This is a genomic window from Enterococcus sp. AZ167, from assembly GCF_051714025.1.
GTDB lineage: Bacteria > Bacillota > Bacilli > Lactobacillales > Enterococcaceae > Enterococcus_D > Enterococcus_D casseliflavus.
This window is the reverse complement of sequence record NZ_JBIORB010000001.1, coordinates 114,572-172,242: the sequence shown is the minus strand read 5'-3', so window position 1 is coordinate 172,242 and position 57,671 is coordinate 114,572. Positions and strand designations below refer to the sequence as shown.

Here is a 57,671-nt window from a genome sequence, read left to right as displayed (position 1 = left end):
CCGAGAGTTCTTGCTTTTCTTCTGCTTCCAATTGTTCGATGACGTCTTCTAAGATCAGCAAGTGATTGAAGTCGACGCTTTCGGCAGCTTCCCCATCTGCCAAGTATGGCAAGACCATCACGCTGATGATCAATGTCAGTAAGATCACACAAGCGGTCAAAAACAGAAGCAAGCCTCTTTCATGAAAGGGTGCATCATGCACCATCACAGGCAAAATAAAGATGGCTGCCAAACTGACTGTTCCCTTGACTCCGCCAAAAGTCAACAAGGCGACTTGATTCATTGATACTTGTTTTTTTGACTGTAAAAACCAATAGTAAAACAACAAAAAGAGAAAACGTACAAGGAAGATCACCGCCGTGATCACCAAAATCGTAATCACTAGATGCCAGTTTGCATAATTATTGCTCTCCCAGATTGGTGAAAATACTTGTGACAACTCGATTCCTAGAAAAAGAAACACCAATGCATTCAATGTAAAGACAATGGTCGACCAAGTACTTTCTGAAATGTTCGCCAGCTCTGCATCAAACAACGAGATCCGTCGTTTTCTTTGGGCTTGGGCTACACCTGCCACAACGGCTGCGATGATCCCTGAGACCCCGATCATTTCGGCCAGCAAATAGGCAGCAAATGGCAAGAGCAGTTCGATCAATAAGTATACTGTGACATCTTGTGCCGAGATTTTTTCAATAAAGCGCAAAATTCGGCGTTTCAGCCACACGATCAAGTAACCGACAAGCCCGCCGCCGATACTAGAGAATAGGAGCTGGAACCCTGCGTTGGCTGCTGAAAAGCTCCCGGTGGTCAAAGCTACGATAGCAAACTGCAATGCGGTAACCCCTGAAGCATCGTTCAGTAAGCCCTCGCCTTCCAGAATGTGCATAATGTTTTTGGAAATTTTCAAACGTTTTGCTAATGAGGAGACTGCCACTGCATCAGTTGGTCCTAACGCAGCACCAAAAGCGAAACAAGCAGCCAGAGGAATCGTGGGCATCAACCAATGGAGCGTTCCGCCGACAGCAAACAGTGTCATTAAAACGCCGCCAAAAGCCAAAAACAATACGATCTTGCTGTTTTTGAGGATTTCAGGTACATCTGCTCGTTCTCCTTCACGAAACAGCAATGGTCCAATGATCATTACTAAAAACATTTCCGGTTCAAAAGCGATTTCCTGTCCCATTTCTGTTAAACCTAGTAAAATCCCTAAGATGATTTGAATAAAAAAGATCGGTACCGAGGGTAATATTTTGCTCGCCACATTTGATAACGTGACGAGAATTGCAATGATAATGACGAGTTCAATAAATTCCATCCATTACCCTCTTTTCTTTCGAATAGCTAATAACAGCTCAAGAAAATCTTCTTTTTTCAAAAGGATCTTATCGTTTAGAAGACCTAACTCCTTTTCGTTATTTTCAATTTCGCATTGGACACGCCGTGATTCCAAGCGGTAAAGATCGTGTTTCATTCGCTCAAATTTACGAAAAAGCAATGGATTTTTCCGTTGCAAGTACTCACGAATCTCTTTTTTTTCAGCTGGTGTAAATTGTCCCAACTGTTTCATCAGTTCTTGTTTACTTAAACATTCCTTGTTCATGATTGTGCTTTGGGCCCCTTTTATTATCAGTTTATCTTTTTATTTATCGTATAAATCAAAATTATCTCTTGACCGCTAGTATTCTAAGCCAATCATTCAAAAATAGCAAGTCTTTCTCACTAAAAGATGGTTTTCTATCCGCATTCTTATAAACTAAAAAAACCGCAGCTTTCACTGCGATTTTTTGTTTATTTCATATACAAGTCGTAATAAGCATCCATGATCTCTTTCGCGATTTGAATATTGGGATGCGTATCGGTGTCTCCTTTTAATTGAGGCATCACGATCGCAATCGCAATATCCGCATCACTGCTTGGCCCGTAGGCAACGATGTTTAAGTTAACTAAGCTGATGGTATTGCCATTACTATCCACGATGGGTGTTTCGGCAGTACCTGTTTTGGCAGAGACTTCCATTTTCGCAGAAGCCAAGCCTTTGGCAGTTGCCCAAGCATCCGTTCCATGAACCGCATCGTAAAAGCCATTTTGGATAATTTGCATTTGCGCATCTGATAAACCAACCTCGTTCAATACCGTTGGTTCGATGTCCTCAATCAGCGAACCTAGTCCGCCTGTTTCATCATTGTCGTAGATTCCGTCAACGATGTGAGGCTGCAATCTTTTGCCACCATTAGCAACAGTTGCTGCATATTGTGCCAGTTGCAGTGTCGTATAAGTATCAAACTGGCCGAATGCTAAGTCGAGGATCTTTCCGCCATCACTGACAGGGTCCATGTTCTCAATGGATGTGCTGATACCAGTTGCTTCTCCTGGTAAATCGATCCCTGTTTCAGTTCCCATACCAAAAGAGGCAAAAGAGGAACGGAGTTTTTCGTAGACATCCCCTTGACGATCCACTGTTGGAATCGAGATGCCTGACTGATAATTGATGCCCATCAAACGTAAAGCGACTTGCATCATATAGGAGTTAGAAGAAACTTCCAATGACTGCTCCGCAGAAAGATTGCGATTATTTGCCCCAGTTGGGTTGAAAATAGAAGCTTTTACATCGGAGCCGATTCTGATTGGTTGATCCAGCAGCACTTCGTTGCCGTTTAAGACGCCGTTTTCCCAACCGGCAGCCAAGGTTCCTGCTTTGACGACGGACCCTGGTACAAAGGAATTAATAAAGGTACCAATGGCATTTTCCTGCATTTCATTTGATCCCGTGTCATGATGATACCCGGACATGGAAAGGACACCGCCGGTTTTCGGATTTAACGCCACTGCGTATACCCCTGGGGAATACTCTGCAGCACCAGAATCAATCAGTTTTTGAAAATTGTCTTGCAAAATCTTGTCAACTTTCGCTTGAAATTCAGCATCGAGTGTTAAAACCAGATTATCCCCCTTTGCGCCTGCAAAGGTTTCTTTTTGACTTTCAATATTGTTGTTGTTGTCAAGCGATATTTCAGAGATGGATTTTGTTCCTTGTAAAACTTCTTCATATTGCTGTTCTAAATAACTACGTCCAACGCGATCATTACGTGCGTAACCTTTTTCTAAGAATTCGTCTAGAACTTCTTCAGGTATTCCTTGTTCTTCACTAGTCACCGTTCCGATCAAACTAGCCAGAGAACTTCCTTCAACGATCTTTCGTGTCCAATCGGTCCCGGTGGAGATTCCTGGTAAATCGACCATGTTTTCAGCAACAACTGCCAATTCTTGGTCAGACACATCCGACGTCTTAATAAAGACCGTACTCAAGGATTGTGCGCTGTTCATCCGCTTGAAAATCGTGGCTGCTTCTAATTCGGCATCGGAGAAATTGATTTCTTCCTCGGTCACTTTCTCAACGGTTGCCGTATATTGTTCAGAAGTACCTAAAGAACGCTCTTCATCACTCAATCGTTCAGTTGCTTTTTCAAGATTGTCTTCATCTGCCAACCAAAAGTCCTTAAGATCTCGATCAGACAAGTTTTTGTCGACTGGCATTTCGATCAACTCGCTCAATTTTTTGGCCGTTTCTAAAAGATCTTGAGCGGTCATTTTGTTTCCCCGGGTAAAAGTGATTGCTGCATTGGCTTGATTTTCCACTAAAGCTTTCCCAGAAGCATCGTAAATCATCCCCCGAGGGGCACTTCCTTTTACTTCCACTACAGATGAAGCTTTCAATTGCTGCTCAATATTGTCGCCATTGACGATCTGTAGATAGCCTAATTGGACAATCAATGATACAAACAAAGCAAAAATAATAAAAAACAAAAAGTTCAATCGAAATGGAACATGAGATTTGCGATACGATTTGGCCTTTGGTTCTTCTGGCCCCTTACGTATCCCTTGGACAACTTTATCTTTCAAATTCTTCATCTCATCTATCCTTCCAATCTATAATGACTACTGTCCTATTTTACCAAAAAATTCGATCTGAAACAGAAAAAACAAAAAATATCCATTAATCCTTAGAAAAAACTATAAAAATTCAACGATATCTGCCTGAATGTTTCACAGATAGATTGTTTCATTTTCACTCTTTCATGAAAAAATTGTTTTTTTAAGCTTTCTTATGTTTTTTCATTTGTTGATTTCGTGAAACAAGAAATTGATTGATGTTATTGTGGAAAACTAAAAGCAGGAGGACTTTCGGTCACCCTGCTTTTTAGGCTTCTAAAGAAACTAGCTACTCCCCAGTTGTTGAGTTTTCTTCTGAGAAGGTCAGACTGTCGTCGTATAACTGATAATTAGGCGATCCGTTAGTATATTCATCGCCTTGGGTCAACCCCTCGTTCGTCGGAAGTTGCAACTGCTCCTTTAACAAATTTTGCGTATGCAACAACTGATTCGTCCCCAATAACTGATAATACACTCCACCAATCAGTTGTCCTTCCCCTTGCAGCTGCTCTTGCTCAATGGTCGCAAAAGCTGGCATGTAATTCGTACCGATATCCATCATGTCATTCCAGGTAAGATCCGTCTTCGAATTTTTTTCAACTGCTTTAAGGATGTTGCGGTAATTTCCTATTCCCTCCAAACTCATGACTTTTTGAAGGATTTTCGTCACCACTTCTCTTTGCCTTCTTTGTCGCCCTATATCTCCCTCTGGATCTTGTTTACGCATTCTTGCGTAGGCCAAGCCTGTTTTCCCATCTAAAGTGATTTGTCCTTTAGGGACATGGACACCTTCTAACGTAAAATCGATGGTATTTGTCACTTCGATACCACCTACTGCATCAATCAAATCCCGCATCCCTTGCATATTGATCGTCACATAATGGTCTATAGGAATGTCTAAAAGATTTTCAACTGAATCCATTGCCATCGCTTCACCACCGAAAGCATAGGCATGATTCAACTTATCGATCGTATTAAAGCCAACGATTTGCGTATAGATATCACGGTCAAGACTAACGATCGTTGACTGCTTTTTCTCAGGATTGACTGTTACCACCATCATGCTATCTGAACGGCCTTGCTCGGTTCGTCCCAGCGCCCCTGTATCAATCCCCATTAACAGAATGGAAAATGGATCGCGCTCTTCAATGCTGATCGCTGTTTCTCGTTTGTCTGTTTTACGATCAACAGACTTTGAGATTTGGTTGAATGTAGCATTCGTCTCTTGATAGATCTGCATGCCATAAATCGTTAAGCCAATGATTCCAACTACTAACACGACTAAAATACTGACTATTACTTTTTGATAACTCCGCATCCTGCACCTCGCCAATAAAAAATCACTTATCGAGTAAATTTTCCCACAAAATACAACGTTCAGCAACCGCTATCAAGAATAGCTTTCATCCGTAACGCTTCCGTCACTTATTTGAAATAAAGAAAAAATTACAAACAAATAAAGTGCGCTCTCTAAGTTAGAGAGCACACGTCAAAACATCATTTTTAAATGTAATCAACAAAACGAGCACGGAACTTCATATGCAAATGGCTTCCTAAAATAAGAAGCATCAAAGTTAGACACCAGAATATAAGTGTGTAGGTCGTTTTTTCCCAAACCCATGTTCGAGAAAGGAAAGCATCCCGAAATCCTTCGATTAAATAGTAAATTGGATTTAAGTGTAATACTTTAATTAGCCAATCTGGTAGATTACGATTATTGATATTCCAAATAGGTCCTGAAACATAGAATAATAAACGAAGTACTGATTGTAAGAAAATATGATAATCTCGAATTAGTACTGTTATTGTGGCGTTCAATAGACCAAATGCAAATAAGAAAACAATCATCGCAAGAAAGTAATAAATAAATTGTAACCAATAGATACTTGGTGTCACACCAGCTATGAATAACGAACATACCACGATTGCCACCATAGGAATGTACGATGATAAATTACTTATAATATTAATCGATGGTAGAATACTGACTGGAAACTTCATTTTCGCTACCATTCCTACTTGTCGATGAATACTATTCGAGGCTCCTAAGATTGATGCACTAATATAAAACCATGCCGTAATCCCAACCAACATCCAGATAATAAATGGCACGCCGTCAATATTTCCGTTTTGATTAACACCTAGACCAAAAACCAAGTAATAGATTCCTACTTGAATAGCGGGATTTAAAATCTGCCAAGCTAAACCTAGATAGTGACTCTGATAGGTCGCTTTATCTTCATAACGGGACATCCGAAAAATAATCCCCGCATTTTTAAACTGTTCTTTTATAACTGCAGCAATCTCTTTCACAAACTTCTTCCTTTTCTATTTGAACTAAACAAAGAAACATCTTCTTTATTTGAAAACTTGACTGATCGTTTCAACAGGATTTTTAATTGCGTAAGTAATCGAATGCCCGCTAAAAGAAACCAGCGAGCAGAATATCGTTGCGACTACGACCAAACCTAAGACTCCTTTTGTCGGCCAGCTCATTTTTTCTCCTAGTGGCGTACGTTTCAAGTTTTTCTTGATCATTTGGTCGGAAAGATTTTGTAGTTGTAAAAAATGATCTTCTCGGCTTTTTTCAGCTAATTTTTCCAAGTTAAATGCTTTTTGATCTTCTTTGTATTTATCTTGATAGGCTTTTTGCTCTTTCTTTGGTTGTTTTTTGAACCAGTCGATAAATTTGCGGTATTCAGCCATTACTTCTTCAGTAGGACCAAACATCCGTAAATCACCATAGTGCATCCAAATCGTTCGGTCGCAAAGTTTTTCTACCTGTCCTAAAGCATGACTAACAAAAAAGATCGTTTTTCCTGCTTCTTTAAATTCCATGATCTTATCCACACATTTTTGATAAAACGTTTCGTCTCCGACAGATAATGCCTCATCAATAACTAAAATATCTGGATCATTATGAACCGCAATAGCAAAGCCTAACCGTGATTTCATCCCACTGGAATAGCTTTTAACAGGTTGGTTGATAAAGTCACCTAAATCAGCAAAGGCGACGATCTCAGGCATTTTTTTATCAATTTCTTTATTGGTCATTCCAGACATCAATGCTTTAAGCCGAATATTTTCTAATCCCGTCAGCTGATATTTTAACCCCGCACCAATTGCGATGATCGAGGTATCGCCATTTACTTCCATCGTACCGGATGTCGGTGGAATAATGCCACTGATCACGTTCGATAAAGTTGATTTGCCAGAGCCATTGATCCCAATGATCCCCACTGATTCACCAGCTTTCACATCGAAGCTGACTCCTTTTAATGCCCAAAATCGGGGAACATTGCGATGATAGAACTTGAATAGCGCTTTTACTTTATCAGCTTTCTTTTTATATAAGTCGTATTCTTTCGTCACTAAAGTTGCACGGACTTTGATTTCTTTTTCCACTTTCTTCATCCATTCTCATAGAATTTCTAATTGATCAAGTCAACTCACAAAACATCATACCATATTTTGAGTTCTGAACAAATAATCAATGAAAAACTAGTAATAAATTCTTAAGTTCTTGGAGTTGGTTTCAATAAAAAAAACATCTGTAAAAGATGCTTTTTAATAACAGTCCTTTTAATTGTTGAGTTTCAAATCTTTTTTGATTTGCGTGGTTGATATTTCTGGCGTCCGTGCTAGATAAATCACTTCAGCATCGGTTTCTTCTTGAATAAAGTCAAACTTTCCTGCCCAATCGTCTCCCATAACAAAGGTATCGACATGATACTCTTTAACATCAGAAACTTTTTGAGCCCAGCCTTCCTCGGGAATAACTAAATCAACATATCGAATCGCTTCTAATAGTTGTTTTCTTTTCTCATAAGAAAAGTAGCATTTTTTTTGTTTTTCATTCCAATTAAATTCATCCGTTGACAGTGCCACGATTAAATAATCGCCTTGTTCTTTTGCACGACGCAAAAGATTGATATGTCCATAATGCAATAAATCAAATGTTCCATAAGTGATTACTCGTTTCATTCTTATCCCTCTTCACTTCCTAGTCTTACTGATGTATTGAAGATACCAAATATGGAAAGAAATAGCAAATTAAAAAAGCTGAACATCTATTGTGGTCTCAAAGAATCAAACAAGAAAAAATATCTTTTTGAGGCACTTCAGTTACTCAGCTTTTTTATTCTGATTTAGACTTTTGTTACTTCCGCTGCCTGCGGTCCGCGGGCACCTTCAACGATCGTAAATTCAACTTCTTGTCCTTCTTCAAGCGATTTGAACCCATCTCCTTGAATGGCAGAGAAGTGAACAAATACATCATCGCCCCCGTCAACTGTAATAAAACCAAACCCTTTTTCGTTGTTGAACCATTTTACTTTCCCATGTTCCATAGTGTGTAAAGCCTCCAATAATTATAATCCGACGATTCCGTCGATTTCATTATAGCGGAATATGTAAGCGTTAGCAATATCGAAATTTCTTTCCATCAACAAAAAAGAAGCCCTTAGTCAGGCTTCTTCCTAATAGTTGGTTTAAGCTTTTGCGAAATATTCGTTTACTTTGTCCCAGTTAACAACACTCCAGAAAGCATTGATGTAATCTGGACGAACATTTTTGTATTTTAAGTAATACGCATGTTCCCAAACATCTAAACCTAATACAGGTGTTTGACCATCCATCAATGGTGAATCTTGATTCGCGGTTGAAGTGATTGCTAGTTTACCGTCTTTAACAACTAACCATGCCCAACCTGAACCAAAACGTCCAGTTGCAGCAGTTTTAAATTCTTCTTTAAAGTCTTCAAAGCTGCCGAATGTTTCTTCAATTGCCTCTTTGATCGCCCCAGTAGGTTCGCCACCAGCATTTGGGCCTAAGATTTCCCAGAAGAACGTGTGGTTAGCATGGCCGCCGCCATTGTTGCGAACCGCTGTTTGAATATCTTCAGGTACAGAAGAAAAGTCTGCTAATAATTCTTCAACTGTTTTTTCACCTAATTCAGGATGTTTTTCAATCGCTGCATTTAAGTTTGTTACATAAGTGTTGTGGTGTTTATCATGATGCAAATGCATCGTTTCTTCATCAATACATGGTTCCAATGCATCGTATGCGTAAGGTAAATCTGGTAATGTGTAAGTCATAAAAAATCCTCCTCAATGATAATGTTTACATAAGTAACATTATCAAACTATTCGACTTTGTTCAAAAAATATGCCTACTAACTTTCATCATTTACTTCAAAATTTTTGATTTCTGCTTGATTAAATATCAGGAATTTACTAAAGAGATAATTAGCGAGAACAACAATGATTTGAGTAACTATCTTTGCTGTTAAATTCGTTGTATTCATTAAATCGATCATAACATACATCACACCCATATCCATTCCAAGGGAGAGTACACGATAAAAAATAAACTTAGCAAATTCAACTAAAAGTTCTAACATACTTTCTGTTTTTGAATGGAACACCCAAACTTTGTTCGTTACAAAAGCAAACAAAACAGAAGCTATCCACGAAATTCCATTTGCTATCAAGTAATGCAGAGAGAGCCATTCTACACAAATAAAATAAGTTACGATATTTACAATTGTGGCAAGACCACCAAAAAAAAGATAAATAAAAAGATTCCATAGTTTTCTTTCTTCTAAAGCCTCTTTAAACCTTAAATAAAATTTCAAAAAAAACACTCCTAATTCATCAAAGCTTTCTTACACTATATTATATCCTATAAATAATTAATATACGAATTTTTTCATAAAATTATCTTTTTATTTTTCTTTTTTTCAGACTTAATCTTATGTAAATTAGAATTTTTCTTCTTTGCTTTTTTCAAATCCTATAAATTATTGTTAGTTAATATATTGAGCAAGATTAAATAACTTCATAATAACAAAGCTAATTAATGTCATGTATAAATTTGACATGCTTAGCCCAACCAAGAAAGTTCCATTTTCGTGAAATATTGTTACAATATTAGTTTTATTCATTCATATGGCAATCTTACTTACAATTCAAGTAACATTTTTTTTCATGAGATTAAAGAAGACAATCAAACAATCACATTCGCTGTTTGATAATAAAAACCAAACCCTTCACGAAAAATGAGATAGACGACAATATTGACTACGGTGGTCAAACCACCAAAAAATAAATACGTGAGTGGCTCCCACAGTTTTTTTTGTTGTAAGATTTGTTTGTATTCAATAAACTTTTGCATACATATGCCTACTTTCATTACTTTATTTACTTATTCAATAGATATTTGGCTCTTTTTTTGTGAATTCCTTGTAATCCTAAGAACCCTTCGTTACAATTACTCTAGTTATACCACAAAGGAGTTTATCAGCAAATGACTATCGTCCAACTATTTAAAATTGCTTTTTTTCGAATACCAGAGCTAAAATTCGTCAAAAAAGCAGAGTTTTCCAAAGTGATCGTTTTTCTATTAGGTGCAGCCGTGATGATGGCTTTGCCAGTTACCATCAATGTCTTAGACGTCTTTCGTGATGTGCAAGCAGATGGACAAAAAATCGGAGAAACGATTCCTGATTTCACGATCGAAAATGGACAGATTTCTGTCGCTCCCAATACGCAAGGGTTCATCTATCAAACCGATTCGATCATCTTTACTTTTGATCCTGATGGCAATCGTACACCAGCAGATATTGCATCTGATGTCACCGGCTCGGTGATCGCAGTAGGTTTGTTAAAAGATCAGCTGGTCATTCGTATCCCTTCTTCTGGTTTCTCAACGTCTATGTTCGATTCAAACCAATTAGAGTTTGATTATAGTGAACCAGCACTGCGTAATCTTAACGGTCAGGCGATTCGAGAAACCTTATCCAACCAAGCGATCCCATGGCTGATAAAAATCATTGTCTTTTTTGTCGCCTTATATCCCACGTTTGTCAGCTTACTGATCACCTTAATCATGGGAACCTTTATTGCAACGATCTATACGAAATTGAAGCTATTCTCTTATACCTTTTTCGAAAATTTAAAGATTCTCATTGTCTGTGCTGCATTGCCTACACTCATTAGTGTTATTGTACAACTAGCGCTGCCTTCCTTTGATGCTACCACCTTTATTTTGTTTGGTTCCCTATTCTTATTTACACAAGGTGTCAAAGATTCCCCAAAAATACAATTAAAAAAATGATCTATCCCATGTTCAATTCATTGAACATGGCTTTTTTCTCATTCTTTGCTACACTTAAGATACAAGGAGGCTTGGCAATGAAAAAAATAATCTTAGCCACTCGCAACTTTCGCGACACTTATGTGGAACAAATGGAAAAAGACTATCAATTTCTCGTGTACTCAAAGGACCAAGCAATTGATTGGTCACAAGTGGAAATCACTATCGGTTGGAAGCCAGCATGGAACGAACACCTGTTAACCGAAAAAACAAATTTGAAATGGGTCCAAGCGATTTCGGCTGGTGTGGACACCTTGCCATTAAAAGAGTTTGCAAAATACGACATTCTCTTATCAAATGGCAGTGGCATCCACGCTGAATCGATTACAGACCATTTATTGGCTTTGCTCTTTATGGAAAACCGCGGGATTTTCCAAGCAATCCAACAACAAAGAAAACAGCAATGGGCACCGGATACGATTCCTTATGCAAAGCTATCTGATCAAGAGATTTTGATCGTTGGTACGGGACAAATCGGCCAAAGATTAGCCCAAGCATTAACCTTTTTTGGTGTACATCCGATCGGCATTAATACAAGCGGCCATGAGGTGGCGAATTTTGAAAAAACGTTTGCGTTATCTGACTTACACGCTTGCGCAAAAACCGCCGATTGCATCATCAATATTCTTCCACTGACAGAAGAAACCACACATTTGTATGACGAAGTCTTTTTTGCACAAATGAAGCCTTCCGCTTCATTTTATAATGTCGGTCGCGGTCCTAGCGTGGATACTGCCGCATTAACAAAGGCATTAGAGAAAAAGCAGCTGGCATTTGCCGCACTAGATGTTTTTGAAGAGGAACCTCTACCAGAAAATGATCCACTATGGCATACCGAAAACCTGTTGATTACTCCTCACATCTCAGGACACACGCCCCATTTTCAAAAGGCATTTATGGATATTTTCTTAGCGAATTTCCAACAATTTTTAACAAAACAAGAACTTGTTAAAAATGAGATAAACTTGGATAAGGGATACTAACAAATTCTTTCCGCAAAAAAAGTGTACAGTTGAAGGCAACCCCTTCAAATTGTACACTTTTATTTTATCATTATTTTTCTTGGTCTTTTTCGGTTTCTTTCAAGAAGTACAAGGGTCTATTTTTAGTCTCTAAGAAAATTTTTCCGATATACTTGCCGATGATCCCTAAACAAAGCAATTGCAATCCACCAACAAATAAGAAGATACTGACCATTGAAGGCCACCCTGATGTCGGATCTCCAAAAATAAAGGTTCTTATCACAATAAAGATCAAAGCAATCAGAGAACCAAAACAGGAAAGCGCACCAATAAACGAGGCGATATTCAAAGGTGTATCTGAAAAATTGACGATGCCATCGATCGAATATTGGAATAGCTTCCAGAATGACCAGGACGTCTCACCCGCTACTCTTTCTCGATTCTCATAGGCGATGTATTCTGTATCAAACCCAACCCAGCTGAAGATCCCTTTTGAAAAGCGATTGTACTCTGACAGCTGTAAAACTGCATCAACCATATTGCGGCGCATCAAGCGAAAATCTCGCGCACCGTTTACCATTTCAGTATCGGCAATTTTGTTGATGATGTTATAGAACGAGTTCGAAAAAAAACTGCGAATCTTTGGCTCACCTTTTCTATCGGCACGTCTCGTACCCACACAGTCAAGCTCTGGTTTACTTCTTAGCAAAGAAAACATTTCAGGTAGTAATGACGGCGGATCTTGTAAATCTGCATCCATTACAGTGACAAAATCGCCTCTAGCAGCTTGTAGCCCCGCATAAAGAGCAGCTTCTTTGCCAAAGTTTCTCGAAAAAGATAGATAGCGAACACTTTCAGGGTGGGCGTGATACAAGACTCTTAAAACAGACAGAGTTTGATCTGAAGACCCGTCATTAACAAAAATATATTCAAAAGGCATATTTAAGTGTTTCTTCACTTTTTCTGTTTCTTCAAAAAAAATCGGCAAGCTTGCCTCTTCATTAAAACAAGGTACAACAATTGATAACATCGGTTTCATCTCCTAGAGCCAATCGTGGGAAATCGGTCAGCTGGGACCGAATCCACATTATTTTTTATCTTCGCTAAAATCATATTTCGGTTCATCTAACGTTTCATCATAGTCCACAGTTAGATCATAGCCTTTGAAAAACCATTCGTCTGCTTCATCAATAAAAAAAAGCAAGCCATCAATGGTTTGTTCGACGATCGGACGTTCTGGTTTATCGACTGACATTCCCACGGAAAATCCGTCATGCACTTGTGTTTTGCCATAAATTTTTCCGAAAAAACGAATCCCGCTTCCCTGGTCTACCACCAATTCTTTTTTAAACCATTGCATTGCTTCAGGACTTATTGTTAAGTTCATTTTCTTCACTCCTAATCATTCATATGTTCATCAAGTATATCTACATCATCTGTATTGCCGATCACGAGTAAATTGTCATTTTCACGCACGATCGCCTCTGCATCAGGCGAAACGATCACTTGTCCTGGTCCCCGACGAATCGCAACGACTGTCAGACCATATTTTTGTCGAAAATTCAGCTCAATCAGGGATTTATTGAAAAAGCGTGGATTGGACACGCGAATCTCTGCTAGAGAAAATTCGTCAGATAGTTCAATATAATCTAAAATATTTTTGGAAACAAGATTATGGGCGATGCGAATCCCCATGTCACGTTCGGGATGAACGACACGGTCTGCGCCGAGTTTTTCCAGTACACGGGCATGGTATTCGTTTTGGGCTTTCGCTAAGATATTAGGAACACCCATTTCTTTGACCATCAAGGTCACCAAAATACTAGCTTGAATATCCTCACCAATCGCAACAATGACATGGTCAAAGTTACGGATACCCAATGAGCGTAACGTCATCTCATCTTGTGCGTTGCCGACCACCGCATGGGTGGCGATATTCATATACTCATTGACACGATCTTCGTTGCTATCGATCGCCAGTACTTCTTGTCCAGATTCAATCAACGTGCGACAAATACTGCCACCAAAACGGCCCAGACCGATTATTGCATAATTTTGCTTCACCACAAACGCTCCTTTTTTACCAGATCATAATTTAGTATAACAAAAACCTCCTCTGCTTGCCATGAGGAGGTATGATTATTAAGACTTTATTTTATCAAACCATGTTTAAAAGCATATATCGTAGCTTGTGTACGATCTTCTACTTCTAATTTTGATAAGATATTTGACACATGTGTCTTCACTGTTTTCAGCGTAATGAAGAGTGAATCCGCAATCTCTTGGTTGCTCTTTCCTTCGGCGATCAACAGTAACACTTCTTGTTCCCGATTGGTCAAATCTTCATGTAGGATCGGTGTCCGATTCGTCAAACGATCCATCATTTTCGTGGTGACTTCGGGTTCTAAGACCCGCTCTCCTCGCTGGGTTGCACGAATGGCTTCCGCAATCTCATGAGCAGTAGACGTCTTTAACAGGTAACCTGCCGCACCCGCTTCAATAGCAGGATAGACTTTTTCGTCATCAATAAAACTAGTGACAATAATGATTTTTGCTTCGGGCCAATCATTTAAAATCAATTTCGTAGATTCGATCCCATCCATTTCATCCATCACCAAATCCATCAAAATCACATCTGGACGTAATTCCAATGCCTTTTCATACCCGACTCGACCATTTTCCGCTTCCCCAATTACTTCTATATCGTCTTGAATCGATAGATAAGAAGAAACCCCAAGACGAACCATTTCATGGTCATCAACTAACAACACTTTAATCATACCTTATGCCTCCTTCAACAGTGGAACTTTAATTTCAATACTGGTTCCTTGATTTTTAAAACTAATAATTTTCAACGTTCCGCCAACGGCACTTACCCGTTCTCGGATATTCATCAAACCATAGCTGCCGGCCTTTTGATCTTGTGGATCAAAGCCAACACCGTCATCGATCACCCGCAACAACACGTTATTATCAATGCGATGCAAGTAAACTTCCAACTCATTGGCCTTGGCGTGACGCAGTGTATTAGATAAGAGTTCTTGGATCACACGAAAGAGTTGATCTTCAATCGAACTAGGCATCGTAAAGTCTTCAATATCCCAAGTCAATAGAATTTTGATTTTGGTTTCTAATTCTTTTAACAATTGCTCGATTCCTTGCTTTAGACTCTTCCCTTCCAAAGTAACAGGTCGTAGATGAAGCAAGAGCGCCCGCATTTCAGATTGCGAAGCATTGATAATGTCTGTGACCATAGCTAACTGTTTCTTTTGGCTTTCTGGCGCATCTGTTCGAATCGCTTGCTCATTTAGTGCAGACATCATCATCATGGCGGCAAACAGCTGTTGAGAAACAGAGTCGTGCAATTCACGAGCCAGACGCTGCCTTTCTGCTTCTAAAATCTCTTCTTTCGTCTGACCATCAACAAACTGCGGTTTCGCATTCAATTGCTGTAATTCCATCGACATCTGTTTCATCTTCGATTGGATACTGGCAATGTCACGATCCACATTCGCAATCAAGTGGTTTTCAGACGCATGGGGGATTTTTGTTTCCAATAAAGGGCTATCGATATAGCCGCTGGCTAACAGTCTTAACTTTTCTTCCACCGGACCGTATTGACGGTTGCGAAAAAAAGAAATCAGTAAAAAGATAGCTAAAGCAATCAATGCAGATATTACAAGTAAGTGAAAGACGATTGGGATAAAGAAGAGCTTGATTTGAAAGACTTCTATCAGCCAATTATTTTTCCCACTGGCATACAAATAGGAAAACAGCATCAAAATCATGGTGAAAAAACTTGCTAATCCTGCATAAAAAGCGATCATGCCTCTTGAAAATTTCCCGATCATACCCGAATCACCTCAACATCACCAACAAGGGTATTCGTCAAGATTTTCAAACGCCGACTATTTTCGCCATAATCCGGGCTGTAGATCGTCACTTTTTCATTTTTCAAGCTCGTTTCTTCGCCTTCAAAGATAACGGAGCCAATAAAAGTACTGTGCTCTAATTTGATTGCTATACCAGCAGGCACTAAAATACGAGTTCTGCCAAAGCCTTTTCGTACGATCACGACGTTTTCTTTCTTAGGCAATAAAGTGTTGCCTAGATCGATGAAAGTGTCCCCAGTCAAGATATCTAAATTGATATCGTCCCATTCATAGACTTGACTGCCGATCCGTTCATTGCCTAACCATTGCTGCTTTTGTTTCAGTGGATGATCAGCTTTGGGTTCTTCAGTTTCAACGATAATCATTTGTTTTTTGCGCCAGAATGAATTTTTAGTTAAGTCGATTCCGGTAATCTCGACTCCTTTTAAACCAATAAATAAAATCGCAAAAATCAGCATCAGCCACAGTGCTGGACTATTTAACAAACTGATCAAAATAGCAATGGAACTTGAGACCATCAAGAAATTTTTAAAATTGCTCTTGCGCTCACTTCGGTTCACAAGGACCAAGCACGTCACACCAAGTATTAATAAAAATAATAATGGCGGATTAGATAAAATTTGCCATACCGCAAAAAGCAGTAAGAGCGCTTCAACAATAAAGAAAAAACGCCAAGGACTTTTCATTCAAGCTCCTCCTCCTAGTAATTCTACTCTATCATACCTGAAAAAAATGGTTTGTCCATCCGTCGCTGGTCCGAAAAAAGACCCTGTTTGATCAAATTCCCTAAAGGAGAATGAACAACAGGGTCAACTAGATTGATCGAGTGATCAAGCAATTAGCTTTTCTTTACTTCTGTGATTCTTACTTGCATATCTCCGCCTGGCGTTGAGATCGTCACTTCATCGTTGACTTTTTTCCCAATCAAGGCACGAGCGATTGGTGAATCATTGGAAATTTTACCAGAAAACGGATCTGCTTCAGCACTACCGACGATCATGTACTCTTCTTCGTCACCATCAGGCAACTCAACAAAAATCACTGTTTTTCCGATGGAAACTTCATCAGAGTCAACACCCTCATTATCAATGATCTCTGCAAAACGAATCATATTTTCTAAAGTAGTGATTCGGCCTTCGACAAACGCTTGTTCATCTTTAGCAGACTCATACTCTGAGTTTTCGGATAAATCGCCAAAACTGCGGGCTACCTTGATACGTTCAATGATTTCGCCGCGTTTTACCGTTTTCAATTCTTCTAATTCTTGTTCTAGCTTTTCTTTTCCTTCAAGTGTCATTGGGTAAACTTTTTCTACCATAGTTCTTTTCTCCTTTTAGTAACTTCTAATAAATCGCAAAAGGTAATCTTTTGCGATGAGTCCACAAAAGATTACCATGCTTTTTTTTAAATGTAAACTATAAACCTATGAAAATTTAATTTGAGGTATTGTTTACATATTGTTCCACTAATTGCATATGCTGTTCATAGGTTTCCGCAAAGTAAACTTCTTGGGTTTGAATGTCAGCAACGAAATAATAGTAGTTGTTCGGTGTTGGATCTAAGACCGCTTGGATCGCTGCTTCACTTGGATTGTTGAATGGTCCAGGTCCGTAGCCAGTATGCACATAGAGATTATAAGGAGAGTCAACTTGGGTGTCCTCATAAGTAACTAGCTCTTTGTGCTCACCTAACGCATATAGAATCGAAATATCCGATTGCAGCGGCATATCAATCGCTAAACGATTGAAGAATACCTGTGCGATATTTTTACGATCTTCTAGCTTACTGCCCTCTTTTTCAACAAGTGATGCCAAAGTAAGGACTTCTTGAACCGTCATTTCTTTTTGAGCGATTTGATCGAAATATTTTGACAAGACTGAATTTGATTTATCCACCATTTGGGTAACGACTTCTTCTAGGGTATTCCCTGTATAGTAGTCGTAAGTTGCTGGGAACAAGTATCCTTCTAGTCGGTAACGCACACCTTGCGCATCGCCGGCACTTGCTAAAAGCTCAGGATAGGTTTCTTTCATTTTTTCAAAGAACTCGTCACTTTCCATCAAAGCTAGGAAATCGTCTTTCGAGATATTCGTCGCTTCCGCTAGAGCATCACCGATTTGATCAACATCAAATCCTTCTGGAATCGTCACTTTTGCATCAGAGGTGACCGAGCCTTCGCCATTTTGCAGCATCTTTGAGATTTGATCCAATGTCATACTAGGAGAAAAATGATAATTTCCTGCTTGAAATCCAGTTAAATTATTGAATTTCGTATAATAGTTAAAAATCATACCACTTTTAATGATATTGTCTTCTTCCAAAATTTCTCCAATTGCTTTGTTGGACGATCCACTAGGAATCTCAACCGCCACCGTTTCTGTATCTTCTGGATTCAACGGCTGCAATCCTGATGTCACATAACGATACATTGAAAATCCTAAAACACCACCGATGACGAGCAGAGCAAGGACTACGATCAAAACGATCCGATTGACAATCCGATCTTCTTTTTTGCGTTGCTGCTTGCGCAATTGCGTTTCCCCACCTTCAGCTATGGGCACTTCTTCTGCTGCTGCCCTACGACTTGTAGCAGCTTGCTTTGCTTGTTTATTTTTGGTCTTTCCACTTGCAGTTCGCGAACCCACCTCTTCTTGAGGTTGTTGAATAGGACGCTCGTTCAAACCATCGCTTTCTTGGGTTTGATCTGATTGAGGTTGCTTTAAAGCTCCTAATACTTCATCTTTAAAGGACTTATCCTCTGGATGTTGTTTACTCAAAACAACTCCTCCTAACTTTCGTAATACTGGCTTGTACCATTATACACGAAAGTTAGGAGGAGTGGAATCAATTTTACCGTTCGATTTAATAAACTTTACGATATCACTGAATCTCTTTTCGATAAACAACTTATTCCCATTTGTGTTTGATCATTAATACCTTTTAAAATTTATTATTTCACTCAAATCACCATGAAACTTTGTAATTAAACACATTTTTTAAATGTTATATGAACCAAAAGCGTTGTCTCCATCTTATGATCTATTTTGATTCAAGAAAGAAAACAATTACGATTGTTCGTTCTAAAGCTAGTAAAACTTATTCTTTATCCTCCGAAGAAAAGACTATACTACTCGAATCCATCATACTAGATTCTTCAGAGATACTTGGACTAGTTTCTGGTATTGCTTCTGATGAATCTTTTGTTTCTTTTACACTGTCTTTAGATGTAGTAGTTGTTTCCTCAGTCTGTGGCTGTTCACTTACAGATGGAACAGCTTTTAATCCAATGAAGTTTCGAATATCAGCCCATGCAGTCATACTACCATCTACTGTTTGGAATTGATAGTATTCACCACTTGACGTCTTCGCATAGTTAATTATCTTCACATCTTTATTCACATAGGCGCTCGTATTACCGATTCGTGTTGCTCCATACGTATTCCATGGACCTGCATAAATACCATCATACTTGGTTGCTTGTACTTTACTATATTGATTCATTGCTTTTTGTTCGATGATCGTATCGTACATCTTGAAGTTTCGAATATCAGCCCATGCAGTCATACTACCATCTACTGTTTGGAATTGATAATATTCACCACTTGACGTCTTCGCATAGTTAATTAGCTTCACATCTTTATTCACGTAGGCGCTCGTATTACCGATTCGTGTTGCTCCATACGTATTCCATGGGCCTGCATAAATACCATCATACTTGGTTGCTTGTACTTTACTATATTGATTCATTGCTTTTTGTTCGATGATCGTATCATACATCTTGAAGTTTCGAATATCAGCCCATGCAGTCATACTACCATCTACTGTTTGGAATTGATAGTATTCACCACTTGCCGTCTTCGCATAGTTAATTAGCTTCACATCTTTATTCACGTAGGCGCTCGTATTACCGATTCGTGTTGCTCCATACGTATTCCATGGGCCTGCATAAATACCATCATACTTGGTTGCTTGTACTTTACTATATTGATTCATTGCTTTTTGTTCGATGATCGTATCGTACATCTTGAAGTTTCGAATATCAGCCCATGCAGTCATACTACCATCTACTGTTTGGAATTGATAATATTCACCACTTGCCGTCTTCGCATAGTTAATTAGCTTCACATCTTTATTCACGTAGGCGCTCGTATTACCGATTCGTGTTGCTCCATACGTATTCCATGGGCCTGCATAAATACCATCATACTTGGTTGCTTGTACTTTACTATATTGATTCATTGCTTTTTGTTCGATGATCGTATCGTACATCTTGAAGTTTCGAATATCAGCCCATGCAGTCATACTACCATCTACTGTTTGGAATTGATAATATTCACCACTTGACGTCTTCGCATAGTTAATTAGCTTCACATCTTTATTCACGTAGGCGCTCGTATTACCGATTCGTGTTGCTCCATACGTATTCCATGGGCCTGCATAAATACCATCATACTTGGTTACTTGTACTTTGCTATATTGGTCCAAAGTCTTACTAGAAAGAATTTTGTCATATAAAGTAAGGGTTCTATAATCAACCCAGCCAACAATCGTCCCATTTGAGTCTTTAAATTTATAGTACTTATCTGTCGCAGTCGATGCTTCTTCAATCACTGTTAATTTTTGACCATTATAATTTGATAGATCGCCAATTTTTGTATAACCAGGCGTATTCCAAGGAACATTATAGATGCCCGAATATTTAAGATCTTTTATTGTAGCATCGTTATCTAATGTTTTACTCGATAATACTTTGCCATATAATTTTATATTCTTTTCAGCTACCCAGCCTAAATAATTAGATCCCTCTTTAACTAAATAATATTTACTGTTGCCTGGCATAGTAACTTCTCGAATTGCATTTAGTTTTTTATTAGCATAACTGCTAATATTCCCAGTTATTTTAGAATCAATATTACCTTGAGGTTCAGAAAAAATGTACCCGGTACCAGTCACTAAAGCATCGTTATTTATATTTTCTATCTTCGTAGCAACAGACCCACCAATCTTGTTATATATATAAACAACTAATTCATAGAAATCATACATTGAATAATTATTTGCACTAAAGTATCCCACAGGATCAGTATGATCCGTTCCTCCTAAAAACCTAGTAACTGCATCGTGACTCCAAATAGTTCCTTTCCCATCACTATGAGCATTATCTGGAAACAAATTATATTTTTTTAACATATATGCTGTATAAAAAGCGTCGTTATATACAGATCGATCAAAATTTGAACTAGAAACTCGCACCAATTCTATTTGAATAAATTTGGGATTAGCTTGTCGACCGGCCCCCCAACTGTAATAGTCTGTAGGATGGATCTCAATAATATTATTATGATCAACAAAAGCATGCACAAAAGCATTTTGCCAATTTCTTTTCATATATGCAATCTCATTTTGGATTGTAGAGTTTGAATTTGCAGTTTCATGTATGACAACACCAGTAGGCAAAGCATATCCATCTTGATAGTTCATCTTATCAAAATTACCAGAATAGTCTTTTTGAATTTTAAGAAATGGGTAGTTTTTACTAATAATCTGCGAGTTTCTCTGACTCCTTAATAATGCAGTGATTTCATCATTAAGAATATTTGAGTCAAATATATCATCCGCATGAGCATTAGTAGGGAGCATTAGTATAGCTACGAACATACATACTTTTAGTAATTTTATAAGTACTTTTTTCATAATACCTCCTTGAATAATTAAAACTAAATTTGATAATCCTATTAGATGCTTACTTTTTAAATTGTACCATAAAACAAATCAAGGCTATAGATTCTAAATAATTTATTTTATATAAATTCATCTGCAATCTATGACTGTCTGGGATTTTATTTCTAAATTCCTTTCAAATTGGTAATTTAATGAACACTCTTTCAAACAACTCTACATAAAAACCTAAGACAGAAAAACTCTATTCTGTCTCAGGTTAAATTCAGTAGTTATACATACCATACTACTTAGTATATGCTGTTACATAGTTAGTTATACCAATCAGTGATTTATGAGTATTATTCTATTCAATCAATGCATAGAAGCGATTTAATGCGTCTTGATTGTATTGATCCACATTTAATGATGAAGGAATTTTTTCTCCAGCCAAATAGCGATTCATACCGCCCACTAGCCCCTCAACACTATTGTCCACTATCATTCCATTTTGATCTTCCAAAACAGAAATATTTCCTGGAATATCCGTTGCAACAACTGGAATTTGAAGTGCTAGACATTCTAGCAAAGTCATTGGTTGTCCTTCGTGATTTGAAGGAAAGACGAATAAATCACACTTATCTAGTATCTCCATTGCATGTACGGTTTGCCCTACAAAAATAACATTTTTTTCTAAGCCCAATACATATGCTGTGGTCTTAAGTTTTTTCTCTTCTTTTCCAGAACCAATAATATAAAGCTGGTGCTGATCATTTGATTGCATCATAATTTCTTTAAAAGCAAACAATAGTTTTTCTTGATCTTTTTCAGGAGATAACCGACCAATTGTCACAAAGTTTTTGGCATTCTTAGTAGGAGCAGTCACTCCTACTAACATATTTCTTCCAAACTCACTAGCTTCTTCAATAATTAACTTTTCTTCCCCTAGAACCTCTTTGATTGATAGTTGGGGATTATTTCGATGATCGAAAAGGTATTCCTTATCCAATAAATTTGGAACATAAACAAATTTGTCATTTGAAACAAATTTCGAAAGATTTTTTTTGTTCTGTTCCATTGTAAGTTTACCAACGGATGCAATATAATCAAAGTATTTATAGAATTCGAAAATAGTGGTTAAATTTTTCTTATGAACGTATCGACCTTCTACAACTTTATCAAACTCTGCCTGCATGTCATTATGCTGATAAATAATTTTTCTTTTCGCTTTAGAAAATGCCATCATATATGACCAGAACGGAGCGTATCCGCCAAAATCAATAGCTCTATCAACTTGAGTATTCCCCAAAAGCCGTTTCCATTCTCTAGCTACAAATATCTGATGTGTTTTGATATCTTCTACAGAAGAACGGTTAAATAATCTATTATACTTAATCCACTCTGAATAAGTAAGGCTTAACCCATTATTTCTATAGACAACATGTGCTTTCTCCGATAATCTATCAATATTTGCCTCAAATTCTTGGTTAACCTTGTTTTTATCAACAATGATTAAATTGTACTTATCATAATCAAAATTTTTACTTAGATTAATTAAAGAAGAGGTAATCCCATTATTTAATAGCCCTCCGCCATATACAACAACATTCGGTTTGTGATTATCAAAAGAGCGAACATTAACAGCCTTATTCCCGTTCATTATAAAGTTTATATACTTCTCTGTTACGTGACCGTCCTCGTGAGAAATATATTTTTCCTTAAAAATAGTTACATTCGGATTAGCATGAAATTTTTCATTATCTGCCGACAAAATAGAATCCACTAATTTTTTCGTTGTAGTACAAATTTCTCCAGGCATTTCATTTAAATCGAAATATAGACCTCTTGAGTGCTCATATTCTTCTTTATCATACATATAAAACAAAATTGGTTTATCTGTAACCAAGTAATCAAAGAAAATACTACTGTAATCAGTAATTAAAATATCTACAAAGTGAAGTAATTCATTGGCATCAATCCAATCTGGTACTAGAAAGATATCATCTAAGGGAATCTCTTTTATAAATTGATAAACTAAAGGATGTACTTTAACAATAAACTGTTTATTACTTCCAGAAATCCCCTGAGAGATCGCGTTCAATCGTTCAACCATATCCGTCGTTGTATCTTGTACTCGACCAGTAATTCCTCTCCAAGTCGGCGCATATAAAACTAACTCTTTATTTAGATCAATCTTATTTTTTTCTAGAAAGTTTTTCACAACTTCACTTTTACTGAAAATACTATCTATTCTGGGATACCCATTTTCTAACACTTTACCCTTGTAAATGCCATCGATATCATAGGAGTATACCATTTTATCTGTAGTAAACGTATTTGGGGATAGTAAAAAATCACTTTGCAAAAAATTCCTTTGAACATTGTAGTTCTGAGCAACATTACCAGCCATTTCTTTTCCTAATGTTTTTAAGGGAGTTCCATGCCAAGTATTTACATATACTTGGCCTTCGTTTTTGATGTAATAAGGTGGCAAAGTAACATTACTGTAGATATATTTTGCTACCGTTAAATAGTAATAGTAATCCTTCGTATAAGGTGTTACAAATTTGACATTTTTAAACTTACTGTAATACTTTACGTATTCATTATCTGTTACATCGTTCAAAGACCAAACATGAATTAAATGATTATACTCATTACTATTTACTAAATATTTAAATATCGCAAATGGATTATCATTCATCGCTTTTCCATGAAAAGACTCATAAAAAACAATATTGCTTTTCACCTTGTTTCTATTGTAATTTTTAGTGAACTGAGTTCTTCTCGAGAATTCTTCATTTAGCATATTCCTACTGAAGTTTTTAAGTATGCCTTTAAAATCCATTTTTTTTCTCCTTTGTACCAAATACTTTTTCTTGAAGATGATGAAGTGGTGTAGAAAATAAATGCATCACCACATTTATTACAGGTATTAAAACGATATAGATGACAATTCCCGTAAGGAATATAAGTATAGAAATGAAAAATCCATACAACACAATATTTTTACCCGAATCAAATTGACTGCCGTTCACAAGTATAGGCCATAAATATTCAGTGCTAAACCATTGGCTACTCTGAATCAAATAAACTCCAAAAGAAGCTCTTGCGACAAATGAATATATCTTTCGTGGTCTAATTTGTAATTTTAGGAAAAATACAAAGATAAGCACTGCGAATATCAATAAATACGGACTAGAATCACGTGTATAAAAAATTGTCTCATTCCATCCCAAAGCAGTAAAAACATTTCCAAAAAAACTATCCTTGTTTGCAAAAATAATCTGTAAACTAATATTAATTCCAATCCCTATAGCCAACATCAAAATATTCATTGTAAATAAAGGAACCATTTTAATTTTTTTAATATTTTCCTCGTTCAATTTTATATAAGCACCGATGGCATATAAAAAAAGAAACCACACTGGATGAGAGAAATTTAATCCTTTATTATAATAAATAAACGTATATGGACTTAAAATAATAAAAGAAAATATCAAAGCTTGTTTTATTTTTTTTATATCCGTACTTACCATTAATTTGTTTATAGCGGGGATACAAAAATACATTAATGTATAAGAGGTAACAAACCAATACTTCCCAAAAACAACTGGAAATAGTCTGAAAACAAACTCTTTCCATTCAAAATGAAAACTAATATCTGGATTAAAAACTAAAAAGAAATAGATAATTAGCGAAATCAACGTTGTTTCTACCCAAATTTGAAATAAGCTTCTAATTTTAGGAATGGAAGAAATTAAAAAATATCCAGTAATCATTACAAAAATATTTACTCCAAGTTTTCCTCCAATCAATAAAGTCTGAGCTGCTAATTTGTTCAACTGAAAACCCGAGGAAAAATCCCATCCTGACCACAACGCGTAGTGGTGAACTATGATAGCCAGAATTGCCAATATTTTCAACACATCAAAACTTCCTATACGTTGGCTAGTTTTCTGCATTTTCGGACACCCTTTCTGAGAATCGTCCCTTTACAGTAGCTAGCCCTAAAATCCCGACAAATAAATTAGGCAATGCATATCTAATATCTTGCGCAGGAATTGCAATAAAAATTGTACCCATTACTAATACATACGGCATAAAAGCAATTATTAGTTTTGTTTTATTTTTGACAATAAGCATAACCATTGAAAAAAGAAACAAAATAAAGTAAAGAGCTGGCATTAATAAAACATAAAGTCTACTTTTTAGAATCCAATTTTGTAACTCGAGCAATTGGTTTCTCACACGGTTATTCCCTTTAGTTATTTCATCTAAATTTAACCCTTCGTAATCCGGATCAATTTCCTCTCTCTGTTCTCTAGTCATGAAGAAAAAAGGACCTTGTTGACCGCTTAACTGGTTTCTAAAGATTGGTCGTAAATTATCCAGTTCTAAAGAAAAGTTTGCGTGCCATAAAATTTCGGTTTGCTTCATATATGCTTCTAATGTTAAGCCAGGATTTCTAATTATGAGACCAAGAACTGTTTCTAAAAATTTTTTAGGATCATCCTTTATTACTTGCTTTTTAAATCGTTCTTTAAATTTTATATTATCGACATTATTCGGTTGGTATAGGTTCTTCCAATCCTCTTTTGGCATCAATGTTTCCAAATATGTCATTTCCTCTTTAGATATAGTCCCGTCATTCTTGATAATAGCAGCGGAAATTTGAACAAAAATTCCTAAAGATTCAGTTGAATCACTTCTAATAACGTTGAAGTGATTATAAATAGGACCCGTGATAACTTGATAGCTAAAAACAACTAATCCGATTACGACGAATAATTTAATAAATTTTTTTCTAAATAAAAATACTGCAAATACTAATGTAGATACAAGCAATGCCGGCCATCCATTATGTCTAAAAAAAACAAATCCTAATAAAGTAAAATATAGTAGAGCTAGATTTGAGATTTTATTTAGCCATTTTCCTTGGCTTATAATGATTCTTACCAAGTATAAGGTAATTAATAAAAGTGTATAAGTAAATAGAGAGTCTTTAACTATATATATACTAGCTAACGGAAAGATCGGTATAGCTATAAAAAAGATACAAGATATCGTCGCAAATTTACTTCCTACAAACTCTCTAATAAAATCACAAAAATATGCCATAATCAAACTATAAATAACAATTTGAAATGCTATAAATCCTATTGGGTATTTTCCTAACGAAGTAGCCATTATAACAAATGTGTGCCCCACTGGATGCCAATCATTCCATGGTACATTACTTGTCTGGATTTGATCCCATTGATTGATAGAATCCGGGAAAAATATTCCTGGATAATATGCATATAAATAAATACTTGACATAACAAAAAAAGCTAAAGTATATACCCAAAAGGATGTGACTTTTCTTTTTGAATTTTCTTGGGGAGAAATTAATAAGTAATCTTGCAAAACGGAAAAAAAGCAAAGAAAATAAGCAAATGTACCCAATAAATAGATTCCTTGCATACTAAATATTAGATTAAATGTTGTCAATATTTCTGAAGGTATCAAACTAATTCCAGTGATTGTTGCAAAAAGAAAAGATATAAAAAAATAGGTCAACCGACTATAGGGTCTTTTTTTTACACTATCACTTAAAAAAAACAATAGAATAAAATTAATTACAGACATTCCGATTATTACTTTTACATCTTGGAAAAGCATCATGCTGAATAATACCGATGCAGTCATCCAGAAGAAATACTTAAAATAGGTCCTGTTTAGCAATTATTTCCCTTCCCTCTTTAACTCAAATAACAGACGATAGACATCCATTTCGTATTGAGCCCTTGACTTTCTAGCCACTGTATCTAAGATTAGTCCACAAACAAATGCTAACATAGCCATTAAAACAAGTCCGACAGCTAGCACTGCAGATGGTAATTTATCGATTAACCCTGTTCTATAAAATTCACTTAAAACTGGAATTCCCGCAATTAAGCCAAAAATTAAGAAGATTAACGCCCACCAAGAAAAGAAAATTAATGGTTTATAGTCTTTAAATAGATTGAATATTGTTTTCAGAACCTTAAATCCATCAGTGAAAGTATTTAGTTTGGATTCACTACCTTCTGGTCGATCACGATATTCAATAGGAACTTCTACTAAATTAAAACGTTTATCTAAAGAATGAATGCTTAACTCTGTTTCAATCTCAAAACCTGGGCTTAAAACAGGAAAGCTTTTAACAAATAACTTGTTGAATCCTCGATACCCTGTCATAATATCTTGATAGTTTGCTTTATACAATCCATTAATTAAACTTCTAACCAAGCTATTGCCTAACCCATGAAAAGCACGTTTATTTTCTTCTGCATAAGTCCCATTTGATAACCGGTCACCAATCGTCATATCTGCGCGCTTTTCTTGAAGTGGCGCTAATAGTTTAAAAACTTCTTCAGCTGGATAAGTATCGTCCCCATCTGCCATGATGTAATAATCTGCATCAATGTCTCGGAACATGGATCGGACTACATTCCCTTTTCCTTGCTTAAATTCTTTACGAACAATTGCTCCTGCGGCTTTAGCTATTTCAAAAGTATTATCGCTTGAATTATTATCATAAACATAAATGTCAGCCTCTGGTAAAACATTTTTAAAGTCTTTGATAACTTTCTCAATGGTTTTTTCTTCATTGTAACATGGTAATAATATTGCTATTTTCTCTTTCATTAACTATTCCACCTTATCATCAATTGTTTTATTATATTTTTTTCGGTATCAATCGCATCCCACGAAAGTAGATTCTGAAGTATTTTCTGGTTATATAATTTTTCGTTATTATGCTTTATTTCACAGGCAAGTTCCTCTTCTGTATATGATTGTCCCATTAAGCCCGTTAATTTTTCTAGATCAAAATACCAACCTATACTATTCTCATAATCTACAGCATCTTCTTGTAAAATAATGATTTTTTTATCTAAGTGAGCAAAATCAAACATAGCAGATGAATAATCTGTAATCAATATATCAGCTATTAAGTATAATTCCTGTATATCAGATATTTCATTAAAGAAACAATGAATACGTGGATCTAAATTATTGTAATAATTGATTAACTCTGATTCTAAAGGATGCAATTTTACAATTAGTTCATATTCATTTGGCAACTGATTTAAAACTTTTATAAAATCAAGTTGACTGATAGCATCTCTTTTTTGTTTTCTCCAAGTTGGACAATACAAAATATATTTTTTCCCTAACTCGAAATTATAATTAAAATACTTCCCTAATAGCTTATTTTTTAATGCCGTATTATCTTTATTTTTTATCAAAAAAGCATTTCTTGGTGCGCCACTTTTTAAAATTTTTAATTGCGTGTTTTTTTCTAATTGAAAAGCACTTTCAAATAATTTTAAATTCCGTGGAGAAGAAGTAATCAAGTAATTCCATTTTTTCATTCTTGGGATAAATGCGGATACTTCAGTTTCTCTTTGACGAAAATCAACTAAATCTGCAACCATTTTTTTTAGAGGAACACCATGCCAAGTTTCTAAAAAAATCTGGCCCTCTACTTTGCCTGCTTTATCCAACGAATTCCCGTTCAATATCACTAACTTTGATTTTCTAAACTTTGTGACATATTGTTTTCCGCCTAGACGCACCGGTATCATTCCGTAAGAATATATTTCCATGTCAACTAATTCATTCACTGAGCTAACGTAAAACGTGTACTCAGGAAAATTTTTCTTTAACGCTATGGCAAGATATTTCGGATCACCTGCGAAAGATTTGCCATGAAAAGATTCTACAAAAACAAAATCATCCCTCAGATTTCCCTTTAACAGTATATCACTTGTAGGAGTTGCCTCTGTTTTTCTCATCAATCTCTTTAACATTTCTTTAGTTTTCACAGAAGAAACAATAGGTCCGATAACCCTCATCTCTTTTAATCTAAGATAAATCTTAAGAGCAAATGTATCTTTACTTAGATTATTCTGATCATAAATCATTTGATATAGATTATCTGTTTTACCTTCGAAACGTTGCTTATTTACTAGCGGCGCGGATAGAATTGTTTCTTCATATTTCTTGCCATAATCTTCCAAGGGGCTCAGGTCTTCAACCAAAGGGATGTCGTGTTTAAACAAATGCAGCTTTTCAGAGTAATTCTCGTTTACATAATGAATAATCTCTTGTGCATCTTTTATTATGTTCTTCTCTAACCAACAAAAACTTTTGAAGCCACAATAAATATCCTTTAGTGAATTGTCGTCTCCTTTGTATAAAACGATTGGACGGCCATCTATAAATGCTTCAATAATAGAATAACCAAGAGTTTCATAACGAGCTGTTGACAAATAGATTCCATATTCAGGCACTTTATGATTCAAGAAAACATTCTCACTTAATTGATACAATTCAATTAAGTTTTTATATAAAATTTCACCGGTTCCAGTTCCATTTATATATAATTTATAATGATTTTTGCCTGCTCTGTGAACTAGATAATCCATTAACTTAATACTATAAGCTATATCTTTCTGTGATTCATCAAATCTTGAATATACTAAAAAATTGACTTCCGAATTTATATTTTTCAAAGAGATATCTTTATTTTGTATCTTATTTGCCAAATGACGAATACTTACTGGAAAAACAACAATATTATTATCTTTAAATTTATCCTTTAGTGTTTGTTTGATCTTTTCTGTTGCTACTCGATATGTATCAATAGCATCAGGTGCAAAATCGGTTTCTGGATCAATTAAACTCAGAGGTGTGTGGACTTCTCCAATCACTTTTACTTGAGGGAATTTTTCCTTAATTATTTTTGCAAAGACAAAAAGGCTTTCTCGAGTGATGATATACGTATCTGCTTCCTGACTCTCTGAGAAATCTTTTAACTGATAAAATTGAATTTTGTCTGGATTAATAAATAATTTTTTTATTTTTTTCACTTTCAGGCTAGAAAAAGGTAATAAATTGAAATAGATAATTTCTTTATTATCTGCTAAAAATTCATTGATTAGATTTGTATTACTTCGAGTTGTTCCTCCTGTACCAAATAAATCATAACCAACTATTCCTATTTTTCTTGTCATAACTTAATCGTCTCCTCTAACCTTCCACCACAAACTTTTCACCACAAAGATAGGCAACTGAATAATCCGACCAATCCGTTTCGGATTACTTAACGAACGATAAAGCCACTCTAAATGTAAGTTTATAATCATTTTTGGCGCTCGTTTTACCCGTCCGCTTAAAACATCGAAACTCCCTCCTACATCTTGTAGGACAGTAACATTTAAGCGAGATGTGTTACGAGCCAACCATTGCTCTTGACGTGGAAATCCCAATGCTACAAAGAGAAAGTCTGGCTTTGCTCTATTAATCATTTCAACTACTTCCACTTCTGATAAAGAAGTGTAACCATCTATTCCACCAGTAATTGTCAAGTTAGGATATAATTCACGAGTATTTTCTATGGCATCAAATAAAACTTCGGGTTTCGCTCCATAAAAAAAAACTCTTTTTTGATGATTATTAGCATATTCTAAAAATTTCACCATTAAATCAAATCCAGCTACGCGTTCTTTAATTTTACCACCAGTTAGTTGGGAAACTAGCACTATTCCAATTCCATCGGGAATACGATGTGTACTTTGTTTGATAAATTCTACTATGTCAGGATATTTTTTTGCGTCAACAGCTATTTGTGGATTTATGCTAATTGCCGTCATTTTCTTTCCATTCTCAAAATATAAAGGCAATTCTGCCAAAATAGTTTGATAAGTAACCTGATCAACAGGTAATCCCATGATTACTTCAGTATTCATATTGTGCGTTCACCCACTCTACTAGTTGTTCTATGGCATTCCCTTTAACATATGTGTTCCATTCTTGGTTGAATTGGTTTAAATCACTTGTTCCCTTTTGTATGATTCTGACAAGTTCATCTTGTGTTTTAGCTATGCTCTTTTGTTTTTTGAAACAATCTTGGATACCAACAGTTTTATCATATAAATCATAATCATAACAAAAATAGCAAATCATACCACTCGGGTTGCTTAAACTATACTCAAAAGGTATTGAAGAATAATCAGTCACTAAACAGTCGATTATCGGAAATAAATCTTGGATTTTGTAGCCTTCAAAATTCGTTATGATTCCTTCAATTTTTTTTAAATGTTGTAACTGCTCTAAATCATGGGGATGAAGTTGCACAAGAATGTTCCACTCAGGTAACTCTGTTAGTAATCTGTTAAAATCAATAAAAAAATCTCCTCGTTCTTCCCTGTAGGTTGGTGCGTAGAGGAGCAATTTTTTTTCTCCAAAAATTTTTTTCATTTCTTTTATTTTTTCATCATCACGTTTAAAATACTGATCCGTTGGTGGATAGCCAAAGGGTAAAAAAGTCAATTCACGTTGATAGCTTCTCTCAAAAATTGACGCCATTTTAGGTGAACTTACCACATAGTGGGTATATCGACGATAAACATCCTTATAACGTTTTTGATCGGCCTGGGTTGCTTTTTTAGCATAGTGAGCTTCTAAACCGAATTTTTTAATTGCTCCATTGGCATGCCATAGTTGAACTATTTTTGTTTTGGGTAAAAAGTCAATCCCACCTAATATAGCAAAATAGTTATCGCACAATATAACTCTTGCGCTTTTCAATAAAGGAACAATATGTCTAAATAAAACCAGTTGTGAATCGATACAGTATATTGGACATCCTTTTTCTTGATAAGTTCTTGCTAAATCAGTTGCGTTCTTTGTATAACAAATTGTCAGTCGTTTTTGATACTTCTGAAACAACTTCTCAATTATATAATTGCTTGTACTAGGAAAACTTAGTAAATAAACAATTTGCTGATGCTGCTTCTTATTTTTTTTAGCAAATCGCTTAATTGTGAATAAATAACTTTGCTTAATTTTCGCAAGAAGCCATGATTTCATCACAGTATCCCTTTCTTTTTTTACGCTACCTTTCATTTTACCCGATATTCATCTAAAAGAAAATAATTGTAATAAAACCGTTATATTGTTACCAATAATGAAACATAAATGAAACTTCAAAATAAAAAAATAACAGATGATTGAATAGTTACCAACCATCTGCATTTTCCTAAGGATAAATCCGATTCAACAACCGTGGAAACGGAATGGATTCTCTTACGTGCTCGATTCCTGATAACCAGGTAACGGTCCGTTCTAATCCAAGGCCAAAGCCGGTGTGAGGAACTGAGCCGTACTTGCGTAGATCTAAATACCATGAATATTCATTTTCGTCCAAGCCGTGGGCGCGGATTTGTTCTAGCAGGTATTCATGATCGATAGCACGTTCAGAACCGCCTATGATCTCGCCATAGCCTTCTGGTGCGATCATATCGGCACAGATCACGACATCTTCTCTCGTTGGATGTGGCTTCATATAGAAAGGTTTGATGGCTTTTGGATAGTTTAAGATAAAGACGGGCTGATCGAATGAATTGGCAATAAAGGTCTCATGTGGTGAGCCAAAGTCATCGCCCCATTGAATATCATCGAAGCCGTTCTTTTGTAATAATGCCACTGCATCATCGTAAGAGATTCGTGGGAATGGTAATTTGGTGTATTTTTTCAAGACTTCACGGTCACGGCCTAAGACGTCTAATGCATAGTCACAGTTATCGAGCACATTTTGCACTAAGAATGCCACGTACTGCTCTTGGACTTCCAAGCTTTCTTCTTGGTGCATAAAGGCCATTTCTGGTTCAATCATCCAAAATTCAATCAAGTGACGACGTGTCTTTGATTTTTCGGCACGGAAAGTTGGTCCAAAAGAAAAGACTTTGCCAAACGCCATAGCGGCAGCTTCCATGTACAATTGACCAGACTGAGACAAATATGCTTTTTGATCGAAATAGTTGGTTTCAAATAAATCGGTCGTTCCTTCTGGTGCTGATCCAGTTAGGATCGGTGGATCGATTTTGATGAAGCCATTCTTGTTGAAAAATTCATACGTTGCCCGAATGATTTCGTTTCGGATTTGCATGATGGCGTGTTGTTTTGAGGAACGCAACCATAAATGACGATGGTCCATCAAGAAATCTGTTCCGTGTTCTTTTGGTGTGATTGGGTAATCATGGCTTTCCCCAACAACCTCTAAACCAGAGATACCAATTTCATAGCCGAATTTTGAGCGGCTGTCTTCTCTGATTTCCCCAGTGACCAGTACGGCAGTTTCCTGATTTAGATTTTTCGCTAATTGGAAAACTTCTTCCCCTACTTCACTTTTTACAACGATTCCTTGAAAATACGCTGTTCCGTCACGAAGTTGTAAAAAGGCGATCTTGCCGCTAGAACGTTTGTTAGCAACCCATGCTCCGATTTGAACGGTTTCGCCAACATGTTTTTTTGCATCTAAAATTTGAATAGATTCCACTTGATTCTCTCCTATCTAATTTATAAAGGCACCATAGAGCATTTTAAGCTTTTTGGCGTTTCTTTTCAACAAAATCATAGATTCGTTTGGTAGCTTCCGCTAACGTGTCCCAATCAGTTGCATAGCTGATGCGTAAATAATCTGGTGTACCAAAACCAGCACCAGTCACTACTGCCACGTGGGCTTCCATCAGCAAGGCCTCCACGAAGGCATCAATGGTTTGATAGCCGCACATCGTCATGGCTTCTTTGACATTTGGGAACAAGTAAAACGCGCCTTGGGGTTTCGTCACCTGAAAACCAGGAATAGCGGCAATTAGCGGATATAGTTTGTTCAAGCGCTCTTCGAAGGCCTGACGCATCACTTCGATCGATTCTTGATTCCCAGTCAGTGCCTCAACTGCTGCGTATTGGCTAGCAGCCGGCGGGTTGCTAGTAGCTTGGGAAGCGATATCGATCATCGCTTTGATGATTTTTGCATCGCCGACAGCAAATCCGATCCGCCACCCAGTCATAGAATAGGTTTTAGAAACGCCATTGATTACGATGGTTTGTTTGCGTATCTCTTCTGATAAGCTTGCGATCGATGTAAAGGTATTGCCGTTATAAACCAAACGGCCATAGATATCATCGGCAATGATCCAAATATTATTTTCCACTGCCCAGTTGCCGATTGCCGTTAACGCTTCTTTTGAGTAAATCGCCCCTGTAGGGTTGGCAGGCGAGTTTAAAATAATGGCTTTCGTTTTCTCTGTACGAGAAGCTTCTAATTGAGCCACAGAAACTTTAAAATCGGCTTCTTGCTTGGCTTCAACAAACACAGGTGTCCCTTGCGCTAAACGGACTTGTTCCGCATAGCTGACCCAATAAGGCACTGGAATGAGTACTTCATCCTCTTCATCAAGGAGCGCTTGAAACAGCGTATAAAGGGCAAACTTCGCGCCATCTGTCACGATCACTTGGTTTGAATCATAGTCAGCACCATAAAACTCTTTCATATAAGCAAGAATCGCCTGTTTTAACTCAGGAATCCCCGCAGTTGCTGTGTAAAAACTAGCCTTGCCGCTCTCAATCGCTGCGATCGCTGCTTGGCGAATGTTTTTCGGGGTAATAAAGTCGGGTTCACCGACAGTTAGACTTAATACGTCTACACCTTGGTCCGCTAACGCTTTTGCCTTAGCAGATGCCGCTAACGTTGCGGAGGGTTCCAATTTTTCTGCTCTTTTTGAAAGTACCATGTTTATCATCCTTTCTACGATCCAAAATTCATTCTATCATAAGCGTCTTCCTATAGTTCAGTGATCGCTTTGATTTCTTCGCCATCTTTGAAACCAATCAAATAATAGTTCAAACGACCCTCGCCATCTTTCGTCATGACTTCCCAAGTTGGCTCGCCTTCAAAAATACCCAATGCGGCCTTTTGGATTTCCTGACCTTGATGATTGTCGCGAACAAATGCCTTAGCTTGTGCTTCCGTCAGCCCATCCGCTTGATTAAAAACAGAAACCTTCTCACCGCTTTTTGGGATGATCACAACGATCTCATTGTTATTCGTATCCTTTCCAACAATGCTAAAGGAGGTTTCCTCACGGGTAAACCAATAAAATTGTTCGACCTCTGCTAAATCGGTGTATCTTTCTGCTATTTCGATTGCTTCGTTTCTTGCTTGTCGCATTGGACGAGAAGAACGGAGATAGAAAATAGAAGCGAAGAGAATAACGACCAGTAAGACTGTGATCGCACTCAGCAAAATAACCACACGCCGATGTTCTTTGTCTTTTGTTTTCACACTTCGTACTCCAATCTTAAATAAAATCCATTATATCAGATGTTCAACTCATTTTTCAAAATCGGCTGCTGCTTTTTCCTCTTGCCCAAAAAAATGTTGGATGTCTTCGGCGATCTCGGTTGGACTTGCTTCAATCAGAGGTAAGTTTTTGGGTAAGCCTTTGACCATTCGTTTGCCATATTTTGTCGATAGCAAGCGTCGATCAAGGACGACCATCACGCCGGTATCCTCCTCGGAACGGATCAAGCGCCCCAATGCTTGGCGCAGCCGTAAAATCGCTTTAGGTAAGGCATCTTCTTTAAAAGAATCAATGCCTTCTGCTTCCAAAAAGGCGTGCCGTGCTTGGACCATGGGTTGTTTAGGGTTCTCAAAAGGCAATCGGGTCACCACAGCGATCTTCAGTGCCTGTCCTGGTAAATCGACCCCTTCCCAAAAACTGCTAGTCCCTAATAAGATACCATTTTCCGCTAATAAAAATTTCTTTAAGATTTTCTCACGGGTTCCGCCAGTCCCTTGAGCAACGATTTCTCTGCCATAATGCAGGGCTTTTTTATTCAATCGATCATAGACATTTTTCAAAGTTTCGTGCGCCGTAAACAACACAAGCGCTGGTTGCGGATTGTCAAACAAAATCGGGACTAACGCTTCGACTAAATAATCCGCGTATTCGGCAGCTGATGCTTGTTGGATCGAGAGACCTTTTTTGATTACATACAGTCGCGTTTGCTTGCTGTAATCATAAAAGGCAGGAATCGTTTTGACTGGCACATCCGTCAAGCCGATCTGATGGGCAAAATATTCTTTGTTGCCTGGGATCTTCAATGTCCCCCCTAGATAAATGATGTGCTGATAGCGTTGGTACCATGTGCTCTCCACGATCGAATGTCCTTCTAGATCAGCTAACTCAATCACAGCATTTCCTGACTGGGGATGCTTTTTCAGCCAATGAACGTAACGAGGATGCCACCAAGTCAACCACGCGGTCACTGTTTGTTCCTGTGCGTCCATTTGACTAAAGAAATCAAATAAACGGGCAATCACGATCCGTTGTCTTGCATACCACCGATCATTGGTCAACTCGAATCGCTGACGCAGCTGCTGTTGAATCTCATTGATTTCCTGATAATAGAGGCTCAATTTTTGATGTAGCTTGTCCTGCTCTAATGACCCATCATAGAGGTCATGATGCTGAACGACTTGTAATTCTGGGGCATCGATCGATAAGGTGCGAAAATACTGTTCTTGTGTTTCGACCAAAACCGACAATGCATTTCGATACAACGAGAACATCCGTTGCAAAAAATCGTCCTCGGTAATGATCTGGGCAATTTCTTCAAATAGTCCTTCTTCATTCAGCTGTAAAAACTGCCGCTTGAAATGAGCAGAGTCAAAGACATGTTGACTAAAGCCTTCTGCTTGCTGCGGCAACTGTTGGGCTTCATCGATCAACAAATAATCACTCGTTGGCAACAGTGGCTGCGCCCGTCGGTTTTCCTGCATTAAAAAGGCATGATTGACGATCAAAACATTGCTTTGCGCCATCCGCCGATATAAATGTCGAACAAAATCTTGTTCATAGAAGGGTTGATCTTTGGCTAAAAAGTCGACCCCGCGATGGCGAATATCGGTAAATAAAGGATGATCAAGACGAACTAAATTCAATTCATCAAAGTCACCTGTTTCTGTTTTGGTCAGCCAGACTAAGATCCCCATCTGATATTGGGCGTATTGCTTTTGTTCTACCGGTTGATCCAGCGTCGCTTTAAAGCGCTGCAAATCAATGTAATGACGATGGCTTTTGACCAAGACCGCTTGCAAAGGCTGCTGCAGTACTTGGTTCACCAATGGAATGTCTTTGCTAATGATCTGATTTTGTAAAAGAATCGATGAGGTGCTAACGATCAATGGATTTTCTGGCGTCGCTAAATAAGCGGCTGGAAACAAGTAACCGATGGTTTTTCCCATCCCCGTTTCTGCTTCAATAATCAAATTTTTCTCTGGTTGGGTGTAATGCGTATACACCGCATTCATCAAACGTGCTTGTTGTTTCCGATAGATCAAGTGCTCGCCAAAGCGCTGTTCTTTTTCCGTTTTTACTTTCGGATACGTTTCTTGAAAATGCGTGGCTTCAAAAAGCGGAACAGTTTTTTTTCGCAGGACGACGCCGTCGATCACTTCGAAATCTTCCGCCAACTCTGGTCCTTTTTCTTTCAAAATTCCGTGAATATACTCACTCGTTTGCATCCCCATCTGACCGCTTAAAAGCGCAATCTGTTTAAGAGTCGTCCGTGGTAGCTGTCGCATAATTGCTTCAATGTATAAAAATAAAGCTGCGGTCACTTCTGCATCACTATCGGCTTGATGCGGGTTGTCATGACGAAAGCCGATGCTGTCTGCCAGATCACCTAAGCGAAAGCTGCTTTCTGTCGGCAAAAACACTTGCGCCAATTCCACCGTATCGATCCCTGGAATCGATAAAGGCGGCAGACCGCAACGAACAAATTCATTGCTTAAAAAATGATAGTCAAAATAAATGTTATGCGCCACAAAAATCGTATTGCTGAGTAAGTTGTAGATCGTGTCAGCTATGTCTTCGAAATAAGGCGCTTTGCTTACTTGCTGGTTTGTGATGTGTGTCAATCGTTGAATTTGCTTAGAAATTCTGCGGTCAGGGTTGATATCTGCGGCAAAACGATTAATGATCTTGCCATCTTGGACTAAGACGCAGCCAAATTGAATAATTCGATCAATCGTCGAATCGGTTCCTGTTGTTTCAAGATCCACCACAGCGTATATGGGTTTCATTGTATTCCTCCTTGCACACTGTCTGCATTATACTACAAAATCAATGGCGATTACATCTGTTTTCCCATCGGATACGAGGGTTCGCAGGAAGAAGAACCTTACTATCTAGTATCCGTATTTATCAGCCAAAGGAATTTGTCACTCGTCGCTGATCGCTTTTTTCGACAAAAAAAGAGATCTTTTTTATAATTTACTATAAGGAGGCGAAAAAAATGAATGATTTCAAAAACAAACGAGTGATTGTAACGGGGGCTGCTTCAGGGATTGGAAAAGCGGTGGCAGAACAATTTCTAGACCAGGGTGCTCTTGTTGGGTTGATTGATCGCAACGAAGAGGAGCTACAGGAGTTTCTTGCTGACTATGACGCACAAACCCACTATCGTGCCGTTGACGTCACTGAAGCAGAGAAGCTGCAAGAAGCGATGAGTGGTCTTGTGGAAGAACTAGGTGGTCTCGATGTACTTCACGTCAATGCCGGCATCAACGGTACTTGGACACCGATCGAAGAATTGACGGTGGCGGAATGGGACCAGACAATCAACACAAATTTACGCAGTACCTTTATTACCGTCAAAGCTGCGATCCCATTTATGAAAGCAAACGGCGGCAGCATTGTCATTACGAGTTCAGTCAATGGAAACCGCATCTTCAGCAATTTTGGTGCGACTGCTTACAGTACATCTAAGGCAGGTCAAGTCGCCTTTACAAAAATGGCTGCGCTGGAACTTTCTGGTTATAATATTCGGGTCAATGCTATCTGCCCTGGGGCGATCGCAACGAACATCGATGCCAGCACAGAAATTGAAGAAGAGGTTGCTCGCGTTGAGATCCCCGTCAAATATCCAGAACGTTCTCGACCATTAAAACAAGAAACAGGCGTGCCAGAACAAGTCGCCAACCTTGTACTTTTTCTATCTTCAGAGGCTGCGGGTAATATTTCTGGAACGGAAGTCTATATTGATGGAGCGGAATCTTTGATTTAATACAACAAAAAAACGAAAAATCAAACCTGATCCCCTCACTTGTTTCAAGTAAAACCTGTGAGATGGATCATTTCTTGATTTTTCGTTTTTTCTTTTTGTTTATTTTTCCACCAAAGCTGCGATTTCTTCTAGAAAAGCAGTCTTGCCATAAAAATCTGCATTCAATAACTCGGGAAAAATGGCTTCAAAGAAATAAGTCACACATGGACGATGCTGAAACGCTTTGACCGTCAAAATCGCTTCACGAAACATTTCTTTGAACACTTTGTCGGGGTTGCTTTTTGAGATCTCTTCAAAAGACTCATACAAAAGATCGATCTTATCCGCAATTGCCAAAAGCTGTCCTTCAAGGCTGTTGTCTTTGCCATCCGCCAAGCGTCTGCGATACGTCGCTTGAAAGCTTTGGGGGATTTCTTCTTCTATGAAAGCATCGGTCATTTTTTCTTCAACGGTTGATAACATCGCCCGCAATTCTTTGTTTGCATATTTGACTGGCGTTTTGATGTCGCCGATGAAACGTTCCGTGTAATCATGGTTCAAGGCTTTTTCATAAAGAATTTGCCAATTGACTTGGTTTCCCGCTTGTTCTTCGATATCGGCTAAGGTCTGGGCAATCATGGTTACTCGAAACGAATGAGCGGCCACGCTGTGCTCGGTAAACTTAAAAAATCCAGGTGCTCGTTGGATTTTTTCTAAATTAGCCAATCCAAGAATAAATTCATTCAATCCCATCAGTTTGCCTCCTTTTTTTCTAAGAGTATAACAACTACTTTCTCCGCAAGCAAATATCACGCGCACAAAAAAAAAGAGCAGCTAAGCTGCTCTTAAAAGGCATTCACAAATTACGCTTTGTTAACGTTAGTCGCTTGAGGGCCACGTTGTCCGTCTTCGATATCGAAAGTCACTGCTTGACCTTCTTCTAAAGTTTTGAAGCCTTCGCCTTGGATAGCTGAGAAATGAACGAATACATCGTTACCGTTTTCTGCAGTGATGAATCCAAAACCTTTGTCTGAGTTAAACCATTTAACTGTACCTGTTTCCATAATAAAAATCCTCCTTGTGTTTATACACATATTTTGCAATTACTTGTATAAGGTGAAAATGTGGAAGATGTTTAAGATGAAACAAGCTACCATAATTTACCGTAACAAAAACTACACTTTGTATTATAGCACATTATCTTCTTTATGACTAATAGAAAATCAAAAAAAATGAAAACGCCTTTATTTTTTTATGATTCGCAAAAAGACTGCTGCACTAAAGATCTGCAACAGTCTTTTCTTTTTTGGAAACGATTTATTTACGAAGGACGCAACTGCGTTTAGTAGCGCAAAATCGCAGTCAAACTTTTTTCTCCTGGGGCATCTTTTTGTTCCAAAATAGATACCTCGCCGCCATTTTCTAAAACATCGATTGCCAGCGTATTTAACACTTGGCGACGATCGTATTCCGTGTCAGGATCTTCTCCAAACCCATCGGCGAGATTGGAAGTCGCTACAAACAGATTGGCGATCCTGCCTTCTTTAGCTGCAGGTACGATATCAACCAATTGGTCAATAAATTTCCGATCCAACAGCTTGCCGTATTCCCCAACTTCTTTTTGTGTCAACTCCGCAATCAGCTTTTGCGTACACGTTTGGATCCCTTTCAAAGATAACGATGCTGGTGAAGAGGAAATGCTTGGTTCTGCTTTGAAAAAGTTCGTTTTTGCCACTTTTTTAAACAGCGTTTGATTTTCTGGTAAAGCAAAAAGATACATTGGTAAATGCTCTTCGTTTGAAAAATCATTCTTAAAAAATGCATCAACTGCTTGGTAGTAGTTGACGTGATCGATCTCGACTTCTTCATCTTTGGCACTAAAGCCGTGATAAGCGACGCCTTCTCCCCCTGAGTTAGGGCCACCTTGGGCACTGTAATTAAAGTTGCCGCCGCCAGTGATTTCTTCCCCCAGCGCTTTTTCGATCGTTGTCGGTGCCTCTTCTGGCAACTCGACTTCACGCACTTGATTGTTTTCAACTTGATAGACTTGCATTGAATCGCGATTCAACGCTAAGAGATAAAATGGGTAATTAAATTGTGCGTTTTTGATGACAGCTAATACATACGGGGTTTCCCCTACGTAATATTGATCATCCACACGAATACTTAACCGATGAACTAGTACATCTTCTGGTGTGATAATCACCGCCACACTCGTTGTACTGTTACGCCAAAATGATTGATCTGCAAGCAGTTCATCAATTTTCGTTTGAAAAAGATCCCAAGAATGTTCTGGGTATTTCTTTTCAAAGCGGCGCTTCGCATCTTTAGCAAAGTTCTTAAATTTGATTTGATCCTTTTCGACATTCTGGTGGCCGACATGCGTATTGAGCATGATCGTGACAAATGGTCCTTTGATTCCGTCAGATATTACCTGCGATAAAAACCTTTTTCCAAATTTTCCCATTCCACATTACCTCCTGCTTAATCAAATACAAATAAAGTGTACCATGCTTATTTTCTTCCATAAAGTAAAACGATTGCACGCGTTTATTTCCTCATTCGTTTTTCTGATTACTCACTATACTGGCTATTTTTCAGCGGATCAGCCAAGGTATTTCTGGTGGCCCATAGAAAGCCTCGTTTGGTCCAAGTCTGAATGGTGGGCTCTTCTAGCTCTTTTAGACTGTGTCCAACGGATTGGAAAAAGACTCTGCCCTTGCCCCATTTTTTGATCCACATCATTGGCAGTATGACGTCTTGGTTAGCTGCATTCGGATGATCTTTAGCGGCAAATGTTGAGGTAGCTAACACAGTGACGGCTGGATCAACCAGACAATAGTATTGCTCCGTCGTCAACTGAGGGATCGATTGAGTATTTGCCGTAATATAGTGATCTGTCGTAAGATCGATGCTATAGGTCGTTTCCAATCCACCAGGATGTGCCAAAAAACAGCCGCCAGTCAGAAACAACCAGCCTTTACTGGCTTGAAAAGCCGAGGCAAAGCCGCCATGAACGCCTGCTAATCCTAACCCTTCTGCTACAGCCTGAGTGACATTTTGCAGCGGCTCATCAGGCAATTCTCCTCGCGTCCAATTCATGATCAACAGATCCAGCCTTTTTAATTCTTCTTTATGATAGAGAGGTTCAAAATCTGAGGCGAGTGTCACCTGATATCCTTCTGACTCCAGCAGTGTTTGGTAAAACTGACTGGTTTCTTTTGGGGCGTGTCCTTCCCAACCTCCGTAAATGATCAATGCTTGTTTCATTTTGTGTTTCCTCCTTGTATATTAGAGTTAGGGTTTTAACCTTCCGGTTTTGATTGGATAACCCTATGAACCATCGTTATTTTAATTTGGTATTAACTCATTCATTTTGAGATAATATATTTATTGGATTGAGAGGCTATGCCGTTGCCTCCTTGAGTTTTGAAGCTCGTAATCGAAAGACTGGCACCTCTCTCTGATAAGTGGATTACGTATGAGTTAGATGTTGAAAGTTTTTGCTTTACTCCGTATCTCGTACAAGGTAGTGACGCTTTTCAGTTGAGCGGGTTTCAATCCAAAATATTTTTTTAGAAAGGTCAAATGTATGTACTTCTTAGGAATTGATATCGGCAAGCGAACTCACGTGGCTTCTTTAATGAGTGAAGAAGGTAAAGTGATCCTAAAAGGTTTTTCTTTCCCTAACACTACTGAAGGAGCTGATTCCCTGATTGAGCGGCTTTCAAAATATTCAGAGACTCCCGCTGACTTTATTGTCGGAATGGAAGCTACGGGTCATTATTGGCTCTCCATCTTTTCATACCTCCACGAATCAGACTTTTTGATTCACGTTGTGAATCCTCTTCAAACCGATGGCTGGCGCAAAGGAACAGAAATCAGAAAACGAAAAAATGATATTATTGATTCTGTTTTGATTGCTGACTTGATGCGTTATGGTTCCTTTGTAGAAACAGTATTGTCTGATGAAAATGTTTTTTCGTTAAAACAACTTTCACGTTACCGAACCTATTTAGTAGGTACCGCAAGCGACTTCAAACGAAAAATCATAGCTGTACTAGATCAAGTGTTTCCTGAATATGCATCAATTTTTTCTAAACAAGGTATTTTCGGAAAAGCGTCTAAAGAGTTATTGCTTGAGTTTAGTTCTCCTATAGAGCTAGAAGAAATTTCGGCAGAAACGTTGGCTCAATACTTAGCTGAGTTAAGCAGGAACCGAATAAAGCCAGAGAAAGCAGATCAATTGAAGCAAGCAGCTTCTAACTCCTTTGGAGTGAAATTTGCTCAAGAAGCTTTTACATTTCAATTACGCTCCATGATTGAACAATTGAAATTCATCGAAAGCCAAGTAAAAGAAACTGAAAAAGAAATTAAGCGCATAATGAGTAATTTAGACTCTGTTATTCTCACAATCCCTGGAATCGGCCCTATAAATGGCGCGACAATTCTTGGTGAAATTGGAGACATTCGCAAATTTTCTAATCCGAAAAAACTGGTTGCTTATGCTGGCATAGACGCGTCTGTGTCCCAATCTGGGCAATACGAAGCAACACATAATGTTATGAGCAAGCGTGGATCTCCATACTTACGAAAAGCCTTGTTTTCAGCTGCTCTAGTTGCTTCTCAATGTGATCCTGTTTTTCGCGCGTTTTATCAGAAAAAAATTTCTGAGGGAAAGTATCATCTGACGGCCTTAGGTGCTGTTTCTCGTAAGCTTTGTTATGTGATTCATGCTATTTTAACTAAAAATGAACCTTATAAGATTGTTTCCGATTAGCTATTGAACAATCAAAAAAATCTAATAGTGAAAGGTCTATTTGTTGTACTCATTTTTTGGACTTAACTGTTATAAAATATTTTTTTGATTTAGCTAATTTTCACTTGACTCTATATAGTTAGTCTTTCTTTCTAACTTAGCGAAAAAAACGCAAAAAGCGAAGCAGAACGATTCTCCGTTTTCCTTCGCTAGTAATTTTTTCTGATTTAACGGTTGATTGAACGCCCGACACGATTGATGGTATGGCGCATACCTCTAATTGCAACCGATGTTTCGAAAATATTTTCGGTCGGTGCCATGCCGCCATAGTCGGCATCACCAATATGCTGCAGATCGACCCCACAAGTTTTGTTGATAATGGCTAATTGTCGCAACGTTTCTGGACGCGCGCTTTCTTGACTCGTTCCGATCGCTGACATCGTCAATAAGTCATATTGTTTGGCAATTTGAACAGCTTCGATCAGATCCTTTTCTAGAAAGCCTTGAATCGAGCCCACGGAAGGCAGTAACAAAATATCTGCTCCAGCTTCAGCGTAAGAAATGATGGCTTCTCGATCAACCACAGGTTCATCTGAGCCGGCACTGTGCATTTTTCCAGCGATGATCAACCCAGAGAAATGTTCTTTTGCCAATTTTACTGCTTTAGCGATTTCTCGGTTGGTCACACCCGTTCCAGGATTGCCTGTAAAGCAAAGAAAGTCCACCCCGAGTTCTTGGGCTTTTTTGATGGTGTCAACCGAACTTGTTCGGCCTTGACTGATGCTGATCTTTTCACTCATCATTTCCGTCGTAGCTGGGATCGGCTCAAGATTGATGCCGACAGGTCGTCCAATCAGTTGTTTTAGTTGAGGAATCGGATTTTCAATGGGCTGTGTAGGATCAAGCAGCTGCTCCAATGTGATACCAGGCATCCCAAAAATAACTGGACGATAACAATCAAAGCCATTCAACAAAATCAAGTCAGCCCCAAAAGCTGCCGCGACTTCTGCGTTGGTGATGTCGCCAGCTTGCGGCATGGTTTGAACCACCGTTTCACAGACGATCACTCGTCCTTCGCTCGCTTTAATGGATTGTTTCAATTCTTGCGCCGACATTTCTTTGATTTCACTATAGTTTGCACTTATCAATCGTTTGACCATGTTTTTCTTCCTTTCTTTTCCTTCTCATCTTGCGAGAAACACGAATAACAGGTAAAATATAGCTATTGTGTTCCCTTAGTTAAATGGATATAACAAGTCCCTCCTAAGGATTAGTTGCTGGTTCGATTCCGGCAGGGAACGTTTTTTGAAGAAAAAGATTCCTTATTTTTAAGGAATCTTTTTTTGTTGGAAAGCAAATACCTCTGCCTCGATTTGCTTAGAAATAATCTTCCAGAATCGGCTTTCCGTCTGGTAAGTTTTCCTGAATCATCACTGCAGCTTCCTTCTCCGTTTCCATTTGCTGGAAAAAGACCAAGGAATCAAGGGATTGTGCCTGCAAAAACAGTTGCACAAAACGCTGAATCGTCAAGGTTGCTTTTGGCAGCTGGGTGGCGGTCGTTTTCGTGACATGATGCTGAGCGTTTTCGATCGTCACTTCATAACACCCATTATTCCATGGGGCATATTCGTCCCCTTGAATTTCTATGGCAAAACGACCAGCTTTTTTCAACGTAAATGGATAGCTTTTTAGAAACCCTTCCACATCGACGACTCTTGCCATCATGTCTGGGCGCACTTGGTAGTGAGCCAATGGTTTGGCTGCATTTACTTGCAGGACTTCCCCATCAAACCCCGGTCGATAATGGATCTGCGCTACTGAATCTGCATGGGAAACGATAAACCGATTGAATCCTTGATACGCGTCAGCGGTCAAATAGCCCCACTCTTGAATATCAAAGCGTCCTCCTTCAACAAAGTAGATCAAATACCCTTCAGGAACGCCCGCTTCATTGCGATAAATCGCAAACGTATACGGTCTGCGCAAAACAAACTTGATTTCTTCCCACCAGGCTTGGCGAATCAGCCCACCTTTTTGATGGCGAGGCAATTGATGATAAATCTCGTGAATGATCGGCTGTGCTTCCTCCCAATTCATGCGTTGAATCCTTCCGTTCACTTTCTTCCCATCGGGCCAATGATGCGCATCAACTTCATAAACGGTGCGTTCAAAGGTATATTCATACCCATATCTGCGATAAAACGCAAAGGAGAAAGGTGCCAGATAAGAAAGAACGATTTTTTGTTCATAGCAATCTTTAATGATTTGTTTCATGATCCGATCGATTCGACCTTGGCTGCGATACTCTGGATAAGAAGCCACAAAACCGATCCCTGCCATTGGATAAGTCGTTCCATGAAAATTCACATCAAAAATAGTTGCCATGATTTGGCTCGCTAGTTTTCCATCCTCGTCGTAGGAACCATAATTCCATGAATTCTCCGCAAGCTTGCGATAGCGCTTGATATTTGTTTCATTCAACTCCCACTGAAAGGCATAAGAAACCAATTCCAGTACTTCTTGCGAACCAAATTCGGTCATTTTTTTGACATCTGTCATTCCTTCATCTCCTCTACTTGAAAACACGCAAGAAACGCAAAAAAGGCGTCAGTCGACCCCTTAATATGCTTCTTCCATCATACTCAACATTTTTTTAAATTGCTTGCGTTTGAAATATCCTAGAATGGTGCCTAAGAGCATGTCATTCAATTGTTGGATCATTCCTTCAGAAGTCATTTTTTCTTCATAGTGCAAGGTGCAATGCGCGTCATCTATCGCTTCAATTTGATAGTGTACACGGAAGGTATTTTTTTTCGTCGCCGTTTGGAACGCATAGGCTTGGTTTTTCTTGACTGTTTCAATCGTTATGTTGGCATTGCTATCTTTATAAAATTGTTTTAGATAACTATAGCCTTCTAATTGGTCTTCTGTCAACGTTTGATCTGTCGCTTGTTTAATATCATGTAAAACGGAATCGATGATCGTTTTATATAAAAAGTCAGCGGGTACATTCATTTTTTTAGTGATTTCCATCTTGCGCCTCCTTGTCTTTCTTGTTGCGTTTGTGTCCAATTGAAGCCATGATTCCTCCAATAGCCATTAGAATGACTGACGTGATGAGATTCACCCAGTGGTATTCACCTGACTGCGCATTGGCGCTGTATATAAATAACATACTACCGATACTTATAAAAAACAATCCATTTTTAAACATGATATCACCTCACTATTGACTAACGACGTTGAAGTATAGTACTCGGCCCCAATCGGTATTTTTGATTGCGTCCTTGGCAAGCTTCACTGCTTTTTCATTGTCATCTGCCGTTGTTTCAAAAATCAACTGAATCCCTTTTTTTTCTTTGAAGGTATACTTGATCTCATCTTCTGACAAAGACTCAAGTAATGTTTTGATGTTGTCTTGCTGCATTGCGGAATTTACGATAATCATTTTTTCTCCTCCTAAAAAAGATAGCTAGATGGGTGAAATCACCCATCTAGAACGTTTGCTTCGTTTGATTAGTTCTCTTGGTCTGCTGGATTGATTTTGTTGGCAGCAATAATAAATGGTGCCCAGATCAATAAAGCTACAGCCAAATTAATGATCGTCAAGATGATTGCACGCCAGTCCCCACCGGTAGCCAAGAAGCCACTTAGGATCGTTGGCATTACCCAGATCACATTTACCACAACTGGTGCAACTAAGCCTAATGTTGTTGCAAAGTAAGCAATTGTCGCTGTAACTAATGGTGCAACAATAAATGGAATGATAAACAATGGGTTCAACACGATCGGTAGACCGAACATTACTGGTTCATTGATGTTAAACAAACCAGGTCCAATCCCTAGTTTACCAACTGTCTTGTAGTCGGCACGTTTAGAAAATAGCAAGATTGCGATCAAGAGCATTAAAGTCACACCTGCTCCACCAGGCCAAACAAACGCTTCGAACGAACCTGCTACCCATTTATAAGGAACTGCTTCCCCTAATTGGTAAGCATTGGTATTTTCAACCATGGCCACACCGTAAATCGATTGTAAAACGGGTCCCATGATATTTGTACCATGTAAGCCAAAGAACCACAAAACATGGACAAGCAATACAATGATAAATACGGCAAAGTATCCTTGAGAAAGACCCAATAATGGTTTTTGGATCGATTCGGAGATCCAGTCAATAATTGGCATACCAACGAAACGTTCAAATAGGTAGTAAATCAAACCTGATGCATATAGCCCGGCGATCCCTGGGATAATTGCTGCGAAAGCACGAGAAACTGCTGGTGGCACTGAATCTGGCATTTTGATAATAATATTTTTTTGCATCAATTTTGCAAAGATAATAACTGAAACGAAACCAAAGATGATTGCGGTGAACAATCCTGAGCCGCCCATATAAGCACTAAATGGGAAATAGCCCCAGCCAGCAGCACTGATCGTTGAACCATCTGCTGCAAATCCTGATGTAGCACTTGTGCTGTTGATCAAGTCTACTACGTTGGTTGGTAGTGCTTCTTCTAATGCTAAAGAAAGAGAAGCTGATTGTGGAATACCCATAATAAATGCTGCTAAAGAAACCAACGCACCTGATAGTGCATCAACATTGTAAGCCTTTGCTAAATTATAGCCAAAAGATGCTGAGAAGATAACCGCCATGATTGCTAAGGTACCTGTCCAAACTAATCCGTTGACGGCGATCACTGGTGTGAAAAATTTGGTGATTGCATTGTCCGCACCTAGATAAGTGTTTGGAAAATCACGCATGAAGGCGTTCAATAATACTGCAATTGCCCCAGCCATCGTTGCTGGCATCATTCCGATAAAGGCATCCCGCAAAGCAACCAAATGCTTTTGCGCACCAATTTTAGCTGCAACTGGGAGAATGTGTCTCTCCATCCAACTTGTTAATCCATCCATTCTTAATTCCTCCTATAAGTTCTATTCGTCAAAGAAGATTTTTTGATTCATCGACAATAACTACTTCTATCCGTTCAAAGATTATTCGTTATTTAGACGTCGATAGACATCAATGATTTCTTTCGCTAAATCGGTAAATGCGATTGACGTCATTAGGTGATCTTGTGAATGCACTGTCAACAATGTCACGGTCATATGATTGCCTTGCGCTTCTTGTGTCAATAATCCTGTTTGCGAATGATGCGCTTCCACAAGAGATGCTTCAGCATCTTTGATTTTTTGGTCAGCTAATTCGAAGTCCCCTTCTTTTGCTGCCGCGATTGCTTCCATTGCGTCACTTTTTGCATTACCACCATACATGATCAATCCCATAATGGCTTCCAAATTTTGCTCATCCATCTTTAAAAATCCTCCTTACACTTCGATCCTAAAAATCTTAGTTCATTAATGTTTCTGCTTGTTGCAATACTTTTTCGCCGTTCATCATGCCATAGTCTGCCATGTTGATCACGTCCAAAGGAATGCCTTTTGGTGCTAGTTTTTGTTCAAATTGTGATTTCATGAATCGTACTTGTGGTCCTAATAATAGAACATCGACTGGTTTCGACTCCAAATGTTGGTCGGCTTCTGAAGCTGAAACAGCAAAGATATCTGCTTCCATTCCTTTTGCTTCGGCTGCTTTTTGCATTTTCGTCACCAATAGACTGGTACTCATTCCTGCTGAACAAACAAGCATAATCGTTTTTTTCGCCATCGCGTATCCGCTCCTTTCTGTTGTAAGTTACACTTTACTATAAAGCAAAAAGCGTGCCAAAAAAAAATAAGTCCAGACCTTTATATATCAATGGTCTGAACCAATTTTTCTTTTGCACACTCACGAATTTTTCATTACACACTAATATTGTGTGCGGATTCATCATAACTTTTTATTTCATTTTCTAAGAACATTTGTGTTAAATAGGCGATCTCATCTTCAGAGATTTTGATTTGATAGTTTTTCTCTATCTGCAATAAATGAGTTCGCAACACATCTGTTTCGATACGATAGCGTTTTTGGAAGGCCGCCAAATTGGGGAAGGTACGGGAATGTTCCTTCTTCAATAAACTTTCCACTAGAAAGGCTAAATGAATCACTAAGCCCGCATCAACGGTAGGTTCAACAATCACATGCAATTGATTTTGAATTTGATGAACGATTCGCTGCAGACTTTCGATCAGATGATAGACGGACCCCACATGCGTTAAGGTATTTTCTAATGAACGTACGATTTTTTCAATCGGCACTTCATCTGAAACGATCCGCTTCAGCACATTCAACCGATTGTCATCAAAGACATCATAGGCGGAAAAGAACGGGATATTTTGATAATCGATCTCGACGGTGCCCGCAATGGCTTTGATCTCATATTCTTCTAGCAAGCCATCAATATGTTTCTTGAAGGTATCTTTTTCAATAAATTGCATTTGAATGATCTCGACTTTTGATTGATCGACGACGGGATAAATTCGTTGATAAAGTTTGGCAGCGACACCTTCTCCAGTAAAGCAAGTGACGATGACTGCCTTTTTATTCCCCTTCGCTTCGCGAACTGTGCGGAACTGTTCTTGCACGATGGTTTCAAAAGAACGCTGAATGTTTTGATAAATGTCTTCTAAACTTCGGCCACTTTCCGCCATTCGCAAAGCCTCTAAGACGATCATCGTACTGACCATCGAGATGGCTTTCGTACGAATCCCGGTCTCTTCAGAAATCAAATTCGCAAATGAATTGAGGGAACCCATATCAGTTAAAAGCAATAAGCCGTTGCTCATCTTTTCCTTATTGTCAGTGACATAGTTCAATAGCTGCTCATACATTTGACCGACTTCCATATCTAAAGACATATTCATCGCTTGGCCGTGGTCGGTTTCTAGCAGCTCTTGTGCCGTTTCCAACATACTGCTGGCAGTCGCCTTGCCGTGCATCAAGACAATGATCTCGACTTTTTCAAGGGGCAGTTGCGAGGGTTGTTTGACTTGAATCGCTAAAAACATACTGATAAAGCCGATCTCATCGAAGGGGATCTCGACATGGCGTTCTTCTTCGATAATGGTCGATAGATCCATTGCCACCTGGAACTCGGATTTCAAGTTTTTTCTGACTGTATTCAAATCTGGGTGAACGATCATATGTCCTTCCTTGACACGTTCCAGTGTACTTTGCAAATGCAGTGCAAAGGCAAAGCGGGCTTTTTCACTATAGGTTCGAGACAATCTTTGCCCAGCTAGATCATAAAGAACATTTGTCAGTTTCCAAATGTCTTCTGGAATCAGTTCTTTATGAACGGGATTTTGGATCAATTCTTCGACATACTTTTCAAAATACGCATCGACATCTTTAGAGATCAAATTTTCCAGATCGACATTGGCTACGCCCGTTTCAATCAGCGAGCTGACTTTTTCTTCGATCTCGTTATACACTTGCATATTCCGTTGTGGATCACGAGACCAGACGACATCTGGGTCGCCAGGTTCAAAACTTAGAAAGTCGCCTTTGCCATCCAAAAACCGATCCAAGCGTTCCGACATTTCTTTGATCTTCAACAAGCCTTTTTGAACTTGCAAGGAGCAATCGCCTTTTCGAATCAGCAAGTGTTTTTTTCCATAGGTTCGATAATGCAAAAATGCTTTCGCACAGACGAGTTTAAGGTCGCGCTTGATTTGACCAATGTTGCCTTCTGCATCATAGAGCATAAAGGCCAATATCGCATCTCGTTCGACATCGATTCGTTGGTTCAGACGGGTCGCCTCTTGCTTGATAAACAACGAAATGATTTCATACCGTTCATCTAAGGAACGACTTTCCACATTTGGCAAAGTAATAGCCATGGGAATTCGCCGATTGAAGGTCGTTAAAAAGGTTTCTGATGATTCCGTGGTGGCACCGATGATCTGCACGGCGGCTTCATGAACTTGATTACTTTCCCCTAAAGGACGGTAGATCCCTTTATCAATGAAGGTAAAGAGCATTTCTTGGCCTTCTGGCGGCAGTCGATGGATCTCATCTAAGAACAGGATGCCGCCATCGGCTTTTGCCATAAGTCCTGGACTATCTTCTGCAGCACCTGTGTAGGCGCCTTTTTTGATGCCAAAGATGTGACCAAACAACAATTGCGGATTTTGTGCATAATCCGCACAGTTAAAGGATACGAATGGGGCATCTTTTTCTAACATATTTGATTCAACCGCAAAGTGATACATACATTCGGCAAATAAGGATTTACCGGTACCTGTCTCACCAAAAATAATGGTATGGAGTCCTCTAGGTGGATATAAGATCGCCGCTTTGGCTTGCTGGATACTTACTTTCAAGGAAGCTTGGACTCCAACCAGACTTTCAAAACTAACTTCAGAGGAAACATCCACATGGACCGTTTCTTCTAAAGGCTCATAAACAACCGGACGGCCGGAACGTTTGCCGATTTTCTTTTCTTTATAAAGCTCACTGAGATAACGGCTTGCATTGCTGCGATCGATTTGTAAGATTTTAGCGACATCAACTGCGGTCAACCCTTGCTTATGCAGTTCGATCGTTTGAAAAATCTCTTCTTTTCGCGAATTCATTCGATAGCCTCCTCATTTTTTTACACACTAATAATAAACAACGTTAATGGTAACACAAAAAGACGCTCAATGGCGTCTTTTTCCTTTGTCTTTTTGCTTTTTCGTCTTTTTCTTGCTCTTTTTAACAGGAGTGTGTAAATTTTCTGGCGTTTTCTTGGAAATTTTCTGCACACTTGTTGTTTTCATTTCTTTCTTGCTTTCTTTTTCGACAACAGGTGCTTCTGTGTGTAACTGTCCCCCATGCAGATAGACTTCCTTGAGTTCTATGGACAACTGATTCGCGATTTTTTTCAAATCCTTCAACGAATGGTCTTGAACGATCGTAACGACAGTTCCTTCTTTGCCCATTCTTCCAACGCGTCCTGCGCGGTGTAAATAGGATTCTTTTTCTAAAGGGACTTCTGTATTGATCACGTAAGGCAGATCCACGACATCTAAGCCGCGAGAGGCGACATCGGTCGTCAATAGTTCCACTAGTTTTCCTTGACGAAAGCTCTCTAATGCACCTTTTCGTGCAAGTTTGTTTTGATCAGATGCCAGAGAGGCCACCGGCAAGCCATGAAACAATAGCTTTTCTTCCGCATTCCCCATTGTGCTTAATTCATTGAAGAAAACCAAGGCTTGAAAGTTTGGTAAATGAGCAAAGCGTCTTAAAGCATCCACGATTCGTCGTTGCGGATAGTTCAAATAGTAATGATGGATGACGCCTTTGCTCTGATCTTCTTGGGTAACATCAATGATCAGCGGCTCTTTTGACACGAATGGTCGAATCTCATCGATCACTTCGTTCGCGGTTGCTGAAAAGAAACTACGCTGGATTTGTTTTGGTAATGTTTGATTGATCTTGGCTGCCAGGGTGAAGGCACCCTCTTTCAATAATTGGTCAACCTCATCCAATACCAACGATTGCAGCTGCTGGGTCTTGATTTTTTTGGCTTTGATCAACTCTAACACACGGCCTGGGGTACCGATCAAGACCTCGGGTTTGTCTTTTAGTTTTTCCACTTGGCGTTTTGTACTTGCGCCGCCAATTAGCGGCAGAACGGTCAAACCAATGGCTTGGGCCCATTCCCTTGCTACTTCTGTGACTTGCATCGCTAATTCTTGTGAAGAAGTCAAAATCAACAGCTGATTGCCTTGCTTTTTTTCAACCTTCGTTAACAATGGCAAGAGATACGCCAAAGTTTTACCTGAACCGGTCGGTGAGATTCCTATGACAGACGCGCCGTCTTTTAAAGGACCAAAGGTTTTTTCTTGGATCAAGGACGGTGCGTGATACCCAGCCGCTTGCCATTTTTCCTGCCAGACGTCTGGCAATTGTGTCAATTCAAATACTGTCATAAATGTTCCATTCCTTATTTTTTATCTGCATCAAAAATGATGTCGGCCTGCTTACGCATCAAAGAGACGGTTTCATTGACACTGCGGGCAAGTTCCACCCATTCCTCATAGCGTTGTCCTTGTTTAGGATCATCTTTGTTTTCAATGATGTCTGCAAAGTCTTGCGCTTCTTCGATCATCGGATTGTCTAAAGCAGCGACTGCTAATGGATGCGTTTGTTTTGTTTGGCGTTCATAAAATGCTGCTTCTTCAATAGCATTGACGGCATTCAAATCTAATGTCCCGTCTTCAAAATAAATTTCTGATCGTAACTCTGAATCAGCGATTTTGCCTGTTTGGATCGTGACATCAAAATCAGCATAGCGTAGCACAGCAGTCCCGATACCATCTACACCAGTCGGTAATTTACGGGCAAAATAATGAACATCTTGCGGTTTGCCAAACCAAGCAACCGCCGCATATACTGGATACACACCCAAGTCGGCTAAAGCTCCGCCAGAAAAATGTGGAGAAAAGATATTTGGTTCCTCCCCAGCTAGTACAGCGTCATAACGAGACGAGTATTTCATATAAGAAAAGTTCGCCCCAAGAATGGCACCGCGTGTGGGTAAGAATTCGGCTACGGTTGAAAAACTCGCTTCATGAATGTTGCGAGCTGCTTCAAAGAATAAAACCTGTTGTTGGTTTGCTAGGTCAATGATCTCCGCCATTTCTTCAGGCGTTGAAAAGGCTGGCTTTTCCACAATGACATTTTTTCCTGCCAAAATACCTTGCTTGGCTTGTTCAAAGTGCAAACTGTTCGGAGAAGCGATATAGACCGTGTCCATATGAGCTAAGCCAAAAAAAGTGGCCAAATCGGTCGCATATTCGATGTCCCCGTATTTTTCCCCAAAGCGTTGCGCTGTGGCTAATTTCCTTGAGTATACGGCTACCAATTGATACCGTTTGGTTTCGTGGGCTGCTTGTACAAATTGATCGGTGATCCAATTTGTGCCGATAATCCCTAAATGAATCATGTGTTTTCCTTCTTTCTTCTATAGATTGGGGTCGTCAAATTCGACGTTCAAATCAAAAGGGATCGGTTCTTTGACCGCGATCATCCCTTGGTTTACCTGGCAATTATAAGCAAACACTTCGACACCTTTGCTTTGCGCTTCAGCGATCTTATCGGCCAGATCCGGCTGCATCTGTCGATGGATTGTGGCGCTTTGCACCACTTCAAATTGGATCATGAACAAAACCGCCGCATAATAGCCTGCTTCTTTGGCATGGATCAATTCATTGACGTGTTTCAAGCCGCGAATCGTTGGCGCATCTGGGAAGGCGCCGATTTGCTTGTTTTCAAGTGTCATCCCTTTAATTTCTATAAACCCTTTTTCTTGTTCGTCTGTTTCAAAATAAAGATCAAACTTAGACATCCCATAGACGACTTCACGCCGCAAGAGGGCAATTTTCCCTTTGATATTTGGCAACTGGATCGTGCCATCCAAAAGGCCTTCATAGCCTAACCGATTGGGTACTTGACTATCAATATTGATCCATTGGTCTTCTTTCTTGACTGAGATCAAATCGTAATTGGTTTTACGTTTCGGATTGTCCCAATATTGGAGGGTCACGAGTGCCCCTTTGTGCAATAGTTCTTTTCCTCGTCCCGTATTTTTCACATGGACGATCACTTCTTGCCCATCGACTAGACATCGGGCAATGAATCGGTTGTCGCGAACGAGAAACGTGGCTAAGAGGGTATTCGGATAATTCATTTTCTCACCTGCTCTTTTGAATCATAGCATATTTTGATAAAAACTTCTAAACTTCAAACTAAAGTACCATGCTTTTTTACCTTCTCATGGTATACTTATGGCAATTATTTTCTAGTGTGCAGAAGCGGGCATCTTGTTCACAAGGTGCAACTAGATGAATCGTAAGTGATAGGACGTGTATAAATGAAGAAAAGGTCTCTATTGATTGGTTTATCTCTAGCAACGGGCGTGGTCAGCTCCTTGCTGTTGCGAAAGGAAAAACAAAAAAATGAAAACCGCCAAAATTTCATTGGAAATTGGCGTTTTACTTCAAAGACAAAAGAAGATGTCATTTTAGAAATTGCCAATGATTATTCATTGACCATCGAAGGCAAACCGTTGCCTGTTTCCATTGTTGAACTGACTCCGATGCGATTAGTGTTACTGGACACATTTGGCTATCATTTAGTCCTGGAACAAAAAGGCTCCGTTATTACTTTATATGATGAAGCAGAAGATTGCCACTATTCTTTGACAAAAATCGCCTAAGGGACATGAGAAGATCGAGTTCATGTTTTCTTCACATTTTCTTCGGTCAATTCTCAGACTTTTTATCAGCATTTCCTGGCAATCCATGCTATCATTAACTTAACAAGTGGTTGAACAAGGTGTTCCGTTGAGTGATGTTTGATCGTTCATAGATTAAGGTGTAGGTTCGATTCCTACCTTCCACATTTATTTTAAACAGAAAGAAGGGATTTTTATGTTAACGACCTTTATTTCACTCTTTTCCATCTTTGCTTTAGCTGCGTTACTAGCTGGGACATTCTTTTTAGCAAAATTGGCCATGCAACAAGAAACGAGAGCAGTGAAAGTTCCCGTCAGAGCCCAAAACCAAAACCCGAGAATCCATTCCAATCGTCGCTAAGTGAAATCGTTTGACCCGATGTCAATTCAGAAAAACTTGTCTTCTTTATTAAATAGGAAGGCAAGTTTTTTTTGCTGTCTGTTGCCCTTAGGTCTTCTAGTTTGAAATGGTTTAACAACGCCCATTCCCCCTTTGAGCGGTCTTCTCGCAATTAAATGCTAAGTTTTCTCTTAGAGTATTGCAACAGCGGATACTCTTTGTTAAAATTTTTGCTTAGATACAACTTAAAAGGAGCTACTACATATATGCAGAAAATAACCAAGTTCGGGTATTCCTTCGTTGCTGCTTTGGCAATCCTCTTTGCTGCTGTCGGCATCCCCCTCGTTTCATATGCTGATGATACAGCAATGAGCATCGAAGAGATCCAAGATTTTTCGATTGACGCCAAAGCCGCCTACTCCATTGATTTTGACACAGGGAAAGTGTTGTATGATCAAGATGGCGAGACAGCCATGGGTATTGCCTCCATCACCAAGATCATCAGTCTCTACCTTGTCGCTGAGCAAGTAGAACAAGGAACGATCGCTTGGGATGATCCTGTGCCGATTTCCGATTATGCCGCAAATCTCAGCGTGTCCCCTAACTTATCAAATGTCCCTTTGCATCAAGACGTTACCTATACAGTAAAAGATTTGTATGATGCCAGTTATATCCAATCTGCAAATGCTGCAATCGTCGCGCTCGCGGAGCTGATTGCTGGGTCTGAAAGTGCCTTTGTGGATTTAATGCAAGAAAAAGTGCAATCATGGGGCATCACCGATGCAAAGATCGTCAATGCTTCTGGCTTAAACAATGCTTATCTAGGGGAAAATATTTACCCAGGATCAACTTCAACTGATGAAAACGAACTATCCGCAAAAGATG

The 57,671-nt window shown here is 38.7% G+C and carries 53 protein-coding genes, 1 tRNA gene and 1 pseudogene (2 of these 55 running past the window's edge); 8 read left to right on the top strand and 47 right to left on the bottom strand.

The genetic code is table 11. The features are described 5' to 3' along the window. The 11 genes and pseudogenes from IGJ05_RS00885 to IGJ05_RS00835 all read right to left on the bottom strand — a co-directional run. A protein-coding gene (locus tag IGJ05_RS00885; protein ID WP_005229585.1) for a cation:proton antiporter crosses the window boundary here: on the bottom strand, nt 1-1,315 show its 5' portion. It extends 722 nt beyond the left edge of the window; the window shows 1,315 of its 2,037 coding nt (coding positions 1-1,315); it begins with the start codon at nt 1,313-1,315; its stop codon lies beyond the left edge, outside the window. Between the two features lie 3 nt (nt 1,316-1,318). Next, a complete protein-coding gene (locus tag IGJ05_RS00880; RefSeq protein WP_015510017.1) occupies nt 1,319-1,600 on the bottom strand; it encodes a hypothetical protein in 282 nt (93 codons plus the stop codon). Between the two features lie 188 nt (nt 1,601-1,788). After that, nucleotides 1,789-3,909, bottom strand: coding sequence for a peptidoglycan D,D-transpeptidase FtsI family protein (locus IGJ05_RS00875; protein ID WP_005229581.1), 2,121 nt, complete (start codon nt 3,907-3,909; stop codon nt 1,789-1,791). A gap of 310 nt (nt 3,910-4,219) precedes the next feature. Continuing rightward, nucleotides 4,220-5,248, bottom strand: coding sequence for an LCP family glycopolymer transferase (locus tag IGJ05_RS00870; RefSeq protein WP_115232542.1), 1,029 nt, complete (start codon nt 5,246-5,248; stop codon nt 4,220-4,222). A 185-nt stretch (nt 5,249-5,433) separates the two neighbouring features. Next, complete coding sequence (locus IGJ05_RS00865; protein WP_266167319.1) at nt 5,434-6,243, bottom strand: ABC transporter permease; 810 nt, start codon at nt 6,241-6,243, stop codon at nt 5,434-5,436. A 45-nt stretch (nt 6,244-6,288) separates the two neighbouring features. Then, on the bottom strand, nt 6,289-7,344 hold the full coding sequence (locus IGJ05_RS00860) for an ABC transporter ATP-binding protein (RefSeq protein WP_225001062.1): 1,056 nt from the start codon (nt 7,342-7,344) through the stop codon (nt 6,289-6,291). A gap of 168 nt (nt 7,345-7,512) precedes the next feature. Beyond that, nucleotides 7,513-7,914: a glycerol-3-phosphate cytidylyltransferase gene (gene tagD, locus IGJ05_RS00855; RefSeq protein WP_008379620.1), complete on the bottom strand. Its 402-nt coding sequence runs from the start codon at nt 7,912-7,914 to the stop codon at nt 7,513-7,515. A gap of 164 nt (nt 7,915-8,078) precedes the next feature. Continuing rightward, nucleotides 8,079-8,279, bottom strand: a complete 201-nt coding sequence (locus tag IGJ05_RS00850; RefSeq protein ID WP_005229578.1) for a cold-shock protein — start codon at nt 8,277-8,279, stop codon at nt 8,079-8,081. A gap of 141 nt (nt 8,280-8,420) precedes the next feature. Next, the gene (locus IGJ05_RS00845; RefSeq protein WP_225001063.1) at nt 8,421-9,026 is read right to left on the bottom strand and encodes a superoxide dismutase; all 606 of its coding nucleotides are present in this window, start codon (nt 9,024-9,026) and stop codon (nt 8,421-8,423) included. Between the two features lie 77 nt (nt 9,027-9,103). Continuing rightward, nucleotides 9,104-9,565, bottom strand: coding sequence for a GtrA family protein (locus IGJ05_RS00840; protein WP_225001064.1), 462 nt, complete (start codon nt 9,563-9,565; stop codon nt 9,104-9,106). Between the two features lie 377 nt (nt 9,566-9,942). Further along, nucleotides 9,943-10,122: pseudogene (locus IGJ05_RS00835) on the bottom strand (GtrA family protein); the annotation flags it as partial. A 114-nt stretch (nt 10,123-10,236) separates the two neighbouring features. On the opposite strand from IGJ05_RS00835, the gene IGJ05_RS00830 reads away from it, so the two are divergent. Further along, the gene (locus tag IGJ05_RS00830) at nt 10,237-11,046 is read left to right on the top strand and encodes a DUF1189 family protein (RefSeq protein WP_015510023.1); all 810 of its coding nucleotides are present in this window, start codon (nt 10,237-10,239) and stop codon (nt 11,044-11,046) included. Between the two features lie 26 nt (nt 11,047-11,072). Further along, nucleotides 11,073-12,068 carry a phosphoglycerate dehydrogenase gene (locus tag IGJ05_RS00825; protein WP_266167332.1) on the top strand — a complete coding sequence of 332 codons (996 nt, stop codon included), beginning with the start codon at nt 11,073-11,075 and terminating at the stop codon, nt 12,066-12,068. Between the two features lie 70 nt (nt 12,069-12,138). Here the strand turns inward: IGJ05_RS00825 and IGJ05_RS00820 are convergent, their stop codons facing one another. The 20 genes from IGJ05_RS00820 to IGJ05_RS00725 form a co-directional block, all read right to left on the bottom strand. Next, a complete protein-coding gene (locus IGJ05_RS00820) occupies nt 12,139-13,077 on the bottom strand; it encodes a glycosyltransferase family 2 protein (protein ID WP_266167320.1) in 939 nt (312 codons plus the stop codon). Between the two features lie 57 nt (nt 13,078-13,134). Then, nucleotides 13,135-13,434 (bottom strand): HesB/YadR/YfhF family protein, encoded by a 300-nt coding sequence (locus IGJ05_RS00815; RefSeq protein ID WP_005229567.1) that lies wholly within the window; start codon nt 13,432-13,434, stop codon nt 13,135-13,137. A gap of 11 nt (nt 13,435-13,445) precedes the next feature. Further along, nucleotides 13,446-14,111: a potassium channel family protein gene (locus IGJ05_RS00810; RefSeq protein ID WP_005229566.1), complete on the bottom strand. Its 666-nt coding sequence runs from the start codon at nt 14,109-14,111 to the stop codon at nt 13,446-13,448. A gap of 86 nt (nt 14,112-14,197) precedes the next feature. Next, nucleotides 14,198-14,827 carry a response regulator transcription factor gene (locus IGJ05_RS00805; RefSeq protein ID WP_005236913.1) on the bottom strand — a complete coding sequence of 210 codons (630 nt, stop codon included), beginning with the start codon at nt 14,825-14,827 and terminating at the stop codon, nt 14,198-14,200. 3 nt (nt 14,828-14,830) lie between these two features. Next, entirely contained in the window at nt 14,831-15,898 is a 1,068-nt protein-coding gene (locus tag IGJ05_RS00800; protein WP_081117280.1) for a sensor histidine kinase, read from the bottom strand. Further along, complete coding sequence (gene liaF, locus IGJ05_RS00795; RefSeq protein WP_010749367.1) at nt 15,895-16,626, bottom strand: cell wall-active antibiotics response protein LiaF; 732 nt, start codon at nt 16,624-16,626, stop codon at nt 15,895-15,897. The genes IGJ05_RS00800 and liaF overlap by 4 nt, the downstream gene beginning before the upstream one ends. Nucleotides 16,627-16,778: 152 nt before the next feature. After that, nucleotides 16,779-17,258 carry a transcription elongation factor GreA gene (gene greA / locus IGJ05_RS00790; RefSeq protein WP_005229556.1) on the bottom strand — a complete coding sequence of 160 codons (480 nt, stop codon included), beginning with the start codon at nt 17,256-17,258 and terminating at the stop codon, nt 16,779-16,781. A 115-nt stretch (nt 17,259-17,373) separates the two neighbouring features. Next, a complete protein-coding gene (mltG, locus tag IGJ05_RS00785; protein WP_015510027.1) occupies nt 17,374-18,717 on the bottom strand; it encodes an endolytic transglycosylase MltG in 1,344 nt (447 codons plus the stop codon). A gap of 319 nt (nt 18,718-19,036) precedes the next feature. Further along, entirely contained in the window at nt 19,037-21,634 is a 2,598-nt protein-coding gene (locus IGJ05_RS00780; RefSeq protein ID WP_438724980.1) for a GW domain-containing glycosaminoglycan-binding protein, read from the bottom strand. 331 nt (nt 21,635-21,965) lie between these two features. Then, on the bottom strand, nt 21,966-24,446 hold the full coding sequence (locus IGJ05_RS00775; RefSeq protein ID WP_225001412.1) for a glycosyltransferase: 2,481 nt from the start codon (nt 24,444-24,446) through the stop codon (nt 21,966-21,968). Further along, nucleotides 24,436-25,563: an acyltransferase family protein gene (locus tag IGJ05_RS00770; RefSeq protein WP_225001413.1), complete on the bottom strand. Its 1,128-nt coding sequence runs from the start codon at nt 25,561-25,563 to the stop codon at nt 24,436-24,438. The genes IGJ05_RS00775 and IGJ05_RS00770 overlap by 11 nt, the downstream gene beginning before the upstream one ends. After that, a complete protein-coding gene (locus IGJ05_RS00765; RefSeq protein ID WP_225001414.1) occupies nt 25,550-27,046 on the bottom strand; it encodes a DUF6020 family protein in 1,497 nt (498 codons plus the stop codon). The genes IGJ05_RS00770 and IGJ05_RS00765 overlap by 14 nt, the downstream gene beginning before the upstream one ends. Before the next feature lie 279 nt (nt 27,047-27,325). Continuing rightward, nucleotides 27,326-28,270, bottom strand: coding sequence for a glycosyltransferase family 2 protein (locus IGJ05_RS00760; protein WP_086338063.1), 945 nt, complete (start codon nt 28,268-28,270; stop codon nt 27,326-27,328). Next, nucleotides 28,270-30,642, bottom strand: coding sequence for a CDP-glycerol glycerophosphotransferase family protein (locus IGJ05_RS00755; protein WP_225001415.1), 2,373 nt, complete (start codon nt 30,640-30,642; stop codon nt 28,270-28,272). Before IGJ05_RS00755 ends, IGJ05_RS00760 begins: the two co-directional genes overlap by 1 nt. A 3-nt stretch (nt 30,643-30,645) precedes the next feature. After that, nucleotides 30,646-31,377 (bottom strand): WecB/TagA/CpsF family glycosyltransferase, encoded by a 732-nt coding sequence (locus IGJ05_RS00750; RefSeq protein ID WP_225001416.1) that lies wholly within the window; start codon nt 31,375-31,377, stop codon nt 30,646-30,648. Then, on the bottom strand, nt 31,367-32,500 hold the full coding sequence (locus IGJ05_RS00745; RefSeq protein WP_266167323.1) for a CDP-glycerol glycerophosphotransferase family protein: 1,134 nt from the start codon (nt 32,498-32,500) through the stop codon (nt 31,367-31,369). Before IGJ05_RS00745 ends, IGJ05_RS00750 begins: the two co-directional genes overlap by 11 nt. A gap of 169 nt (nt 32,501-32,669) precedes the next feature. After that, nucleotides 32,670-33,968, bottom strand: coding sequence for an asparagine--tRNA ligase (gene asnS, locus IGJ05_RS00740; protein ID WP_005229504.1), 1,299 nt, complete (start codon nt 33,966-33,968; stop codon nt 32,670-32,672). A gap of 43 nt (nt 33,969-34,011) precedes the next feature. Beyond that, on the bottom strand, nt 34,012-35,205 hold the full coding sequence (locus tag IGJ05_RS00735; RefSeq protein WP_438724979.1) for a pyridoxal phosphate-dependent aminotransferase: 1,194 nt from the start codon (nt 35,203-35,205) through the stop codon (nt 34,012-34,014). A 50-nt stretch (nt 35,206-35,255) separates the two neighbouring features. Next, complete coding sequence (locus IGJ05_RS00730) at nt 35,256-35,756, bottom strand: cell wall elongation regulator TseB-like domain-containing protein (RefSeq protein ID WP_015510034.1); 501 nt, start codon at nt 35,754-35,756, stop codon at nt 35,256-35,258. 48 nt (nt 35,757-35,804) lie between these two features. Then, entirely contained in the window at nt 35,805-38,561 is a 2,757-nt protein-coding gene (locus IGJ05_RS00725; protein ID WP_225001419.1) for a helicase C-terminal domain-containing protein, read from the bottom strand. Nucleotides 38,562-38,773: 212 nt separating this feature from the next. Here IGJ05_RS00725 and IGJ05_RS00720 point away from each other — a divergent pair, with 212 nt between their 5' ends. Beyond that, on the top strand, nt 38,774-39,544 hold the full coding sequence (locus IGJ05_RS00720; protein WP_266167324.1) for an SDR family oxidoreductase: 771 nt from the start codon (nt 38,774-38,776) through the stop codon (nt 39,542-39,544). A gap of 99 nt (nt 39,545-39,643) precedes the next feature. On the opposite strand, the gene IGJ05_RS00715 is transcribed toward IGJ05_RS00720, so the two are convergent. The 4 genes from IGJ05_RS00715 to IGJ05_RS00700 all read right to left on the bottom strand — a co-directional run bounded on the left by IGJ05_RS00715 (nt 39,644) and on the right by IGJ05_RS00700 (nt 42,793). Continuing rightward, nucleotides 39,644-40,276 (bottom strand): YfbR-like 5'-deoxynucleotidase, encoded by a 633-nt coding sequence (locus IGJ05_RS00715; RefSeq protein WP_081116204.1) that lies wholly within the window; start codon nt 40,274-40,276, stop codon nt 39,644-39,646. Between the two features lie 110 nt (nt 40,277-40,386). Then, nucleotides 40,387-40,587, bottom strand: a complete 201-nt coding sequence (locus IGJ05_RS00710) for a cold-shock protein (protein ID WP_003126918.1) — start codon at nt 40,585-40,587, stop codon at nt 40,387-40,389. 278 nt (nt 40,588-40,865) lie between these two features. Beyond that, nucleotides 40,866-41,990, bottom strand: coding sequence for a baeRF6 domain-containing protein (locus tag IGJ05_RS00705; RefSeq protein ID WP_266167325.1), 1,125 nt, complete (start codon nt 41,988-41,990; stop codon nt 40,866-40,868). A 107-nt stretch (nt 41,991-42,097) separates the two neighbouring features. Next, a complete protein-coding gene (locus tag IGJ05_RS00700; protein WP_060792914.1) occupies nt 42,098-42,793 on the bottom strand; it encodes a ThuA domain-containing protein in 696 nt (231 codons plus the stop codon). A 322-nt stretch (nt 42,794-43,115) separates the two neighbouring features. Between IGJ05_RS00700 and IGJ05_RS00695 the strand changes: the two genes are divergently transcribed. Continuing rightward, entirely contained in the window at nt 43,116-44,303 is a 1,188-nt protein-coding gene (locus tag IGJ05_RS00695; RefSeq protein ID WP_438724978.1) for an IS110 family transposase, read from the top strand. 206 nt (nt 44,304-44,509) lie between these two features. Here the strand turns inward: IGJ05_RS00695 and IGJ05_RS00690 are convergent, their stop codons facing one another. After that, nucleotides 44,510-45,442 (bottom strand): DUF7916 family protein, encoded by a 933-nt coding sequence (locus IGJ05_RS00690; RefSeq protein ID WP_266167326.1) that lies wholly within the window; start codon nt 45,440-45,442, stop codon nt 44,510-44,512. A 69-nt stretch (nt 45,443-45,511) separates the two neighbouring features. Here IGJ05_RS00690 and IGJ05_RS00685 point away from each other — a divergent pair. Further along, nucleotides 45,512-45,583 (top strand) — tRNA-Arg (locus IGJ05_RS00685). Between the two features lie 76 nt (nt 45,584-45,659). Here IGJ05_RS00685 and IGJ05_RS00680 read toward each other — a convergent pair. The 11 genes from IGJ05_RS00680 to sfsA all read right to left on the bottom strand — a co-directional run bounded on the left by IGJ05_RS00680 (nt 45,660) and on the right by sfsA (nt 55,900). Next, the gene (locus tag IGJ05_RS00680; protein ID WP_266167327.1) at nt 45,660-46,841 is read right to left on the bottom strand and encodes a GNAT family N-acetyltransferase; all 1,182 of its coding nucleotides are present in this window, start codon (nt 46,839-46,841) and stop codon (nt 45,660-45,662) included. A gap of 60 nt (nt 46,842-46,901) precedes the next feature. After that, nucleotides 46,902-47,315 (bottom strand): DUF3284 domain-containing protein, encoded by a 414-nt coding sequence (locus IGJ05_RS00675; protein ID WP_005229481.1) that lies wholly within the window; start codon nt 47,313-47,315, stop codon nt 46,902-46,904. Further along, the gene (locus IGJ05_RS00670; RefSeq protein ID WP_005236946.1) at nt 47,302-47,496 is read right to left on the bottom strand and encodes a hypothetical protein; all 195 of its coding nucleotides are present in this window, start codon (nt 47,494-47,496) and stop codon (nt 47,302-47,304) included. Before IGJ05_RS00670 ends, IGJ05_RS00675 begins: the two co-directional genes overlap by 14 nt. 12 nt (nt 47,497-47,508) lie before the next feature. Then, complete coding sequence (locus IGJ05_RS00665) at nt 47,509-47,730, bottom strand: hypothetical protein (RefSeq protein ID WP_266167328.1); 222 nt, start codon at nt 47,728-47,730, stop codon at nt 47,509-47,511. Nucleotides 47,731-47,798: 68 nt separating this feature from the next. After that, a complete protein-coding gene (locus IGJ05_RS00660; RefSeq protein ID WP_081116262.1) occupies nt 47,799-49,196 on the bottom strand; it encodes a PTS sugar transporter subunit IIC in 1,398 nt (465 codons plus the stop codon). Between the two features lie 81 nt (nt 49,197-49,277). After that, complete coding sequence (locus IGJ05_RS00655) at nt 49,278-49,595, bottom strand: PTS lactose/cellobiose transporter subunit IIA (RefSeq protein WP_005229473.1); 318 nt, start codon at nt 49,593-49,595, stop codon at nt 49,278-49,280. A 37-nt stretch (nt 49,596-49,632) separates the two neighbouring features. Next, nucleotides 49,633-49,950, bottom strand: coding sequence for a PTS sugar transporter subunit IIB (locus IGJ05_RS00650; RefSeq protein WP_005229471.1), 318 nt, complete (start codon nt 49,948-49,950; stop codon nt 49,633-49,635). A 134-nt stretch (nt 49,951-50,084) separates the two neighbouring features. Then, on the bottom strand, nt 50,085-52,799 hold the full coding sequence (locus IGJ05_RS00645) for a sigma 54-interacting transcriptional regulator (RefSeq protein ID WP_081116264.1): 2,715 nt from the start codon (nt 52,797-52,799) through the stop codon (nt 50,085-50,087). Between the two features lie 66 nt (nt 52,800-52,865). Next, the gene (locus IGJ05_RS00640) at nt 52,866-54,140 is read right to left on the bottom strand and encodes a DEAD/DEAH box helicase (RefSeq protein WP_159160910.1); all 1,275 of its coding nucleotides are present in this window, start codon (nt 54,138-54,140) and stop codon (nt 52,866-52,868) included. A 14-nt stretch (nt 54,141-54,154) separates the two neighbouring features. Then, a complete protein-coding gene (locus tag IGJ05_RS00635) occupies nt 54,155-55,156 on the bottom strand; it encodes a Gfo/Idh/MocA family protein (protein ID WP_081116266.1) in 1,002 nt (333 codons plus the stop codon). Nucleotides 55,157-55,174: 18 nt separating this feature from the next. Further along, nucleotides 55,175-55,900 (bottom strand): DNA/RNA nuclease SfsA, encoded by a 726-nt coding sequence (gene sfsA / locus IGJ05_RS00630; protein WP_060792906.1) that lies wholly within the window; start codon nt 55,898-55,900, stop codon nt 55,175-55,177. A 183-nt stretch (nt 55,901-56,083) separates the two neighbouring features. Here sfsA and IGJ05_RS00625 point away from each other — a divergent pair, with 183 nt between their 5' ends. From IGJ05_RS00625 to IGJ05_RS00615, 3 genes are all read left to right on the top strand, one after another. Then, a complete protein-coding gene (locus tag IGJ05_RS00625; RefSeq protein ID WP_016610747.1) occupies nt 56,084-56,428 on the top strand; it encodes a DUF4828 domain-containing protein in 345 nt (114 codons plus the stop codon). 214 nt (nt 56,429-56,642) lie between these two features. Beyond that, nucleotides 56,643-56,807, top strand: coding sequence for a hypothetical protein (locus IGJ05_RS00620; protein WP_005229460.1), 165 nt, complete (start codon nt 56,643-56,645; stop codon nt 56,805-56,807). A 245-nt stretch (nt 56,808-57,052) separates the two neighbouring features. Then, nucleotides 57,053-57,671, top strand: partial view of a serine hydrolase gene (locus IGJ05_RS00615; RefSeq protein WP_010749328.1) — the 5' end (the start) only. The gene runs 716 nt beyond the window's last position; the window shows 619 of its 1,335 coding nt (coding positions 1-619); its start codon is at nt 57,053-57,055; its stop codon lies beyond the right edge, outside the window.

Excerpts from the sequence above, each read along its gene's own strand:
- IGJ05_RS00750 (WP_225001416.1), bottom strand. The coding sequence starts at position 31,377 with ATGAATACTGAAGTAATCATGGGATTACCTGTTGATCAGGTTACTTAT.
- IGJ05_RS00645 (WP_081116264.1), bottom strand. The coding sequence starts at position 52,799 with ATGAATTCGCGAAAAGAAGAGATTTTTCAAACGATCGAACTGCATAAG.
- IGJ05_RS00860 (WP_225001062.1), bottom strand. The coding sequence starts at position 7,344 with ATGAAGAAAGTGGAAAAAGAAATCAAAGTCCGTGCAACTTTAGTGACG.
- IGJ05_RS00680 (WP_266167327.1), bottom strand. The coding sequence starts at position 46,841 with ATGACAGATGTCAAAAAAATGACCGAATTTGGTTCGCAAGAAGTACTG.
- liaF (WP_010749367.1), bottom strand. The coding sequence starts at position 16,626 with ATGAAAAGTCCTTGGCGTTTTTTCTTTATTGTTGAAGCGCTCTTACTG.
- IGJ05_RS00880 (WP_015510017.1), bottom strand. The coding sequence starts at position 1,600 with ATGAACAAGGAATGTTTAAGTAAACAAGAACTGATGAAACAGTTGGGA.
- IGJ05_RS00710 (WP_003126918.1), bottom strand. The coding sequence starts at position 40,587 with ATGGAAACAGGTACAGTTAAATGGTTTAACTCAGACAAAGGTTTTGGA.
- IGJ05_RS00770 (WP_225001413.1), bottom strand. The coding sequence starts at position 25,563 with ATGCAGAAAACTAGCCAACGTATAGGAAGTTTTGATGTGTTGAAAATA.
- tagD (WP_008379620.1), bottom strand. The coding sequence starts at position 7,914 with ATGAAACGAGTAATCACTTATGGAACATTTGATTTATTGCATTATGGA.
- IGJ05_RS00720 (WP_266167324.1), top strand. The coding sequence starts at position 38,774 with ATGAATGATTTCAAAAACAAACGAGTGATTGTAACGGGGGCTGCTTCA.
- IGJ05_RS00700 (WP_060792914.1), bottom strand. The coding sequence starts at position 42,793 with ATGAAACAAGCATTGATCATTTACGGAGGTTGGGAAGGACACGCCCCA.
- IGJ05_RS00695 (WP_438724978.1), top strand. The coding sequence starts at position 43,116 with ATGTACTTCTTAGGAATTGATATCGGCAAGCGAACTCACGTGGCTTCT.
- IGJ05_RS00780 (WP_438724980.1), bottom strand. The coding sequence starts at position 21,634 with ATGAAAAAAGTACTTATAAAATTACTAAAAGTATGTATGTTCGTAGCT.
- IGJ05_RS00850 (WP_005229578.1), bottom strand. The coding sequence starts at position 8,279 with ATGGAACATGGGAAAGTAAAATGGTTCAACAACGAAAAAGGGTTTGGT.
- IGJ05_RS00760 (WP_086338063.1), bottom strand. The coding sequence starts at position 28,270 with ATGAAAGAGAAAATAGCAATATTATTACCATGTTACAATGAAGAAAAA.
- IGJ05_RS00735 (WP_438724979.1), bottom strand. The coding sequence starts at position 35,205 with ATGGTACTTTCAAAAAGAGCAGAAAAATTGGAACCCTCCGCAACGTTA.
- IGJ05_RS00665 (WP_266167328.1), bottom strand. The coding sequence starts at position 47,730 with ATGATTATCGTAAATTCCGCAATGCAGCAAGACAACATCAAAACATTA.
- IGJ05_RS00690 (WP_266167326.1), bottom strand. The coding sequence starts at position 45,442 with ATGGTCAAACGATTGATAAGTGCAAACTATAGTGAAATCAAAGAAATG.
- IGJ05_RS00820 (WP_266167320.1), bottom strand. The coding sequence starts at position 13,077 with ATGTTATCAATTGTTGTACCTTGTTTTAATGAAGAGGCAAGCTTGCCG.
- IGJ05_RS00715 (WP_081116204.1), bottom strand. The coding sequence starts at position 40,276 with ATGGGATTGAATGAATTTATTCTTGGATTGGCTAATTTAGAAAAAATC.
- IGJ05_RS00745 (WP_266167323.1), bottom strand. The coding sequence starts at position 32,500 with ATGAAATCATGGCTTCTTGCGAAAATTAAGCAAAGTTATTTATTCACA.
- IGJ05_RS00620 (WP_005229460.1), top strand. The coding sequence starts at position 56,643 with ATGTTAACGACCTTTATTTCACTCTTTTCCATCTTTGCTTTAGCTGCG.
- IGJ05_RS00875 (WP_005229581.1), bottom strand. The coding sequence starts at position 3,909 with ATGAAGAATTTGAAAGATAAAGTTGTCCAAGGGATACGTAAGGGGCCA.
- IGJ05_RS00870 (WP_115232542.1), bottom strand. The coding sequence starts at position 5,248 with ATGCGGAGTTATCAAAAAGTAATAGTCAGTATTTTAGTCGTGTTAGTA.
- IGJ05_RS00625 (WP_016610747.1), top strand. The coding sequence starts at position 56,084 with ATGAAGAAAAGGTCTCTATTGATTGGTTTATCTCTAGCAACGGGCGTG.
- IGJ05_RS00675 (WP_005229481.1), bottom strand. The coding sequence starts at position 47,315 with ATGGAAATCACTAAAAAAATGAATGTACCCGCTGACTTTTTATATAAA.
- IGJ05_RS00660 (WP_081116262.1), bottom strand. The coding sequence starts at position 49,196 with ATGGATGGATTAACAAGTTGGATGGAGAGACACATTCTCCCAGTTGCA.
- IGJ05_RS00650 (WP_005229471.1), bottom strand. The coding sequence starts at position 49,950 with ATGGCGAAAAAAACGATTATGCTTGTTTGTTCAGCAGGAATGAGTACC.
- sfsA (WP_060792906.1), bottom strand. The coding sequence starts at position 55,900 with ATGAATTATCCGAATACCCTCTTAGCCACGTTTCTCGTTCGCGACAAC.
- IGJ05_RS00640 (WP_159160910.1), bottom strand. The coding sequence starts at position 54,140 with ATGACAGTATTTGAATTGACACAATTGCCAGACGTCTGGCAGGAAAAA.
- IGJ05_RS00815 (WP_005229567.1), bottom strand. The coding sequence starts at position 13,434 with ATGAACTTAACAATAAGTCCTGAAGCAATGCAATGGTTTAAAAAAGAA.
- IGJ05_RS00805 (WP_005236913.1), bottom strand. The coding sequence starts at position 14,827 with ATGATTAAAGTGTTGTTAGTTGATGACCATGAAATGGTTCGTCTTGGG.
- IGJ05_RS00705 (WP_266167325.1), bottom strand. The coding sequence starts at position 41,990 with ATGGGAAAATTTGGAAAAAGGTTTTTATCGCAGGTAATATCTGACGGA.
- greA (WP_005229556.1), bottom strand. The coding sequence starts at position 17,258 with ATGGTAGAAAAAGTTTACCCAATGACACTTGAAGGAAAAGAAAAGCTA.
- IGJ05_RS00825 (WP_266167332.1), top strand. The coding sequence starts at position 11,073 with ATGGCTTTTTTCTCATTCTTTGCTACACTTAAGATACAAGGAGGCTTG.
- IGJ05_RS00845 (WP_225001063.1), bottom strand. The coding sequence starts at position 9,026 with ATGACTTACACATTACCAGATTTACCTTACGCATACGATGCATTGGAA.
- IGJ05_RS00800 (WP_081117280.1), bottom strand. The coding sequence starts at position 15,898 with ATGATCGGGAAATTTTCAAGAGGCATGATCGCTTTTTATGCAGGATTA.
- IGJ05_RS00670 (WP_005236946.1), bottom strand. The coding sequence starts at position 47,496 with ATGTTTAAAAATGGATTGTTTTTTATAAGTATCGGTAGTATGTTATTT.
- IGJ05_RS00655 (WP_005229473.1), bottom strand. The coding sequence starts at position 49,595 with ATGGATGAGCAAAATTTGGAAGCCATTATGGGATTGATCATGTATGGT.
- IGJ05_RS00830 (WP_015510023.1), top strand. The coding sequence starts at position 10,237 with ATGACTATCGTCCAACTATTTAAAATTGCTTTTTTTCGAATACCAGAG.
- IGJ05_RS00775 (WP_225001412.1), bottom strand. The coding sequence starts at position 24,446 with ATGGATTTTAAAGGCATACTTAAAAACTTCAGTAGGAATATGCTAAAT.
- IGJ05_RS00755 (WP_225001415.1), bottom strand. The coding sequence starts at position 30,642 with ATGACAAGAAAAATAGGAATAGTTGGTTATGATTTATTTGGTACAGGA.
- IGJ05_RS00635 (WP_081116266.1), bottom strand. The coding sequence starts at position 55,156 with ATGATTCATTTAGGGATTATCGGCACAAATTGGATCACCGATCAATTT.
- IGJ05_RS00725 (WP_225001419.1), bottom strand. The coding sequence starts at position 38,561 with ATGAAACCCATATACGCTGTGGTGGATCTTGAAACAACAGGAACCGAT.